At 44.4% G+C, this 57,671-nt stretch carries 59 protein-coding genes (1 of these 59 running past the window's edge); 19 read left to right on the forward strand and 40 right to left on the reverse strand.

All coding sequences use genetic code 11. The features are described from left to right. Positions 1-45: 45 nt before the first annotated feature. Both B2U97_RS13070 and B2U97_RS13075 read right to left on the reverse strand, forming a co-directional pair. Positions 46-642, reverse strand: coding sequence for a DUF817 family protein (locus B2U97_RS13070; protein ID WP_286822781.1), 597 nt, complete (start codon positions 640-642; stop codon positions 46-48). Between the two features lie 65 nt (positions 643-707). Next, positions 708-3,083 (reverse strand): TonB-dependent receptor domain-containing protein, encoded by a 2,376-nt coding sequence (locus B2U97_RS13075; protein WP_286822780.1) that lies wholly within the window; start codon positions 3,081-3,083, stop codon positions 708-710. A gap of 169 nt (positions 3,084-3,252) precedes the next feature. Between B2U97_RS13075 and B2U97_RS13080 the strand changes: the two genes are divergently transcribed. Next, positions 3,253-3,921 (forward strand): haloacid dehalogenase type II, encoded by a 669-nt coding sequence (locus tag B2U97_RS13080; protein WP_286822779.1) that lies wholly within the window; start codon positions 3,253-3,255, stop codon positions 3,919-3,921. A 69-nt stretch (positions 3,922-3,990) separates the two neighbouring features. Here the strand turns inward: B2U97_RS13080 and B2U97_RS13085 are convergent, their stop codons facing one another. Beyond that, positions 3,991-4,536: a DUF924 family protein gene (locus tag B2U97_RS13085; protein WP_286822778.1), complete on the reverse strand. Its 546-nt coding sequence runs from the start codon at positions 4,534-4,536 to the stop codon at positions 3,991-3,993. A gap of 144 nt (positions 4,537-4,680) precedes the next feature. Between B2U97_RS13085 and B2U97_RS13090 the strand changes: the two genes are divergently transcribed. From B2U97_RS13090 to B2U97_RS13100, 3 genes are read left to right on the forward strand one after another with little or no spacing between them, the layout of a single operon-like run. Next, positions 4,681-6,159: a PepSY-associated TM helix domain-containing protein gene (locus B2U97_RS13090; protein WP_286822777.1), complete on the forward strand. Its 1,479-nt coding sequence runs from the start codon at positions 4,681-4,683 to the stop codon at positions 6,157-6,159. Between the two features lie 19 nt (positions 6,160-6,178). Beyond that, on the forward strand, positions 6,179-6,523 hold the full coding sequence (locus tag B2U97_RS13095) for a hypothetical protein (RefSeq protein ID WP_286822776.1): 345 nt from the start codon (positions 6,179-6,181) through the stop codon (positions 6,521-6,523). Further along, positions 6,520-6,804: a DUF3325 family protein gene (locus B2U97_RS13100; RefSeq protein WP_286822775.1), complete on the forward strand. Its 285-nt coding sequence runs from the start codon at positions 6,520-6,522 to the stop codon at positions 6,802-6,804. Before B2U97_RS13095 ends, B2U97_RS13100 begins: the two co-directional genes overlap by 4 nt. A gap of 45 nt (positions 6,805-6,849) precedes the next feature. Here the strand turns inward: B2U97_RS13100 and B2U97_RS13105 are convergent, their stop codons facing one another. Further along, positions 6,850-9,036, reverse strand: a complete 2,187-nt coding sequence (locus B2U97_RS13105; RefSeq protein WP_286822774.1) for a TonB-dependent siderophore receptor — start codon at positions 9,034-9,036, stop codon at positions 6,850-6,852. A 207-nt stretch (positions 9,037-9,243) separates the two neighbouring features. Here B2U97_RS13105 and B2U97_RS13110 point away from each other — a divergent pair, with 207 nt between their 5' ends. Continuing rightward, positions 9,244-9,684: a SixA phosphatase family protein gene (locus B2U97_RS13110; protein WP_286822773.1), complete on the forward strand. Its 441-nt coding sequence runs from the start codon at positions 9,244-9,246 to the stop codon at positions 9,682-9,684. 138 nt (positions 9,685-9,822) lie between these two features. Here the strand turns inward: B2U97_RS13110 and B2U97_RS13115 are convergent, their stop codons facing one another. Then, a complete protein-coding gene (locus B2U97_RS13115; RefSeq protein ID WP_286830571.1) occupies positions 9,823-10,356 on the reverse strand; it encodes a DUF1543 domain-containing protein in 534 nt (177 codons plus the stop codon). A gap of 9 nt (positions 10,357-10,365) precedes the next feature. Beyond that, positions 10,366-10,581 (reverse strand): DUF1653 domain-containing protein, encoded by a 216-nt coding sequence (locus tag B2U97_RS13120; RefSeq protein ID WP_286822771.1) that lies wholly within the window; start codon positions 10,579-10,581, stop codon positions 10,366-10,368. A gap of 221 nt (positions 10,582-10,802) precedes the next feature. Here B2U97_RS13120 and B2U97_RS13125 point away from each other — a divergent pair, with 221 nt between their 5' ends. Both B2U97_RS13125 and B2U97_RS13130 read left to right on the forward strand, forming a co-directional pair. Then, the gene (locus B2U97_RS13125) at positions 10,803-11,606 is read left to right on the forward strand and encodes a serine aminopeptidase domain-containing protein (protein WP_286822770.1); all 804 of its coding nucleotides are present in this window, start codon (positions 10,803-10,805) and stop codon (positions 11,604-11,606) included. Positions 11,607-11,626: 20 nt separating this feature from the next. Next, positions 11,627-11,842 (forward strand): hypothetical protein, encoded by a 216-nt coding sequence (locus tag B2U97_RS13130; protein ID WP_286822769.1) that lies wholly within the window; start codon positions 11,627-11,629, stop codon positions 11,840-11,842. Here the strand turns inward: B2U97_RS13130 and B2U97_RS13135 are convergent. From B2U97_RS13135 to B2U97_RS13170, 8 genes are all read right to left on the reverse strand, one after another. Beyond that, complete coding sequence (locus tag B2U97_RS13135) at positions 11,839-14,763, reverse strand: TonB-dependent receptor (protein WP_286822768.1); 2,925 nt, start codon at positions 14,761-14,763, stop codon at positions 11,839-11,841. The two genes, B2U97_RS13130 and B2U97_RS13135, sit on opposite strands and share 4 nt — an antisense overlap. Positions 14,764-14,779: 16 nt before the next feature. After that, positions 14,780-15,739, reverse strand: coding sequence for a FecR family protein (locus tag B2U97_RS13140; RefSeq protein ID WP_286822767.1), 960 nt, complete (start codon positions 15,737-15,739; stop codon positions 14,780-14,782). After that, positions 15,740-16,228 carry an RNA polymerase sigma factor gene (locus B2U97_RS13145; protein ID WP_231378581.1) on the reverse strand — a complete coding sequence of 163 codons (489 nt, stop codon included), beginning with the start codon at positions 16,226-16,228 and terminating at the stop codon, positions 15,740-15,742. It lies immediately after the preceding gene. Positions 16,229-16,326: 98 nt separating this feature from the next. Continuing rightward, positions 16,327-17,784 (reverse strand): phosphoesterase, encoded by a 1,458-nt coding sequence (locus B2U97_RS13150; RefSeq protein WP_286822766.1) that lies wholly within the window; start codon positions 17,782-17,784, stop codon positions 16,327-16,329. Positions 17,785-17,845: 61 nt separating this feature from the next. Beyond that, positions 17,846-20,527, reverse strand: a complete 2,682-nt coding sequence (locus B2U97_RS13155; RefSeq protein WP_286822765.1) for a TonB-dependent receptor — start codon at positions 20,525-20,527, stop codon at positions 17,846-17,848. A 234-nt stretch (positions 20,528-20,761) separates the two neighbouring features. Continuing rightward, positions 20,762-21,781 carry a zinc-dependent alcohol dehydrogenase family protein gene (locus tag B2U97_RS13160; RefSeq protein ID WP_286822764.1) on the reverse strand — a complete coding sequence of 340 codons (1,020 nt, stop codon included), beginning with the start codon at positions 21,779-21,781 and terminating at the stop codon, positions 20,762-20,764. A gap of 120 nt (positions 21,782-21,901) precedes the next feature. Further along, positions 21,902-22,219, reverse strand: coding sequence for a DMT family transporter (locus B2U97_RS13165; RefSeq protein WP_286822763.1), 318 nt, complete (start codon positions 22,217-22,219; stop codon positions 21,902-21,904). A gap of 88 nt (positions 22,220-22,307) precedes the next feature. Next, positions 22,308-22,523, reverse strand: a complete 216-nt coding sequence (locus B2U97_RS13170) for a DUF2798 domain-containing protein (protein WP_153850046.1) — start codon at positions 22,521-22,523, stop codon at positions 22,308-22,310. A gap of 106 nt (positions 22,524-22,629) precedes the next feature. Between B2U97_RS13170 and B2U97_RS13175 the strand changes: the two genes are divergently transcribed. Then, positions 22,630-23,517, forward strand: coding sequence for a LysR family transcriptional regulator (locus B2U97_RS13175; RefSeq protein ID WP_286822762.1), 888 nt, complete (start codon positions 22,630-22,632; stop codon positions 23,515-23,517). 29 nt (positions 23,518-23,546) lie between these two features. Here B2U97_RS13175 and B2U97_RS13180 read toward each other — a convergent pair whose 3' ends face one another. The 3 genes from B2U97_RS13180 to B2U97_RS13190 form a co-directional block, all read right to left on the reverse strand. Further along, positions 23,547-24,710, reverse strand: a complete 1,164-nt coding sequence (locus B2U97_RS13180; protein ID WP_286822761.1) for a YbfB/YjiJ family MFS transporter — start codon at positions 24,708-24,710, stop codon at positions 23,547-23,549. Beyond that, positions 24,710-25,582, reverse strand: coding sequence for a LysR substrate-binding domain-containing protein (locus tag B2U97_RS13185; RefSeq protein ID WP_286822760.1), 873 nt, complete (start codon positions 25,580-25,582; stop codon positions 24,710-24,712). Before B2U97_RS13185 ends, B2U97_RS13180 begins: the two co-directional genes overlap by 1 nt. 180 nt (positions 25,583-25,762) lie before the next feature. After that, positions 25,763-26,152 carry a RidA family protein gene (locus B2U97_RS13190; RefSeq protein ID WP_286822759.1) on the reverse strand — a complete coding sequence of 130 codons (390 nt, stop codon included), beginning with the start codon at positions 26,150-26,152 and terminating at the stop codon, positions 25,763-25,765. A 191-nt stretch (positions 26,153-26,343) separates the two neighbouring features. On the opposite strand from B2U97_RS13190, the gene B2U97_RS13195 reads away from it, so the two are divergent. Beyond that, complete coding sequence (locus tag B2U97_RS13195; protein WP_286822758.1) at positions 26,344-26,934, forward strand: TetR/AcrR family transcriptional regulator; 591 nt, start codon at positions 26,344-26,346, stop codon at positions 26,932-26,934. A gap of 51 nt (positions 26,935-26,985) precedes the next feature. On the opposite strand, the gene B2U97_RS13200 is transcribed toward B2U97_RS13195, so the two are convergent. After that, positions 26,986-27,930 carry an alpha/beta fold hydrolase gene (locus B2U97_RS13200; RefSeq protein ID WP_286822757.1) on the reverse strand — a complete coding sequence of 315 codons (945 nt, stop codon included), beginning with the start codon at positions 27,928-27,930 and terminating at the stop codon, positions 26,986-26,988. 101 nt (positions 27,931-28,031) lie between these two features. Between B2U97_RS13200 and B2U97_RS13205 the strand changes: the two genes are divergently transcribed. Further along, a complete protein-coding gene (locus tag B2U97_RS13205) occupies positions 28,032-28,613 on the forward strand; it encodes a CGNR zinc finger domain-containing protein (RefSeq protein ID WP_286822756.1) in 582 nt (193 codons plus the stop codon). A gap of 38 nt (positions 28,614-28,651) precedes the next feature. On the opposite strand, the gene B2U97_RS13210 is transcribed toward B2U97_RS13205, so the two are convergent. Further along, positions 28,652-29,557: a LysR family transcriptional regulator gene (locus tag B2U97_RS13210; RefSeq protein ID WP_286822755.1), complete on the reverse strand. Its 906-nt coding sequence runs from the start codon at positions 29,555-29,557 to the stop codon at positions 28,652-28,654. A gap of 98 nt (positions 29,558-29,655) precedes the next feature. Here B2U97_RS13210 and B2U97_RS13215 point away from each other — a divergent pair, with 98 nt between their 5' ends. Beyond that, the gene (locus B2U97_RS13215) at positions 29,656-30,834 is read left to right on the forward strand and encodes an MFS transporter (protein WP_286822754.1); all 1,179 of its coding nucleotides are present in this window, start codon (positions 29,656-29,658) and stop codon (positions 30,832-30,834) included. A 43-nt stretch (positions 30,835-30,877) separates the two neighbouring features. Here the strand turns inward: B2U97_RS13215 and B2U97_RS13220 are convergent, their stop codons facing one another. Then, a complete protein-coding gene (locus B2U97_RS13220) occupies positions 30,878-32,056 on the reverse strand; it encodes an MFS transporter (RefSeq protein ID WP_286822753.1) in 1,179 nt (392 codons plus the stop codon). Between the two features lie 23 nt (positions 32,057-32,079). Here B2U97_RS13220 and B2U97_RS13225 point away from each other — a divergent pair, with 23 nt between their 5' ends. Next, entirely contained in the window at positions 32,080-32,982 is a 903-nt protein-coding gene (locus B2U97_RS13225) for a helix-turn-helix transcriptional regulator (protein WP_286830573.1), read from the forward strand. On the opposite strand, the gene B2U97_RS13230 is transcribed toward B2U97_RS13225, so the two are convergent. Further along, on the reverse strand, positions 32,922-33,788 hold the full coding sequence (locus B2U97_RS13230) for an SDR family NAD(P)-dependent oxidoreductase (protein ID WP_286822751.1): 867 nt from the start codon (positions 33,786-33,788) through the stop codon (positions 32,922-32,924). The genes B2U97_RS13225 and B2U97_RS13230 overlap by 61 nt on opposite strands. Positions 33,789-33,929: 141 nt before the next feature. Here B2U97_RS13230 and B2U97_RS13235 point away from each other — a divergent pair, with 141 nt between their 5' ends. Beyond that, positions 33,930-34,859 (forward strand): LysR family transcriptional regulator, encoded by a 930-nt coding sequence (locus tag B2U97_RS13235; RefSeq protein ID WP_286822750.1) that lies wholly within the window; start codon positions 33,930-33,932, stop codon positions 34,857-34,859. Positions 34,860-34,904: 45 nt separating this feature from the next. Here B2U97_RS13235 and B2U97_RS13240 read toward each other — a convergent pair whose 3' ends face one another. Then, entirely contained in the window at positions 34,905-35,627 is a 723-nt protein-coding gene (locus B2U97_RS13240; RefSeq protein ID WP_286822749.1) for an FMN-dependent NADH-azoreductase, read from the reverse strand. A gap of 138 nt (positions 35,628-35,765) precedes the next feature. Here B2U97_RS13240 and B2U97_RS13245 point away from each other — a divergent pair, with 138 nt between their 5' ends. Together B2U97_RS13245 and B2U97_RS13250 are read left to right on the forward strand one after the other, a co-directional pair. Then, complete coding sequence (locus B2U97_RS13245; RefSeq protein WP_286822748.1) at positions 35,766-36,617, forward strand: LysR family transcriptional regulator; 852 nt, start codon at positions 35,766-35,768, stop codon at positions 36,615-36,617. A gap of 340 nt (positions 36,618-36,957) precedes the next feature. Continuing rightward, a complete protein-coding gene (locus B2U97_RS13250) occupies positions 36,958-38,103 on the forward strand; it encodes a hypothetical protein (RefSeq protein ID WP_286822747.1) in 1,146 nt (381 codons plus the stop codon). Between the two features lie 389 nt (positions 38,104-38,492). On the opposite strand, the gene B2U97_RS13255 is transcribed toward B2U97_RS13250, so the two are convergent. The 15 genes from B2U97_RS13255 to B2U97_RS13325 all read right to left on the reverse strand — a co-directional run bounded on the left by B2U97_RS13255 (position 38,493) and on the right by B2U97_RS13325 (position 49,473). Next, positions 38,493-38,783 (reverse strand): hypothetical protein, encoded by a 291-nt coding sequence (locus tag B2U97_RS13255; protein WP_286822746.1) that lies wholly within the window; start codon positions 38,781-38,783, stop codon positions 38,493-38,495. A gap of 810 nt (positions 38,784-39,593) precedes the next feature. Continuing rightward, a complete protein-coding gene (locus B2U97_RS13260; RefSeq protein WP_286822745.1) occupies positions 39,594-40,190 on the reverse strand; it encodes a hypothetical protein in 597 nt (198 codons plus the stop codon). A gap of 78 nt (positions 40,191-40,268) precedes the next feature. Then, positions 40,269-40,649: a hypothetical protein gene (locus B2U97_RS13265; RefSeq protein WP_286822744.1), complete on the reverse strand. Its 381-nt coding sequence runs from the start codon at positions 40,647-40,649 to the stop codon at positions 40,269-40,271. A 91-nt stretch (positions 40,650-40,740) separates the two neighbouring features. Then, complete coding sequence (locus B2U97_RS13270) at positions 40,741-41,223, reverse strand: GNAT family N-acetyltransferase (RefSeq protein ID WP_286822743.1); 483 nt, start codon at positions 41,221-41,223, stop codon at positions 40,741-40,743. A gap of 81 nt (positions 41,224-41,304) precedes the next feature. Next, on the reverse strand, positions 41,305-42,147 hold the full coding sequence (locus B2U97_RS13275; protein ID WP_286822742.1) for a hypothetical protein: 843 nt from the start codon (positions 42,145-42,147) through the stop codon (positions 41,305-41,307). A 37-nt stretch (positions 42,148-42,184) separates the two neighbouring features. Further along, on the reverse strand, positions 42,185-42,472 hold the full coding sequence (locus B2U97_RS13280) for a potassium channel family protein (RefSeq protein WP_286822741.1): 288 nt from the start codon (positions 42,470-42,472) through the stop codon (positions 42,185-42,187). Positions 42,473-42,580: 108 nt separating this feature from the next. After that, positions 42,581-42,709 carry a hypothetical protein gene (locus B2U97_RS13285; protein ID WP_286822740.1) on the reverse strand — a complete coding sequence of 43 codons (129 nt, stop codon included), beginning with the start codon at positions 42,707-42,709 and terminating at the stop codon, positions 42,581-42,583. Positions 42,710-42,859: 150 nt separating this feature from the next. Further along, on the reverse strand, positions 42,860-43,303 hold the full coding sequence (locus B2U97_RS13290; protein ID WP_286822739.1) for a hypothetical protein: 444 nt from the start codon (positions 43,301-43,303) through the stop codon (positions 42,860-42,862). Positions 43,304-43,369: 66 nt separating this feature from the next. Then, positions 43,370-43,930, reverse strand: a complete 561-nt coding sequence (locus B2U97_RS13295) for a hypothetical protein (protein WP_286822738.1) — start codon at positions 43,928-43,930, stop codon at positions 43,370-43,372. 87 nt (positions 43,931-44,017) lie between these two features. Continuing rightward, entirely contained in the window at positions 44,018-44,545 is a 528-nt protein-coding gene (locus B2U97_RS13300) for a hypothetical protein (protein ID WP_286822737.1), read from the reverse strand. Between the two features lie 80 nt (positions 44,546-44,625). Continuing rightward, positions 44,626-45,375, reverse strand: coding sequence for a helix-turn-helix domain-containing protein (locus B2U97_RS13305; RefSeq protein WP_286822736.1), 750 nt, complete (start codon positions 45,373-45,375; stop codon positions 44,626-44,628). Positions 45,376-45,495: 120 nt separating this feature from the next. After that, the gene (locus B2U97_RS13310; RefSeq protein ID WP_286822735.1) at positions 45,496-46,266 is read right to left on the reverse strand and encodes a hypothetical protein; all 771 of its coding nucleotides are present in this window, start codon (positions 46,264-46,266) and stop codon (positions 45,496-45,498) included. 132 nt (positions 46,267-46,398) lie between these two features. Next, entirely contained in the window at positions 46,399-47,061 is a 663-nt protein-coding gene (locus tag B2U97_RS13315; protein ID WP_286822734.1) for a hypothetical protein, read from the reverse strand. A gap of 263 nt (positions 47,062-47,324) precedes the next feature. Continuing rightward, positions 47,325-48,350: an IS110 family transposase gene (locus tag B2U97_RS13320; protein ID WP_286822733.1), complete on the reverse strand. Its 1,026-nt coding sequence runs from the start codon at positions 48,348-48,350 to the stop codon at positions 47,325-47,327. A 346-nt stretch (positions 48,351-48,696) separates the two neighbouring features. Next, on the reverse strand, positions 48,697-49,473 hold the full coding sequence (locus B2U97_RS13325) for a DUF5677 domain-containing protein (protein ID WP_286830576.1): 777 nt from the start codon (positions 49,471-49,473) through the stop codon (positions 48,697-48,699). Positions 49,474-49,976: 503 nt separating this feature from the next. Between B2U97_RS13325 and B2U97_RS13330 the strand changes: the two genes are divergently transcribed. Then, positions 49,977-50,693, forward strand: coding sequence for a hypothetical protein (locus B2U97_RS13330; RefSeq protein ID WP_286822731.1), 717 nt, complete (start codon positions 49,977-49,979; stop codon positions 50,691-50,693). A gap of 159 nt (positions 50,694-50,852) precedes the next feature. Here the strand turns inward: B2U97_RS13330 and B2U97_RS13335 are convergent, their stop codons facing one another. Together B2U97_RS13335 and B2U97_RS13340 are read right to left on the reverse strand one after the other, a co-directional pair. Beyond that, a complete protein-coding gene (locus B2U97_RS13335) occupies positions 50,853-53,069 on the reverse strand; it encodes an endonuclease (RefSeq protein WP_286830578.1) in 2,217 nt (738 codons plus the stop codon). 280 nt (positions 53,070-53,349) lie between these two features. Continuing rightward, positions 53,350-54,129 (reverse strand): hypothetical protein, encoded by a 780-nt coding sequence (locus B2U97_RS13340; RefSeq protein ID WP_286822728.1) that lies wholly within the window; start codon positions 54,127-54,129, stop codon positions 53,350-53,352. Between the two features lie 146 nt (positions 54,130-54,275). Here B2U97_RS13340 and B2U97_RS13345 point away from each other — a divergent pair, with 146 nt between their 5' ends. The 3 genes from B2U97_RS13345 (at position 54,276) to B2U97_RS13355 (ending at position 57,208) form a co-directional block, all read left to right on the forward strand. After that, complete coding sequence (locus B2U97_RS13345; RefSeq protein WP_286822727.1) at positions 54,276-55,631, forward strand: hypothetical protein; 1,356 nt, start codon at positions 54,276-54,278, stop codon at positions 55,629-55,631. A gap of 248 nt (positions 55,632-55,879) precedes the next feature. Then, on the forward strand, positions 55,880-56,539 hold the full coding sequence (locus B2U97_RS13350) for an inovirus Gp2 family protein (protein ID WP_286822726.1): 660 nt from the start codon (positions 55,880-55,882) through the stop codon (positions 56,537-56,539). A gap of 165 nt (positions 56,540-56,704) precedes the next feature. After that, the gene (locus B2U97_RS13355; RefSeq protein ID WP_286822725.1) at positions 56,705-57,208 is read left to right on the forward strand and encodes a hypothetical protein; all 504 of its coding nucleotides are present in this window, start codon (positions 56,705-56,707) and stop codon (positions 57,206-57,208) included. A 37-nt stretch (positions 57,209-57,245) separates the two neighbouring features. Here B2U97_RS13355 and B2U97_RS13360 read toward each other — a convergent pair whose 3' ends face one another. Then, positions 57,246-57,671: the 3' portion of a tyrosine-type recombinase/integrase gene (locus tag B2U97_RS13360; RefSeq protein ID WP_286822724.1), read on the reverse strand. Its footprint extends 135 nt past the window's final position; only the last 426 of its 561 coding nucleotides appear in the window; the start codon falls outside the window, past its right edge; it ends in the stop codon at positions 57,246-57,248.

Consider the following 57,671-nt stretch of genomic DNA (forward strand, 5'->3'; position numbering starts at 1 on the left):
CGAAAAGTAAGACTACCACATGTTGGTAGCTGACCTCCTTCCGACCTATCCCATTACATGAGTGTTGCGGTTATTATCTGAATTCAGGATTTTGTAGTAAATAGCGGTCCGGTAAAACAGAAAAAAAGTAAAGGCGACTAAAACCCAGCGCATATCCCAAATATAGTGGTGACTAAAAAAGTTGATATAAACCAGAGTTACTAACACCAAAGTGAGGCTCTTGGGCGGATAATAAGAGTATTCAAATTCGAAGATGCGCCAGACCCGGGCAATATAACTTCCGACGGCACTATACATGAACCCTGTAAATAGAGGCACGTTGGCAATACCAAAGACATAATCTTCCGGATAAACCCAGGCACCTATTGCGTCTGAGGTTTTAAACAACTCCATAACCGTTGCTACAATATGGAACACCAGAATGACAACGCATTCGCGCAGAGTCTCAAGCCTGAAGACTAGAAGAAGAATTTGAAAGCCGATGGCGGCCAGGAAAATGAAGTCGTAACGATGTAATGCTTCCAGCGGATACCAGAACTTGGTTATCAGCATGAGTGCCAGTAAAAAACCACCGAAAACACAGGCGTAAGCTTGTTTTACACCAAATAACCACAGTTCCTTTGCAAACGTTTTGATGTCCATATCTTCAATCCAGAGAATTCAGAACAGGTAAGGCACTGAATAATAGTGCCTTACCTGCTGGCAGTTTAGAAGCTAATGGTAACACCAAACCAGAAGTTTCTGGCTTTATCTTTCACATTGTAATCATCGGTGAAAACAACTTCGCTAACGGCACCTCGTCCGGTAACATATTCAAACTCACCATCACCGTTAAGGTCAGTATAAGTTGTTGAGTAGGTTGTGAAATCGCGATCTAATAAGTTATTGATGCGCAGGTTCAAATCTACCGACTCCGTTAACTTGTAGTTAGCGCCTAAGTTAAACAAGCTGTAGTTCTCAAAGTACAGTTGTTGTTCGGTAACACTGTCATAACCACGGTAGCGATCGGAACGGAATTCACCTTGTAAGTAGATAGAAAGATCATCCGAAGCGCTCCAGTTCAGCCATAAATTGGCCATGTGCTCCGCTGTATTCGTTAAAGGCTGACCAATCTGACTACCGCTTTTCTGCTCGCTGTCTGTCCATGTATAGTTACCGCGTAGTGACCAGGCTTCGCTTATTGCGTAACGCGCTGCCACCTCAACGCCCTGCACATCGACTTCGTCAATGTTGATACTTTGCGCCCATGAGTCATAACCCAGCTGCTCATATTCACCTAAGTTAACGCAAGGACGCACGTTGTCGGTTGCTTCACAGCTTAAAACTGTATCGCCACGGGCAATTTTGTCCTCAAAGCGCGTATTAAAGTAGGTGATGTTAAAGTTGTGGTCGCCATTATCTGAATTCCAGTAAAGTGCAATTTCAGAGTTCACACTGGTTTCAGGCTGTAGCTCCGGGTTACCGGCAAAAGGCATGGTTCCCTGTCCACCAAATCCAACGATGCCATCATACAAGTCGGTGGTTTTTGGCGTTTTATAACCGGTGCTAACGCCTCCTTTCAGCGTCCATGCAGAACTCAGGTTGTAAACCGCATAAAGTCGCGGTGATACCTGACTTCCGAAAACGTCGTGTTTGTCGTAACGAATACCGCCTGTCAGCGTAAAGTCAGCTATCGGCATCCAGTTATCTTCCACAAACAGAGAGTACATTTTCTGCTCTTGAATAGCGCCAGCACTGCCTTCTTCTAAACCAAATACACCATCTTCCAGTTCACCATCAATAAGCTGACCGCCAATAACCAGGTTATGATGTCCAGCAAAACCAGAGACAGGAATGTCCAGTCGTGCATCGACAGTATACTGACTGCTGTCTAACTGACGAGCGGGTCGCGGTAAGAATGTTTCTTCTGCAATTGAGCGTCGCTCATCTTCGCCCAAGCCAGCATACTCACCCGTGCCATCGTACATTTCCTGCAGCAATAAACGCTCATCCACGCTTAAGGGCAAAGTTCTGCCATTATTTTGTGTATCTACATAAGATAAAGAAATCATGCTGGTACCAAACGACCAGTCTGCGTCATGCGCTATTGACCACCAGCTGCGATCAAAAGTCTGATCAGCCGCATAGCCTGCACGAGGATTCACATTTCCTCCACGCGCCTGCCAAAGAGCCTCAATACTGTCTTTTGTGCCCAAGGGGTAGGTAATGGTGTCGTTTTCTACATCATAAGAAGGCGTGTTGTCGTAAGACTGATGTGAGTCATCGTAATCAAACTTTATATGATGGTTCTTTGCTGGCGTGTATGACAACGAGAATCCGTAGTGCTCGTCTTTGTTGTCAACAGTACGCCCGCCACTGCCAAAACCCAACTGACGAACATGTACCGTGCCATTTGGATCAACTGCCGGCTCAAATTCTGGCGAAGACGCTTGCTGATCATACAAGCTTCCACGTACTCCCAGACTTAAAACATTTTTAATTAACGGCCCTGTGGCACTGAAGTCCGTTGTAAAATCATCACCAAAGTTATCGTTAGTTTGCAAACTACGCCCGAAGGTTACAGCACCTGACCAGTCCTCTGTGTGTTTTTTAGTAATGACGTTAATGACACCGCCAAGTGCATCGGCACCATATAATGTGGACGCCGGACCGCGGATAACTTCAATTCGGTCAATGGTCTCTAATGGAGGAATATGGTTAAAGGCATTGCCACCGAAATTATTCGGATAAATATCACCATGATTGTTTTGTCGTATACCGTCCACCAGAATTAAGGTGTAGTCGCCGGTTAAACCTCGCATGCTGATACTGCCCTGGCCGGTTTTGTCGCGGCTGGTTCCTATGTCGATACCTTCCTGATACTTCACCGCATCGAGCAGCGAAGTGAAAGACCGCGAGCGAATTTCTTCATTTGAGATAACAGAAATACTTGCAGGTGCCTCGGTAATTTTCTGCTCAAATCCAGCGGCTGTTACGACAATACGCTCAATATCGTCAGGAACCGTGTATTCGTCTGCCAAGGCACTACTTCCTAGAGCTGATGCAATAAGTATTGCCAGTGAACTGGGTACAAGTTTGTCCATTTCTGTTTATCCTTAATTGAATGAGTTAAGCGGTTGCGTATGCTACCCATGCTGTTTACAAATGTAAATACAAATAACAATAATTCGTATTAGCAAAATCAATAGCGAGCTAAATCGTAGTTTTTTTCGTAGAAGAAGAACCTGTATTTTAAGTAGCTGGAGTGTAGTTTTGACGAATTTGGCTTTTGACGTTTATGGAACGCTTATCGACGCGCAAGGTGTGGTTTCACTATTAAGTTCATACCTTGGCACAGACAAAGCAGAAAGTTTTTCCAGTCGTTGGCGTGATAAGCAATTAGAATATTCATTTCGTCGCGGACTTATGCGGCAATATCAGGATTTTGCAATTTGCACCAAAGAAGCCCTGGAGTTTACCAACAACGCATACGGTTCACCTTTAAATGAAGAGCAAAAAGAAGACTTGCTCGATACCTATACGCGTCTGCCTGCGTTTGATGATGCCAGGGCGGCGCTTAGCAAGTTAAGCTTGTCGGGCATGGGTTGCTTTGCTTTTTCCAATGGCAGCCAGGAGGCAGTTTCAGGGTTACTGGAGAAAGCCGAATTGAGCAGCTATTTTAATGACGTTATAAGCTGCAAAGACATTAAAAGCTTCAAGCCTGACCCGGAAGTCTATCAACACTTTCTGGATGAAACGGGCAGTCATGCTGAGAGCACCTGGCTTATCTCCAGTAACAGTTTTGACATTATTGGGGCTAACGCCGCTGGCTGGAAAACCGCCTGGGTAAAACGGACTAAAGAGGCTCAGTTTGATCCGTGGGGAGTCGAGCCTACCATTACCGTAAGCTCGCTTTCACAGTTAGTTGAAAATATAAAATAACGGTTAAATGCAGCCGCCCAGTTAAGTTTAAACCTATTGGTCAATAGATCGACCGAAAGAAGTGAGCGTTTAAAAACTGGAGCCCGGCTGCTTAAGGAAGGATTCCTCTTCAGAAGTGGATTCACGACCTAATATGGCATTTCGGTGCGGGTAGCGGCCGAAACGATCAATAATTTCTTTATGTCTCACTTCAAATTCATAGTTGTTTTCAAGACCTGGCTGGTCGAAAAGCTCAATCGCCTGCTTGTGAATCGACTTCGACTCACTGTGCATATAGGGCATGTATAAAAAAGATTTCTCATGAGACTCTAACGATTCGTCTGCACATTGAGCTACAGCTTCCTGCGCCAGCACCAAAGCTATAGCGTCCTGTGCAAAGGCTTTCGGCGTATCCCGATAAATATTGCGCGAAAATTGATCGAGCACAATAATTTCGGCTAAACGCCCTTTTTCAGTCCCACGCCAATGCCAAAGCTCTCCTTTTTCGGCGGCTTCCTGGGTGTCGTAGAACCGCTTCTTAATCGATTTATCCAGCTCGTCACTTTTGACGAACCATTGCTTTGGCGTCAGCTCATTGAACCAGAACTCGAGAACCTCGCTCGCTTTAGCAACCATATAAAGTCTCCAAAAAGTTAAGTTAAACACCGATAACGCAAATGATAATGGTTTTCATTAATGTATTTTTTGTGGTTTAATACGGCTCTGACAAAAACTAAACAAATCACCTTTACTATTATGAAAGCACGATTCAGAGACAGTATGACCTGGCTCCATACGTGGGCTGGATTAGTTGTAGGCTGGATACTGTTTGCGGTTTTTCTTACCGGAACATTAGCCTATTTCCAGTTCGAGATTACACAATGGATGCTGCCCGACGCAAAGCAAAATGCTACTCCTGAACAGGCAGTGGCACAAGCGCAGGGATACCTTCAGGAACACGCCCCGGATTCACCAGGCTGGTCTATTACTTTGCCCGACGAGCGTTCTCCCATTACTACGGTCTTTTGGCGTGACCCGAACGCAAATAATGGTCGTGGTTTTGAGTTCGCCGTTCTTGACGGCGATGGTAAAAAAATTGAGCAACGTGAAACCCGCGGCGGCAACTTTCTCTATCGCTTTCATTTTGATCTGCATTATATGCCGGTATTTATTGCTCGCTGGCTGGTCGGCATATGCGCCATGCTTATGCTGATAGCCATAGTTACCGGCGTAGTCATACATAAAAAAATATTCAAAGACTTTTTCACCTTTCAGCTAGGTAAAGGTCCACGCAGCTGGCTCGACGGGCATACCATTACGTCGGTATTAGCTTTACCTTTTCATTTTATGATCACCTATACCGGCTTAGTGACACTCATGCTGATGTATATGTCCTCGGCCGTGTCGTTAAGCTATGGCGACAGGGGTGAGTTTTTTAACGACTTACAGTCCCAACCCCCTACGCTACAGGCAAGTGGTGAAAGCACGAATTTAAATGACTTGCAGGAACTTTATTTTAAATCGCGGGAAGACATAAAGGGCAACCCCATTCGTTTAGCTCAAGTTAGTCACCCCGGGGATACGAATGCCACCGTCACTTTTTACGAAGCGCCTACCCAATCGCTTATGTCAGACTACACGACGCTGACTTATTCAGCTGTAACTGGTGAGCAGTTACATGTCCAGCCCGTAGAAAATAGCGCAGAACTGACACGGCGCACCATGATAGGCCTGCACGCCGGTCGTTTTGCTGACACACAATTGCGTTGGCTGTATTTCTTCTCAGGAATTCTGGGCACCTTGATGATAGCCACAGGTCTGGTTTTATGGTTTGAAAAACGCAGAAAGAAACTGCAAGACAGCGGCAACCTGTCATTCGGCCATTATCTAGTCAGCGGATTAAATGCCGGCTTTATTATAGGCCTTCCACTTGCCGTTGCCACTTATTTTCTGAGTAATCGGTTACTGCCCGTAGCGGCCGATAACCGGGCTGAACTTGAAATTGCCTGGTTCTTCTTTGGCTGGTTGTTAATGGTCTGCTATCCGCTGCTTCGCGGCGCCAAAAAAACCTGGCGAGACGGCGCACTGCTTAATGGTCTTGCCTACCTAAGCTTGCCCTTTATCAGCTTTATTACTGTCGACCGCCATCTTCTGAATTATCAGTACCCGCGCGACTGGCCTTTATTTGGCATGGATATCAGTTTCATTTTAACGGCAATCACATTTCTGGGACTTACCTGGTATCTGTTTCGCAAATGAAATTCAAAGGAGACGCAAAATGATGTTGAAAGATAAAATAGCCAATGCGCCATCCAAACTGACAATAAGTTATCGACTTTTGCTCGCAACTGTCGGTGGGTTCATTTTCACATTAATTGTTACCGTCTTCACGCCTGAACTGCTTTTATGGGCTTTTGGCTGGAACAAAGCCACAAGCCTAATGTGGATGATGTTACTGAGCTTCGGTGTTTACTGCGGTCTGGTTATGTGGATTGTCGCCACTCGAAAATTACTAAAAACAAGCCTGATACTGCTGTTATGCGGAGTTGCCCTGTCTTTTAGTTTTATCCAACTGCAGTCTCATAACGCAGGGAAACCAGCGGAAACTGAGGTGACATCATGATATCAGTTGTCATTTGGTTGCTTAGCTTAGCGGGCTTTTGGCTCTTATGCATTGTTACAGCTCGCCACCGTAAGTTATTTAATTTAAAACCGTTAAACCAGCGTGCCGAGCGGATCTATAAAGTTGCAGGCTTTTTATTGCTCGGTCTTGCTCTCGCCTGCACAAGTTTAATGCCAAACCCTGTAGACGGAATACTGGTCTGGTTTGGGATTCTGACTTTCGCCTCACTGCTTATTTCGGCGCTATTAGCGGTTCAGCAACGACGCAAACGCAAGGCATAAAAAAACCGGTGCTTTTGAAGGCACCGGCTCATTATTTTCAGCTACTTAAAACTTATAATTAAAGCTCAAAGTGTAATCGCGCGGTGTACCGTAGCGGTAACCGTAAGCAAACCCAGCCTGACTATAATATTTCTCATCAAACAAGTTGGCTACGTTAAGTTGTAAGCTCATGTTATCGGATAACTTGTAACGTGCCATCAGGTTCACTAACCAATACGCGTCCTGAGTGAATGTTTCCGTTTCAAGAGTAGCGGGGTTCATTCCAGTCGAATAAACATCTCCCTGCCAGTTCGCGCCACCGCCAATAGTCAGCTCAGGCAAAAGCTCAACAAACTGATAGGTAGTAAACAACTTGAACAGCTTATCTGGAGTATCCGTGTTTACCAGCATTCCATTGGCATTTTCTGCTTCATGCTGGGAATATCCGGCAGAAATATTCCAGCCATCAACGGGTTGACCAACGATCTCAGCTTCAAACCCTGTACTCTCGGTACCTTGTTCAGCAATGTAAGCGGTTTGCAGTTCTGGCGTTGACTCATGATTAGGGTCGACAACAGCCAGATTATCTTGCTCTATTTTGAAAACGGCAATTGAAGTATGCAGCCGATCATTTAAGAAAGTACTTTTAAGACCTAACTCATTACTTTGACCTTCTAGAGGTTCCAGAAAGTTTCCGTTCGTGTCTTTACGATTCTGGGGATTAAAAATCTCTGTAAAACTCGCATATAAACGGTGATTATCAGTTAAGTCATAAAGCAACCCTGCGTAAGGAACAAAAACTCCAGAATCACCATAGTCGACAACCGTTCCGTAACTAATCCCATCACGATCCCAGCTTGAAACACGGCCACCAACAACAAATTTTAAGCTGTCAGAAAGTGACAAGCGAGTGGCCGCATAAAAGCCTTTTTCTTCAGTAGCAGTATCTTCTCCTGGAATAGGCTCATCCGCCCACTGAGGTTCCTCTATGTTAGGCCACTCATAAAAATTGCCGACCGGCACCTGATCGTAAGTGCCATCACCACCTAGTGGTTGCGGATTAAAAGTGTGCGCGAATTTGTCATGTTCACTGTATAAGGCACCAATTACAAGGTCATGTAAACGGCCAAAACCAGAAAATTGCCCTTTTAATTGCACGTCAAAGCTATTCTGACTATTTTCACCATCGCTGTTATAGCGCTGAGCTTTTAAGCCCGTGCCAGTTTCTTTGTCTAGCAAATTCTCAGGGTCACTTCCGTTGATATAAAGTAGCTTGGATGTTTTATCAGCCTTCAAGCCGTTATAATTGGCTAGAAGCTCCCAACCGTTATCAAAAACATGATTCAGGTTGACAAAATAATTGGTACTGGTTGTTTCCCAGTTAGTCCAGTCAGCTCCGGTTGTTTTCGAAACATCCCAGTCTGTGTAGGTACCATCAGAGTAAAATGCAGGAAGGAATCCCCACATAGCGCCCTTAGGCTCATGATGTTGATAACTCCCCCCAACTCTTAATAGAGTAGAATTTGTTATATCGGCCTCAACAACACCGTAGAAAACTTCCTTACTTTCTTCTAAGAAATCGACATGCGATTCGCTGTCATCAACTTTTACCACAGCACGACCACGAATACTCCCGCTAGCATTTAATGCACTACCAACATCAGCGGTTACCTGCTTACTGTCCCAACGACCCACAGAAGCATTAATATAGCCTTCAAACTCTTTACTAGTAGCGTGCTTACGGACTAAGTTGATCGATGCTGAAGGATCTCCAACCCCCGTCAATAAGCCGGTCGCCCCACGTACGAACTCAACACGCTCGTAAATAGCAACATCCGCGATGGTCTCACCCGCATCACCGGCAATACTCCATGAGGTAGGTACTCCGTCAATTTGATAATTACTGATTTCGAACCCGCGGGCATAAAAGGTATTACGAACATTGTCCATTTCCGATGCAGAAACACCCACCGCGTTATTTACAACTTCAAGCACGGTATCGATATTCTGATCGAACATTCTTTCATCAGTCATAATACTGACCGACTGAGGTGTCTCCCGCAGTGTTAAACCAAGTCCGGTCGCGGAATCAAGATTCTGGCTGACAGTGTACTTGCCAGTTACTTTGATCCGCTCAAGATTTTCATCTTTCGCCGGTTTTTCTTTATCCGCATTTTGTGGTGTTGCAGTCGCTGCAAGTGGACTTAATGCCATTGCGATAGCTGCTGCAAGCGGAACGACACGTGCGTTCATACCCCATGTACTCCTTCGCTGTTAGTAAGGAGCAAAAGATAACACAACTACGAATCGTTATCATTTATATTTGTCGTGTTTTTGATGCTTGTCCTGAAATAAACATAAAGTTATGTTTTACTCTCAAAAACCAAACACAAACTATAACCTTTAAAGCTTATGCGTCGTTTACTTTGTCTTTTAATTTTCGTTAGTACTTTTCCTAATATGGCATTTGCAGACACTTATACTCTTTACTTTACTCGTCACATGGAAAAAACAGATGAGAAAACTGACCCCGATCTAAGTATTGCGGGTCAACAGAGGGCGCTCATGCTGGCTCAAACTCTAAAGAACAGTAATATTGAGGCTATATTTTCTACCAATTTTAAACGCACCAAACAGACAGGAGAAGCTCTCGCGAAGCATCTTGGCCTCTCCGTTCAGAGTTACCCCTCTAAAGATTTTGATGGAATAATAGCCAGCATCAAAGGCCTGAAAAAGAATGCTCTCATTATCGGTCACAGCAACACGGTATCGGAGTTAGTAAAAGCCGCAGGCGGAAGCGCCAAAACACTTGAAGAAGATGACTACGGTGACTTATTTCAGGTTGTTGTTAACGGTGACAGCGTAGTGACCAACCGGCTTTATGTTCCGGTTGTGCGTTAGCAGAACACACAACCGGCAAATAGCCTTGCTACCGCAACATATTATTCCCAGTGCGTTCTGAACCAGGACATCATTTCGCTTCTTATTTCTTCTTTCTTAGGGAAAGAACGATGGCCAGGCTCTTCATATATCGACAGTTTAAGGCAGTGGTTGATACCCTTTCCAGTCAGGTACCAGCGGCTGTTGTTCACCGTCAAATTCAAGAGTCACATAGTGGTTATCCACCAAGTCGACGCACAAGCAGTCGTCCACCGCCAGTAAATCGTCTTTATGGATTTGCTCAGCGTCCGCTAAGCCAGCTTTGGAGACTTGAGCGCGAGCCAGTTGTTTTGCAGATTGCGGTGAGTCTGCGACCACCACAGTAAAGTCATGATACTCGGCCAGTTTATTCGGAAAATAGCCACCAAAATTAACGAAGTACAAACGTTTTTCCGCAGGTTTTTCAGGCGCTTTAGAGGTAAGCTGAATGCGGTAGCCGTCCACATGGTGTAAATGAACAAAGCTATCCAGATGCAGCCCTTTTTGCGTACCGAACCACCCTTTTCGAATAGCCGGATAGGTCTCTTCCATGCTCTGCCCCACTACAAAGCGGATATCATGCAACTCAATGTTGGCACCAGGCGCCGTGCCGCCCGCATAAACTAAAAACAATTTGTTATCGATTTCGTTCATTGTCTTCCCTTACTCACTGCCAATAAAACGGAATCGGGGTACGTCATTGCCGTCTATGTTCACCGTTTCCACGAACATGTCAAAGGGGCGAACCCAAAGTTCCTGTTCCCCATACAAGGGCTGATAAAGCACCATCCACTCTTCAGTTTCGCTATGACGGGCGATATTAATAACGCGGTAACGTCCGCCTTTGTAGTGTTCGTAAATACCCGGCTTTATGTTCATGTTGGTTTATTCCAATGCTTATGGTTACTAAAATACTTTGAAAGCATGCTAACAAAAGTTGTCGTTTAGCGGATAATCTCCTTTATAATAGAAAATTAACCGGTATTTAATTCATGCGCAGCTTTAATCTACTTCTCGTTTTTACATTTTTGACCCTAAGCGGCTATTCAGTGGCTGCGTCGGAATTAACGTTTGAGACAGAGACGCTTCAGCGGCAATTAATGCCCGACTCTAAAATCACCTATCACCTTGGTTCAAGAACAAAGCCAGCAAATAACCTACTGCTTATATTGCAAGGTTCTGATTGCCGGAGCGTATTAACAAACAATTCTGTTAAAGAAGCTTTACCCAAAGGGCGACCAGACGCCGATGTTCTGCTCATTGAGAAATGGGGACTCAGCCCACACACCTCTGACTGTCCACAAACCTACATCGACAATGACTCACCATCACAGCGGGTAAACGATGCCAAGCAGGTACTGGAACACCTAAACAAAAACAAAGGTTATCAATCGATTTACGTTCTGGGTGGCAGTGAAGGAGCCGTTATTGCCGTGATGCTCCGCGAAGCATTCCCCGGCATTACCGCTACTATCGCGTTTAACGGTGGCGGCAATTCGTTTCAGGACGATATTGAGCACAATATAAAAGCATCGACACCCGCAGAGGTTACAGCATCGGTAGTTGCCGAGTTTCGCGAGTTTGCAGAGCAAATAAAAACATCAAAAGAGCCCTTTCCCGTTAACTCAAGCCAGCATGGCTACAAGTGGTGGAAGGAAATGCTTACCCTTAAGCAAATCAACATCATCGAACGCGGAAAAACACCTCTGCTGATTGTTCAATCGGGACAGGACGATTCAGTAGATCCAGAGCAAACTCATGTAATGATAGAAAACCTGAGTAACTCGAAGAATGTAAAATATCAGTACTTTGAAGAACTTGACCACGGCCTACGAAAAGAAAATGGCGACAGTATTGATGACTCCGCACTGGCTGTCATGCGAGGATGGTTTCAGAAACACTGAGAATGCTATGAGTTGCAGATATGAAAACAGATAATAAAATACTTTCGACCATATACTTGGCGCTGGTTTTGATTGGTGGTTACCTTGTGGGCGGTACCATCGTCAAGTCCTTTCAAGCGAGTGAGCTCACTCTACACAGTACAGAGTTTAAAGATTTTCTCATAGCACTACTTATTTCATCGCTTTACCACTGGTGGAAAGTGCGTAAAGAGAAGGCAACAAATGAGCACTTTTAAAACTGCCCGCTTACACCCAGCAAGAACGTCCGGCCATTGGAGGTAGTGTTGTAAGCACGGTCACTGGAGTCACTGTAAAGTTCTTCGCGGACGTTGGTCAGATTCAAAGCTTCGAGGGTTAACTTAAAGTTATCAGACAGTTGGTAATGAGCGGCCGCATCAACATAAGTGGTGTCGTGGTAGCCGGATTCATCCTGATCGGTATTACCTGCCTGTACCGACAAAATGTAGTCGCTACGGTAGGCCGATGAGATACGCGCTGACCAGTCTTCAGCTTCGTAATAAAAGGTCAGGTTATAACTTTGGTTTGAAAGTCCGGCAAAGGTCTTTACCTGATTCTCACCGGTGCCCTGCACGTCTCTGTACAGCGTATCGCCGTCTGCCCAGGTATAGTTGGTAATCATGCCGAGCCGGTTGAAGGGCTCAGGCAGAAAATCAAAATCCCGCGAGAACGCAAACTCAGCGCCCTGAATAACAGATGAATCGGAGTTTTCCGGTGTGGTGACAATAAATAAGTCGTCTACAGACTCCCCTTCCTGCAGCAAGGCTTCGGGAAGCCCTAAACTGCCGTAACGCAACAGCTCAGTTTTTTCGACAATGAAGTTATCAATGTTTTTATGAAACAGCGCTAAGGATATAAACCCTTGCTTATTAAAATACCACTCAATAGCAGTGTCTATGTTTATGGATTCGAACGGCTGCAGAAAGGGGGTCCCTAATCCTATTGAACCAATGTCGCCGTCATCGCGCGAGGCCTGCGATACATTTGCAGAAAAGGACAATTTATCTATAGAAGGCCGGGTAATATTTTTGCTCGCTCCAAAGCGCCATAAAACATTATCGGTAATATCCAGAAGCATATTCAGGCTAGGTAACCAATCGGAATAGTCCCGCTCTATTTCCGTGTAAATACCTTTTGAGATACCCGCAGAAGACAGAGTTGTCTCGAAAAAACGCGCGCCGGTACTCAACAGCACCGTTTTTCCGAACATTTGCGTATCAAAATCGAAGAGGAAATAAGCAGAGTCCGTTTCCTCCTCCACCGAATAATTAGACGTATCAATAATAGACTCTTCACCCAATCTATAGCCCGCTAAACCGTAGTGTTGCTGAAGCTGGGCTAAGTCGCCCTGCAACCAGTTGAAGTCGGGGTGTTGAGTATAAACATCCGTATACTCAGGTGGTAAAAACAAATTACCTTCATTTTTGGGCGTCAGGCCGTTGGTCGGAAAGTCTCCCTGTACTCGTTCATGCCCGTCATTTGACAGTTTCTTATGACTGACACCCAGCTTCAGAGAGTTTTGGGGCGTTAACCGGTAGTCGAAATCAGCTTTAAACGTGAGCATATCCGAAGAAATCTCGTTTTCCTGAAAGTAGAGGTCTTTCACCCGAAACGCTGTTGGGTCGGTAGTATCAAATTCAGGCGAACGACTAAGGCCATAAAAGCGATCCTTCCTAAAGTCGGTAATAATATCCACGCCGTCGGTAATGATGTTGACCTTGTTCAGCTTAGGCTGGCGGTAGTCAGAAGAGTTAACCCCGAGTAAAAAATTAAACGAAGCATCGGGACTCGTTTGCCAAAAGGAATTAAAAGTTACTTGCTCAAACTCAGACTCGTTATAGTCCTGCCGGGTTTCAGCTCGCCATGTCGCGTCCTTATATTCGGCATAAACCACTTCTTTTTCACTGTCATTATTTACCCATTCCAGAGCTTTAACCTGACGATTATTTTTTACCGCAATATGGTGTTCATCTAAGTCATTGGTCAGTCGGTTTAATAAAATATCAACTGTGCTGATAAAATTCTCACTCGGCTGATATTGCAGAGAAGCGGTAATTCCCAGGCGGGTCTGGTCGTTATTCCAGAGCGAATAGCGGTGCCCCCGGGGAAACCAGAATTCGCCGTTAGCTAATTTCTCTGACAGCGCGGGATTATCCGGCCCAACATAAGTTTTATTCTCTTTACGCCAGCGCGTGGTGTTGGTTCCATATTCAGTTGTATGCCGTTCACTGTAGGCCATTGATACCAGCGCACCAAAGCTGTCCCAGGTATTCGCTATCATTCCGGCCACACGGGGGTCGTAGTGTTGGCTGTTGGAATTATAGGCCTGTCGGTAGGAGAAAGCTGACGTAAACTCCTTGTAGTCTGCGGGCTTTGGTGTAAATAACTCTACCGTGCCGCCAATACCGCCCTCTTCCATACGCGCAGAGTAAGACTTTTTCACATCAATGCGATTAAACAGTTCAGAAGCAAAAATATTAAAGTCGAACGCCCGGCTACGGCTAACTGAACCGCGGGCATCCATTGGCGATGATGTTATTCCCAACGCTTCCATGCCATTGATATGCACACGGGTGAAGTCCGGTCCCAGCCCGCGAAGCGATATTTGACGCCCTTCACCGGCTTCCCGGGTAATAGAAATACCGGGTACGCGCTGCAGTGAGTCTGCTAAGTTCAAGTCCGGAAAATCAGCAATATCTTCGGCCAGTATCGAGTCTTGAGAGACCATAGCCAGACGCTTATATTCCCGCGCTTTAAATAAAGAATCACGGAATCCGGTGACGGTAATTTCTTCAATAACCCGGTTAACTGGTTTGCTTTCTGCTGCGGGCTCCGGGGACTTAACCACATTGCCCAGACAGGTTTCAACCAGCCATCCAGAAGCAACGTTACTGCTGCATAAGTTGCTGTCTTTCAGCAACTCGTCGAGCAATTCCTGAGCCGTAAACGAGCCTTTTAGTGCCTCAGTGTGTTCATCAGAGACTAAAGAAGGGTCGAACAATATGGTCTGGTCGGTTGTGCGGGAAAACTGAGTTAATGCGTCTTTTAAAGGTTGCGCCGCAAAAGTCACATCGAACTTTGTGCCTTCTGCGGCCAGGGTTAAACTGGAAATAAGTAGTAGCCAGCTAAATCTACGCATTTTCAGATGACATAATTCATGGTGTTAAACGAATCTGTTGAGGCAAATACTCAACGTTTAACGCATACATCTGACTCAACAGCTTTAAAGTTTGTTCCGTGTCATTCAGGCGAAAGCGCCCTGCCACCTCCCGCAAACCTAGGTTCGGATCAGCCAGCACAATAGGCGTTGAACTGTGACGGTTAAGTCTCTCAATCAGATAAGTGAGATTCTCATTGCTAATTTCTATCCAGCCCGAACGCCAGTCTATCAGGTTGTTCACATCAACTTTTTGCACCACGCCAAAACGCCCACGGGATAAGCGCATCTTCTCTCCGGCTTTTAATAACACCGGGAAGCTTTCCTGCTCAGCCTGAACCTCAACAATACCTTCGTAAACGGTGACATCGATCTGGTCCGTGCCGCGGTCGATATTAAATTCCGTGCCGACCGCTGTAACACTAGCATCACCCACGCTCACCACAAAAGGACGTTTCTTGTCCTTAGCAACGGAAAAGTACGCCTGCCCTGACTCTATGCGCAGGTCTCTCTGCTGCTCGGAGTAGTTCACCATAACTTCACTTGAAAGCTGCAGTTGTAATGCACTGCCGTCGGATAACTGATGCGTATTTTCCATTGGCGACTGCGCAGTAAACACTGTCGGATGCGGTGTTTCACTAAAGCGACCGGGCAACATGACGGTAATAGCAACAACCAACGCACAGGCTGTAGCTAAGCCCATTCCCCATTGAAATGCTTTTTTCACCGGCCGTTTTTGTCGATTTTTCAGTTGTTCGAAAGACTGCTCCAGCGCAGGGTTCTGCCAGGTAGCCAACATGGACTCAAATACCTGCTGATGTTGAACATCGGCCTCTAACCACTTAATAAAGCGCTTTCGGCAAAGGGTATTGAGTTCACCGTCAGAAAGCCGATCCATCCATTCCGCGGCTTCAGTGTAAATACTGTCTTGTGAGGTATTATTGACTGTCTCTTGCATCTATTTTGTCTTACTGTCTATGTAACGCTGAATGTCGGCCAGTGCCCGGGTTATGTGCCGGGTAACGGTTTCCATACTAATTCCCAGTTGTTCCGCAATGGCTTTGCGGCTCTCACCATGAAGCCGCCTCAGCTCAAACGCCCGCCGCCGTTGCTCAGGCATGTTTTCGAGCGCCTGAGAAATCAGCTCAATACGTTGTGCTTCTTCCAGCAAATATTCCGGGTTTGCTTTTGGTGAATCAAGGTTATCGATATCGTCATCGCAGTCTACAGGACGTGCCGTCAGCAGATTACGAGCCACCCGAATCGCATACCCTATTGGATTGTTGATGGTACTTTTCCGGGATTGTTCCAGTACCCGCGCCACAGACTCCTGATAAATGTCGGCAGCCTCTTCACTACACCGCGTCCGGCCAGAGAGGTAACGCCGCAACTGGGCGTTATTGGATAAACAATCGTAGAGTTTACTGTTGTTTGTTTTATTAGACATATCAGCTGCTGGTGCACCCTGGCGTTTTGCTGAGATAGCCAAGGGTACACCTTCATTATGACAGTTCTGTGGATCTCGTTCGCGTCGGGGCACCGAAATCATTTTGCTTTGTCGATATAAACAGCGTTGCTGTAAAACCATAAGTCAGTCCAGGGGTTCTCGCCTTTAACATCGGGTTGTGGCTCCAGCTCCTTGGCACGGTTGGTTCCCCGAACTCGTATATAACCCGCTGATTCTGATGCCGGTAATTCAAATGTCATCACCTGGTAATTGCCCTGCCGAGTCCAGTCATCCGGGTAGAAACGCTGAATAACTTCAGTGGTCGGGTTTACATTGTTTGCGGCAAACTCCTTGTTGCCGTGCACTTCACCATAAATGAGATCAACGCGCCCCACCGAGGGGCTATCGTCGTGATAATTTGGTGTGTCAGGGTCTAAAAAAGCAATAGTGACCGTGGCGGGTTTATTGTCAGTAACCAGGGTTTCACCAATGTTGGCAGTTTTTCCCGACTGCGACACTGAAACATAAAGCTCGGTGATAAGATCACCCATAGTGACAAACACCTTGCCGCCGCGCAAACCGTTTAAAACACTGTCATAGTCCTGCTGAGCGTATACATAAGTCTTAGCGTATTCACCCGGCCAAAAGTCCGTACGACCTTCAGTGTAATGTGCGTGGCTATCAGAAACTGCGGTAATGCTCCAGCGACGTCCTTCGCCTAAAAAGCTGTCCCACACACCGCCAACAATGGCCGTCATCTGGTCAGTACCGCCGTGTGTCGGGTACCCATAGTATTCCGCCCGCGTTCCCTCAGGGTCATTCGAGCCATCTGGATTAATTGTCGCTGCCTGATGCCCGGGAATACCGGTCATGCCTGTAATAACATCCGGAGCGGTATCCTGCCACAGGCGCATTTTTTCAGGCGTCACTTTTTTAAAACGCCCCAATTCATCGGCCTGACGAGCCGGGTGATTCACCGATAACATCGGACGCGGACTCATCGCCTGCATAGCATTCAGCGCTTTTAACATGAAAGATTCGGTATCCCGCTCAAATTCATTAGGAAATGCTTCACGTCGGTTAAACTGGCTTTCTATGGTGTAGAGCTGCTGCGCTTCTTCATCGGTATGTGGAATAATTAAGGTGCTGTGGCGTGCATTGGGGGTATCGAATTCCATTCCGTAAAACTGCAAAATACCCGGAACTGCTTTGCGGGACGCAACCAATTCAGGATAAGCCTGCTCCAAATTAACCCGGCTATGCTTCGGACCACCATGATCAGTGGTTACCATCCATTGCAGGCCATGCTGTTTCGCCATTTGCGCATTCAGCGCGGTAAAATAATGGGCGTCACCAAATAAAATGGGCGTGGGCGGTTGCGTACTGGTGTCCCACTTAGCACTAAACTTTCCGTGAATATGGTGGTCACCCGCCAGCCATTGTTTATTGCCCGACGGCTTAAAATCATAGTTATCAGATGTTGAAACCGTCTTTGCACAGGCTGATAACAGCGTCAGCGCTATGGCGGTACTTATAACGTTTTTTACTCGTGACATCTTATTTCTCTTTAAAGCAAAAACCGGGCTCAGCTGAGCCCGGTAACATGTGTAAGGAAAATCAGAACTGTGCGGTAATGCCCAGCATGACCGTTCTGCCACTGGTAATTGTGTTGTACGCGCGGTCATGAGAATCGCTGTAAGACTCTTCACGTACGTTAGTCAGGTTAATACCCTCTAAGCTCAGCTTCACATTGTCCGTCAGCTGATAGAACGATGAAAAGTCGACATAGGTTGTGCCGTGATAGCCGCTTTCATCCTGGTCTGCACTGGATGTCGCGCCGCTGCCATAACGACTGCGATAAGCGGCTGAAACGCGGGCTCCCCAGTTTTCTACTTCGTAATACAAAGTGAAGTTGTAACTATTTTTCGACAGTCCCGAGAACGGTTTAACCTGGTCATTTCCTTCAATACCATAAATGTTACGGTAAAGAGATTCGCCATCCGCGTAGGTGTAGTTAGCGATAACACCTAAGTTGTTAAATGGCGCAGGAAGAAAATCTAAGTCTCTTGAAAACGCCAGCTCGGCACCTTTAATGGTCGACGAATCGACATTTTCCGGACGTTCAAGATAGAAAATACTGTCCATGTTTTTATCTGCAGGCAACAGTTCTTCAGGCAGGCCCAGGCTTGAATAAACCACTTCTGTGGTCGTACCGACAATAAAGTTATCGATGTCTTTGTGGAATATGGCCGCAGACGCATAACCAACATCTTCAAAGTACCACTCAATAGCAGTGTCTAAGTTAGTTGATTCAAACGGATCCAGATTTGGGTTGCCCATGGATACACTGGTAATCGCCTCCCCCGAGGTTTGCGAGACCGAGGCGTTATAACTCAACGAGCCCAGTGAAGGACGGGTAACATTCTTAGTCGCAGCAAAACGCCATAAAAGATCCGGATTCAGTTCATAAACCATATTCAGGGTTGGAAGAACATCGGAGTAAGTGCGGGCTGTCTCAATATCTACCCCTCCTGAGACACCAGCTGATGTAATTTCAGTTTCAAAATAGCGTAAGCCAGTGCTTATGCGTAACGGACGACCGGCAACGCTGCTTTCAAAACCATATTGAGCATAAACCGCGTTGGTCTCTTCCGTTACCGGCGACTTATCGTTTTCTGACAAGTCAGAATCATCCAGACGGGTTTCCTGCAGGCCATAGTAAGCCAGCAAATTATTTAAATCCGCCTGGATCCAGTTTTGGTCAGGGTGCTGGTTAAATATGTTAACCAACTCATCGGTTAACGTCAGCTCGCCGGCATTTTGTGGTGCTTCGTTCTGCGCATTACTTCTGCTTAGCTGATAAGCACTGTTCTCAAACTTCTTATAGTTAGCGCCAAAGGTTAATTCCCCGGTGTCGCCAATAAAGTAGCTGAAATCAACTTTAGCGATATCAAAATCATTCGTAATGTAGTTTTCCTGCATGTAAATGTCTTTAACTTCAAAACCTTCCATGCTAGTTACATCAAAGTTCGGCGAGGTGCTAATGCCATAAAAACGGTCGCCGCGGAAGTCAGTCATAATGTCGACTTTATTCTTCGCGTGAATATTAGATTTAAGAACCTGAGGTTGCTCAAAATCGGACGAGCTGGTACCAACCATGGCTGACATGCTGAAGTCAGGCGTTAACGACCAGTCCATGGTTAAGGTGTACTGGTTAAATTCAGACTCGTTACGGCGACGGGTATTTTCGTTACGCCAGGTTGCATCTTCGTAGCTCGCGTAAAGAACTTCTTTGTGTTTGTCGTTTTCTATCCATTCAAGCTCTTTCACAATATCGTTATCTTTAACGGCAGAATGATGCTCGTCGTAGTCATTTTCGAGTTCAGAATGCATTAAATCAAATGAAAAACTGAGTTCTTTGCTGGGTTTAAACTGAAGCGCTGTAGTAATACCTAAACGTTTTTGTTGGTTATTCCACAGTGAATAACGGTGCCCACGGGGAAACCATAACTCACCCGAGTCCAGCTCTGCCTGTAATTCGGTGTCGGTTGGATCAGCGGCTGTTTTCCCGCCTTCCCGACGCCAACGTGTGGTATTAGTTCCATACTCAGTGGTCGAACGCTCACTGTAAGCAACTGAAGCCAGTGCACCAAAGTTACCCCAGGTATTAGAAATTAAACCGGCAAAGCGCGGGTCTGTCTCTTCGCTATTGTCGTTGTAACCACCTTTTAACGAAATTGCACTTTTAGCACCGTCATAGTCAAAAGGCTTAGCTGTGTAAAGACCAACAGTACCGCCGATCCCCCCTTCTTCCTGGTTGGCAGAATAGGTTTTGTTCACATCAATGCGATTGAACAATTCAGAAGCAAAAACATTAAAGTCAAAGCTACGCGTGCGGCTCGCTCCGCCTTTGGCATCCATAGGCGACGCTGATGTGCCCATGGCCTCCATACCATTGACCTGAACGCGGGTGAAATCAGGACCTAATCCACGCAGTGAAATTTGACGCCCTTCACCACCTTCACGCGTAATGCTAATGCCCGGAACGCGTTGCAATGAATCGGCAAGGTTTAAATCAGGAAAATCGGCAATGTCTTCCGCAAGGATTGAATCACGAGAAATAATCGCTTCGCGCTTAAAGTCTTTGGCTTTAATTAATGAGCTTCTGAACGAAGTCACTTCAATGACTTCCATGGCTTCTTCATCTACTGCCTGCTCCTGAGCTAGTACCGTATTTGAATAACCAAAAGCACTGACGATGGCTGTCGCTAAAACTGTTTTTCTAAATGAGTGGTTCATGTTGGTTCCGTTATAGGTTGACGAAAAACGTTCAGTCCAAAAAACAGGGACACCTATAAAGAGCCGGGAAACCTCAAAAGCAGACAAGAATTTTTGTGAAGAATCGATGAAGGATTTGTGAATACAAGAAACTATGCTTGGACTAGCGCGATTAAATAAGTCATACGAATCTCATTAAAAAAGCCCCTGATTTTACTGTCAGGGGCTTTTCTGTTCATGGATATCATTTCCAACTTAGAACTCTATACAAATTTTACCAAAGTGCTTGCCAGACTCTTCATAACGGAACGCATCCGCTAATTCTTCCAGAGCAAAGGTTTTATCAATTACCGGCTTCACACCATTGGCTTCTAAGGCACGCACAAAGTCTTTCTGGTTGTCGCAGCTGCCAACAATTAAACCTTGTAACCGGGCTTGCTTAGCCATTAATTTAACCGTTGGAACTTCACCTTCACTTCCGGTTAGCACACCAATTAACGCAATGTGACCCGCTATCGCCACCGCATTAATAGACTGTGGCAAGGTACCCGGACCACCAACTTCAATTACATGGTCGACACCACGGCCATTGGTTAATTTACGAACCGTTTTGCCCCATTCCGGGTCCTCTTTGTAGTTAATCAGATGATCCGCACCAAGCTCTTTATACTGCTGGAGTTTGTCATTAGAAGACGATGTAGCAAATACCGTTGCCCCCAGGCTTTTCGCTAACTGGCAGGCAAATACTGATACGCCACCACTGCCGAGCACCAGTACCGTATTGCCGGGTTTAATGCCACCGTCAACAACCAGGGCACGCCAGGCCGTTAGTCCAGCCGTGGTCAAAGTAGCGGATTCCGCATGACTATAACCCTTCGGCTGGTGAGTAAAGAACTGAGTTGGACGCACCACCACTTCGCGGGCGTAACCATCAATGCCATCGCCCGGCGTGTTATGGAAGTCACCCACTGGAGCAGGCCCGCTTTGCCAATATGGGAAAAAGGTAGAAACAACATTGTCGCCTACCGCGAATTCTTCCACTCCTTCGCCTACGGCTTCAACAACGCCTGCACCATCAGACATTGGAATGCGTCCATCCTCTGTTGGGATAAAACCGGCAGCTACGCCGTAATCATGAAAGTTAAGCGAGCTCGCTTTAACTTTAACGCGAATTTCTCCCGGACCAGGCTGGCCAGGGTCTTCCATTTCGGTTACCTGAATATTATCTAGGCCAAACGGCTCTTTCAGCCTTAATGCTTTAATTTTATCCGCCATGTTCGTAGTCCTTTAACTAGAGTGTGTGTTCAATTGTAGTTCCTATTTGGGGGAATTGGATCAAAGTAAATCGCCATTGATTTAGTAAACACCTCATTTTAGAAAACGAAGGGCGAAGGTTTAGCTAGCAAGTTTAAGGACGATTACGCCGGCGACTATCAGAGCTACACCTGCGTAGCGGGCTATGGAGGAAGGATCACCGAAGCAAAGCACGCCAACCAGGAAGGTGCCGGCAGCTCCTATGCCCGTCCATACTGCGTAAGCAGTGCCTATGGGTATTTCGCGTTGGGCTAACCAGAGCATCACCCCGCTAAACAGCATAAAAATAATAGCAATGCCGATGCCGAGCCAGCGAGTCTCCGGTTCCTGCGATACTTTTAAGCCAACAGGCCAGCCTATTTCGAGCAGTCCGGCTATGATTAGGTATATCCAGGCCATGTTCATGGCTCCTATGTTGTACTAGGAATTTCGTCCGCGATAATAGCAGGCACAACGGAATAGGTGAAGTTGACGGGAGTTTGAAAATTCAAAACTTTTTAGATATTTCGTGAGCTAGCTGATGAGCCCGAGGGCCGCAAACAAAGGATATAACCCCTGCTGCTGGCCAGGCCAAAATCCATGCCGACATCCAATAATCAATAAAGTTATCTATAAATCCTACATTAATAAAAGTAACCCAGGCGGACATAAAAAACGTGAGTACTAATGACATTAATATGGCGAAAATAAATCTGTGTTTCATTTCTGGCTTTCCCCTAGCTTTATGAGCAGGGGGGATAACTTATCTACTTGCAGTTATGCAGTACAGATGCAATATTGATAGCGCCATTTGCAAATATGTAAATACGATGCTGGATAATTTTAAGGTTTTTATTACTGCCGCAGAACAGAAGAGTCTGACCAATGCCGCAGCAGAGCTAGAGATGACGATTGCTACCGTATCGAGACGTGTGCACGAGCTGGAAAAAGAACTCGGATGCGAGTTATTCCATCGCTCGAACAAAGGACTGACTCTAACTCCTGCAGGCCAGTCGTACTACGAGGAAACCTCTGGCTTTATCCATGAATTGGATGTACGACTCTTAAACTTGGATAACTCTCTGCATAGTCTGAATGGTGAACTAAAAGTAATGGCTCCCACAAATATCGGCAGTGGCCCGTTAGATGAGTTCTGGCGTTCCTTTGTGGTAAATAACCCCGGCATTTCGTTAAATATTACTTTAGGTGATCCAGATGATGATGTCATTGCTAACCAAGTTGACATCGCTATTCGATCTGGTCCACAGCAAAATTCATCTCTCATCCAGAAAAAACTAGGCACCATCACCCCGATATTAGTCACTTCATCAGCCGATAAGAGCGACCTGCCTGAGACGATAGATCATTTAGAGTCTTATCCGAGTATTGCGGCTCAACTGTTCAACGACTGGACTTTAATTAACGGCAATGAAAAGTACGTTTTCTCTAAAAAACACAACCATATAAGTAACGATATGAACGTGACACTAAACTTAGTTAAAGCAGGTGCCGGAATAGCTCTTCTACCAATGAGTATCGTTTATAACGACATTGAACGTGGTGAATTAGAGCGTGTTTTCCCCTCCTGGAGCGGTGTACCGCGGGAAATATCTCTTCTTTGGCCGCAGAAGCGAACACTCTCAGCTCGGGCGAAACGATTCAGGGAAGAACTGATAAGCTTTTTGAGAAATCAAAACTGGTTCGATATGACCTGCTAAAAACTCTGTTAACTCCCTAAAAGCCCAAACTAAGACGGTTGCTTTACCAACCCAATCACTGTGATACCCGCCAACAGCAAAGCTAAAGCGCCGGTTATCAAAGAACTGGTGAACGTTTGACTGTAAGCGCGCAGCATTTCTGCCAACAAAGGACCTACAATTTGACCTACTCCGTAAGAAAAGGTCATTATCGCAAGTAAATTGAAACGCGTTCTATGAGCTGCGCCCTGAGCCGCTGACATTGCAATTGTCACGGTTCCCATAAAAGTACCACCAACCAGAACTGCACTAAGCAAGAAATGAAATGCGGATGAGCCCATAGCTGGCAGCGCCACACCCAGAGCCTGTATTCCTAAGTTAATTTGTAGGGCAAGTTGAGTTCCCAACCGTTGATGGACTTTATGCCAAATAAAGCATGAGGGCATGGCGCCAATACCAAATACCGCCCAGATATGTGAGGAGTCTATTTCTGGTAAAACCTGATGCACTAAAAATGGCAGGTAAGTTGCGGTAATAATATACCCCAGGCCAGCCAACCCGTAGCAGAAAATAAGCGGTTTGATAGAAATAACAGACCGACTGTTACGGGTTTTAGCCTTATGGCGGGAGCCAACTAAAGAGTTATTACGGAACAACCCATTAAAAACAATAATTCCTAAAATTAGCGCCAGCAATGCCAGCATTAACCACATTTCAAAGCTACTCAACTGCAACCAGTCAGCCAATACAATCAGTTCAGCTGACAACGCAATGCCAAAACCAACACCGGCGAATAGTAATGGCGCGTGATGGGCGTGCCCCCGACGCTCAAGTAACCAGAGTGAGGCTGCAACCATAGAAAAAGCACTAAACACTCCAGCGATGAAACGTACAGCAATAATAACCAGTGAAGGTAATGGCAGTGCTAGTAAAGCCATAAATACTGCAGTACCAATAATTGACCATAAACACATTCGGTTTGCATTGTGAGCCTTGATATAAATAGCTAATAAAGAACCCGCTAAATAACCACCATAATTGAGTGTCGCCGCCACACTCCCCGCCCAAACACTTAACACGCCCTCTTCCACCATGTGAGGTAAAATAGCCGTGTAGGCAAATCGACCAAAGCCCATTCCAACAGCAAGAATCAATGCAGCCTCTAAAGCGCTGCGAATTCCTGAGTCCTGTTTAACCTCCAGATTCTGTTCCATCAGCAATTTTCCTTAATAACGTCCATTAAGTTTGAAAACGCCGGGGGATGATAGCCCTGCCGCCATATCAGGTAGGTATTGAGGCTTTCACAAAACAACGACTCTAGCGTGTTTGCCGCCGGACTTAATGCCAATACGCTTTTAGGCAATAAAGTAACGCAGTGACCCGCAGCGACACAGGCAATCATAGTGTGGTACGAATTAAACTCCTGCACGCGCCATTCGGAGCTGCCGTGAATACCCAGGAACTCTTCTGCCAGCGAACGATAAGTGCAACCCTGTGCAAAAGCGGCTAGCGTACGTGTTTCTAATTTGTTCACATTACGAATACCGGAATCAGTGGGCGGTAACAATAGAACCAACTCCTCTTGCCACACAGGAAACGAATTGAGGCCTCTGTCATCTAGTTCATTACTGTCAATTTGATTGGTGTTTAGAGAAATAAAAGCACAATCGAGCAACCCTTTCTGTACCTCATCAATAAGCGGGCGTGAAGGCGCTGTCTTTAGTGTCAGTTGAGTACTTGAGAAACGCTCACTAAAATCAGCTAGCAAGAGTGGTAACCGGCTAGCCGCCGTACTTTCCATGCTGCCAATATGTAAACCTCCACCGTTTGAGGTTCCCGAAGCCACTTGTTTTGCCTCTTCTTCCAGAGCAATCAGGCGTTTTGCGTAATCCAAAAAGCGCTCGCCGGCACTGGATAGCGATAGACGTTTATTAATACGCACAAACAAGTCGGTTCCAATTTCAGCTTCAAGCTGTTGGATTCGGGTCGTGACATTCGAAGGAACTCGACCTAAGCGGGTGGCGGCACGCGTAATGCTCAATTCGCTAGCAACACTGCAAAAAATTTTAAGGGATTCGATATCCATACATATTCTCAAAAGAAGAATTTAATTTAAAATAAATTCTTTAATTAAGAATATCAAGGGGGATTTTATTCTAAGTTAAGATACATGAAGCTGCGCGAGCAGCAGACACAAAAAAGTCTTTGGTAAAAGGAATACAAAAGACTTAATCACGTTTTTCTTCGTAACGGAAAACGATAAGGTTTAAGGAATGCGAGCGATAACTTTTATTTCAAAGTCAAAACCGGCTAACCAATTCACGCCTACTGCTGTCCAATTCGGGTAGGGAGGTGAGCTAAACATTTTTTGTTTTACTTTCATAATAGTATCGAACTGATTCTCCGGGTCTGTATGAAAAGTTGTTACATCCACTAGATCGTCGAGTGTGCAGCCTGCTGCTGTTAGTGTCGCCTTCAGGTTTTCAAAAGCCAGTTCAACCTGACGCTCAAATTCAGGTTCAGCGCTGCCGTCTTCACGACTTCCTACTTGTCCTGACACAAATAGCAAATCGCCCGAGCGAATAGCTGCTGAGTAGCCGTGTTCTTCATAAAGCTTATGCCTATTGGCAGGGAAAACTGCTTCACGCTGGTTCATATTTCTTACCTCATTAAGTTAACAGTAGCTAATAGCCGCTAAAGCTAGCTATCAGAACGCCACAAATGGCAGCGATTTCGGTACAAAGCGTTACTGGATTACGTTAATATACGCCATGTATGTAAACTATAATTATACGCGTCGTATGTCAATTTAATATACATGGCGTATATAGAAATAAGGGTAAACAGTTGAACCAACGCACAAAGACAATGGCAGAAAACCGTGCAAAGATTATTTCAGCAGCAAGAAAAGCCTTTGCTGAGAAAGGCTACACGGCGGCCTCGATGGATGAGTTAACCGCCGAAGTCGGTTTAACAAGAGGAGCCTTGTATCACAACTTTGGTGACAAACGCGGACTTCTCGCTGCAGTTGTAGAGCAAATTGACACAGAAATGGCACTACGTGCGAAAGAAATTGGCTCACAGGCCGAGAATGTATGGGAGGGGCTGCTTGCAGAAGGTGAAGCTTATATACGTATGGCACTTGATCCTGAAGTGCAGCGTATTGTATTGCTTGATGGACCGGCAGTGCTGGGAGACCCTTCACAATGGCCTAGCCAGAGCAATTGCCTCGAAGCGACCAGACAAACGGTAGGGGAACTGGTAGCTCAAGGCGTTATGAAGCAGGTCGACACGGAGGCAGCTGCCAGGCTACTAAGTGGCTCTGCCCTCAATGCAGCGCTATGGATCGCTGCCAGCTCTACCCCTCAGGAGGTCACCCCAAAAGCGATCGAAGCATTTCGACTATTGGCTTCAGGATTTTTAGAAAAGCCAATATAGAAGCCAATAGTTGCCTGATGCATCACGCTGATTAACTATAAACCCGTTGTATCATTTCAGATTCCTGTCCAGAAACTGTTTTATAACGGGAGCAATGACAGAGTGATGTGTTTCAAGTGCGAAGTGCCCCGTATCATACAGGTGGATTTCGGCATCAGGAATATCCCGCTTCCAGGCTTTGGCACCTTCTGGTAAGAAAAACGGGTCATTTTTCCCCCAGACAGCAAGAAGTGGTGGCTGATGCTTTCGAAAGTAAGCCTGATATTCTGGGTATTGCTCTACGTTAGATGCATAATCTAAAAGTAAATCAAGTTGAATATCCGCCATACCTGATTTGGATATGTGAAACCCTTCAAGTGTGTATCCATCAGGAGAAACCTTACTTAAGTCAGATACCCCTTCTTCATATTGCCACTTAATGGACTCAGGTGTAGGAAAGTCGCTCAAAGCCTCCCGGTTCTCCTGCGTTGGGTTATTCCAATATTTTTTAATGGGTTTCCACCCATCTGCCAAACCTTCTTCGTATGCGTTACCGTTTTGAGAAACAATAGCAGTGATTTTTTCAGGATTATCAACAGCCAGCCGCCAGCCAACAGGTGCTCCATAATCGTGCACTGCCAAAGCAAATTTCGTTAGCTCCTTTTGCTCAATAAACTTTTCTACGGTTTCAGTTAAATTTGCGAATGTATAGCTGTATGCAGCTTCATCCGATACCTCAGTAAAGCCAAAGGCGGGTAAATCTAGTGCTATAACATGGTAGTCACTGGCAAGCGCGTCTATAACGTCACGCCACATAAATGACGAAGCTGCAAACCCATGAAGCATCAATACTGTGGGATCATTTTCGTTACCCGCTTCGCGATAAAAGACTCTCACGTTATCTACCTGCTCATACTTAAAGGCTACCTCATTGGGTACTTTTACAACCTCACCGCCGGAAGCTCCAGCGGTTAAACTTGCAGCTAAAACTGTTGCAGGAATGGATTTCTTATTCATAAAACCTCCGTAACCATTAAAATATCACTTTGAAGGTTACGAAATAAAATGATAACCTGTCAAATATAATTTTAACGGTTATTATTTCGAGGCGGCTATTTATGGAGTCGGAGCAGTTTATATTCGTAGCTAACAATTTAGCTCTGGATTTTGTAAACACTAAGGTTGGGGTCGGCGAGCAATATTCAGACAAACTTGAAAGCGCAGAAAACGTACTTGAGTGGCTTCATGCCGCTAACCTAATCAGCACAAATCAACATAAAGCCTTGCCTAATTTGTTACCTCTGGCGAAAGAACTTCGCGCTGAAATAAACCAGACAATAGCTCACGCTAAAAAAGGAATAGGTTATGAAACAAAATGCACCAACTCTATTCTGGAAAAGGCATCACCCTACCCGCAGATAGCCTGGCAGGAAAATGAGAAAAAGTTTGTCATTAACTACCACCACGCAACACTCACGCCCGAATCACTTTTGCAGCCAGTAGCTCATGCGTTTCTTCATTTGCTAACTGAGTTGGATTTCAGTTTAGTTAAACAGTGCGAGGCAGATGATTGCGTACTGATGTTTCATGACCAAACCAAGTCTCACAGACGGCGGTGGTGCAGCATGGCATTGTGTGGGAATCGCATGAAAGCTGCTGCGCATAGGAAAAGAAACCAAAAAAAGTGCAGAGGCATTTAAGGAAAACATGATAACTGCATTATTAAGAGCAGACGGATTTAAACAGGTGATGCCATTTTTTCGACCAGATAGTCCACGAACACTCGTATTCTTGCCGGTACATTTTTTCCGCCGATAAACACGGCATGGATAGCCTCGCGATCTTGAGGATTATAATCTTCTAATAAAGCCACAAGCTGTCCCTCTGCTAGAGCTTGTCGCACATGAAAAGTGCCTACGCGGGTAATGCCCATGCCTTGCAACGCAAGCTCAACAAGGGTTTCTCCATTGTTTGCAATGATATTGCCGTTTACCGTTAACATAAACTCACGACCATTTTCACGGAATGGCCAGCCGGGCTCAAGTCGTCGAAAGTTAAAATCCAGACAATTATGGAGTGCTAAATCATCCGGAGTTTTTGGCACACCTGATTTAGCTAAATACTCAGGAGATGCCACTATGGTTCTGCCTGTTTCACCTAAACGACGGGCATGGAGTCCACTATCCGGTAGCTGTCCAAAACGTATGGCAACATCTACATGGCCTGCGCTCACGTCACTAATCTGGTCTGTAACATCTATTTCTATAGTAATGTCAGGATAACGCTGTAAAAATTCTTTCAGTAAGGGAACGATAGTCAGACGGCTATGCGCCGTTGCTGTACTAATTTTTATATTGCCACTCGGGCTGCCGCGGCTCGCAATAGTTGCTTCTGTGTCTTCCAGATCCTTCAAAATTCTTCGAGCCGCAAGCGCGTAAGATTCGCCTTCACTGGTTAAATATAAACTACGAGTGCTTCGAACAATTAGCCGTACACCCAGACGCTTTTCAATTCGGCTCATAATTCGACTAACGGCTGAAGGCGTCAGACTTAAATCCCGGGCTGCAGCGCTTAAACTTCCTGTACACGCAACGGACAAAAAGGTTTGCATTTCCGCGGTTTTATCAGTTTTTCCGAGTTTCATTTGTGATTCCAGTGCAAAACTGAATATACCTGAGACTACTATTTCAGGGATCTTCAATTAGTTATATTCCACAGCATCACAAATTAACGAGATTTTGTATGAAAATCAATATTCCTCTACTTGCTCTTGCCATTGGTGCTTTTGGCATCGGTGTAACCGAATTTTCTCCTATGGGAATGTTACCGATTATTGCTAGTGATCTATCGGTTTCTATACCTACAGCGGGGCTGCTCATTAGTGCCTATGCATTTGGCGTACTGATTGGCGCACCTTTTATGATTTTAGTCTTCGCGAATATGTCTCGTCGAAACTTACTTTTATTATCAATGGGGATTTTTACGGTCGGTAATTTAATATCAGCGCTGGCTGACAGTTATAACGTTTTATTGCTCGGGCGACTCATTACGTCCTTTAATCATGGCGCATTCTTCGGTGTTGGTTCTGTTGTAGCCATGAGCATCGTACCTATAGAAAAACGTTCTGGAGCAGTGGCTGCTATGTTCTCAGGATTAACAATTGCAACCATAGGGGGAGTTCCTTTAGCCTCCTATATTGGTGAAACGATTGGCTGGCGTCCTGCATTTTTCGCTATTGCGGTAATTGGATTAGTGACTATGATAGCCTTAAAGATATCGCTACCACCACTTGCTAATGAGAACAAAGCTAATATTAGAAATGAACTCAGGGTTCTGACCCAAAGACCTGTTTTAATTGCCTTGCTATTAACGGTCGTAAGCGCAAGCTCAATGTTTACTGTATTTACGTATATTGTACCAATTCTACAAGTTGAAACTCATGCCTCAACAGCTTTTGTCACGACGATGTTGGTATTGTATGGCCTCGGTCTGGCAATTGGGAATTATCTGGGCGGACGCTACGCCGACCGGTCACTTAATTTGACACTAATCGCTTCTTTAATTGCTGTAATTGTATTATTAATCATTTTTTCAGTAACTACGACATCCAAAACTATTGTCGGTCCTTTGATTTTTCTATGGGGTATTGCCAGCTTTGCACTTGTACCGCCACTTCAGTCCCTGGTGGTACAAGAAGCCAAAGAAGCTCCAAACCTTGCCGCAGCAATGAACATAGGTGCTTTTAATTTAGGCAATGCACTTGGTGCTATGCTCGGCGCTGCTATTATCAACACCGGTTTTGGACTAAGTTCTGTGCCTTTAGCTGGTGCACTCACTGCCATTCTAGGACTGTTAATGGTGATATTTTTTCGGCGTAGTGGTCGTCACACGAAAGGACAAGTCACCGATCCCGCTTGCTGATTAGTATTTGCAAAATTAGGAGATCCTGGTGGATCTCCTACAATTATTTATTAGGGTCTCCACGTAAACTAATCAATTGTAATAGCGCCCCTATAGCCGCGATTATCGCAGCACCAACAGGTAACGACCATATCGGCAGGCTAAGAGCTAACGCCATGCCTCCGACTGCAGCTCCAATAGCACTTCCAAGATACAAAGCTGATTCATTTAGAGCAACCGCAAGGTTACCGTCACCATGTTGCTCCCTGACATGGAGCAACTGATTATTCTGTGGCACCTGCAAAGCCCAGCCGACAGCTCCCCAGATCAAGATTGGAACCATTGCCAACCATACACTCCAGAATGCAATTAACGGTAACACCGCTAGAGACAGAGCAAGGGTTAACATAATAAATAGAGTCATCCGAGGCCCTTTAATACGGTCGGCCATGGGCCCCACCAGAAAACTTCCAGCAACACCACCGATACCCCACACCCAAAGAAAAGGAGTAATTGATTCCACCCCTCCGTACTCCGGAGCCGACATTAGAGGAGCCAAAAAGGTGTACATTCCGAGACTGGCTATAGCTGCAAGTAATGATACGGACAGAATAACGGTTACCTGACCATCGACCAACACAGAAAGTTTCCGACGCAAAGGGATAAATTCTGATCCAGATAATTCTGGCAGGCGCCAAAAAAGTCCAGTAAGTGAAATTGCCCCCAGTAGTGTTACCAACCAAAATGCGGATGCCCAACCTAATTGCTCTGCAAAAATAAGCCCGATAGGAACACCCAGAACGGTCCCCGCAGCCATTCCTCCCATAATCACCGCTATAGCTTTGCCCCGTCCGGCAGGCGACAGCATTGCGGCGGCTGAAATCCCTACCGCAAGGTAAACACCCGAGCCAACTCCTGCTAACGCCCTAAATATAAGCAACCACAAAAAGTCCGTCGACAATGCACTGGCGGCGTTTGAAATTACAAACAAGCCAAGGGCTGCCAATAGCCCATTTCGCTGACGATTCCCAGGCAATAAAGCAACAACGACTGGCGAACCTATGCCGTAAGCGATAGTGAAAGCTGTTACAAGCTGTGCAGCGACACCAGTAGATACACTAAATGCTTGCTCTATCATTGGAATAAGTCCCGCTGTAACGTAGGAAGCCATACCAAGCGCAAAAGCGCCTAATGCAATTAAGTAAACAGTGGGCGACACTGAGGATGTAATTTTGAAACTCATAGTGGATTCTCCGGTGAAGAAAAATGAGCATTCTACGAGCGGTTTTAAAGTGTTACAATTTAACCATTTATACTATTACTAAAAGCAACAGGAATGTGATGAGTAAACTAGAACGCAAGCGTCACGAACTTGCTACTTTCCTAAAATCACGGAGAGAGCGCCTATCTCCAACGGAAGTCGGTCTTCCCTGTGGAGGCCGTCGACGTACATCAGGGTTGCGGCGCGAAGAAGTTGCAGCGCTTTCGGGCGTAGGGCTGACTTGGTATACGTGGCTTGAACAAGGGCGTGATATTAGTGCGTCCTCCTCTTTTCTCGATAATCTGGCACGAGCACTAAAACTGGATGCCGCTGAACGCAGACACTTGTTTTTGCTCGCCCACGGCCGACTACCGCCAGAACCGGGCAAGACCTTTTGCGAAGTTCCGCCTTTAATATTGAGGTTGATGAGAGATCTCTCACCCCATGGTGCCTATATACTCAATTTAAGATGGGATGTGTTGGCATTCAACGAGCAGGCGGATCTGCTTTTCGGCTTCAATCGTCACCCTCCTGGACAACGCAACCTGCTCTGGATGCTTTTCACAGATGCAGTTCTTCGCGAACGACTAGTAGATTGGGACAGTCAAGCCGTTCAGATGTTATCCAGCTTCAGGCGAGATTACGCCCATGCAACGCAAGAAGCAGATATCCAGGCTCTGGTTACCAATTTACAAAAGGCTTCTCCTGACTTCAGCCAATGGTGGAATCGCCACGATGTCGACGCCCCATGTCAGGGCGTCAGGGATATGAAAATAGAAAATGAAACAGTGTCATTCGAGCACACTTCGATGACTGTCGATGCTGATCGCCATTTGCGATTGGTTGTTTATGCGCGGGGTTCGACACAAGGAATAGCAATCAACGACCAGTTCTCCGCAACCTCTTGAGCTGTTGAGGCTTTAGTCGCTCGAAGATTTCTAGGATAGTCGACATCTTTGGCCTCCATGGCTTTAGTCGCATGAAACTGCCCATTCGCGGCGCGAAGTATCCATCCACCTTCATCGCATTCCTCAGATGCTAGATACGCGACCCCTGGCGCCACCTCGGCTGGGCGTAGTTCGTCAGGTTCTCCCTCTATACCCCACATACGTGTTTTGGCGACTGGAGAAACCGCATTAACGATAATGCCGTTCCTTTCACCTTCAAAAGCAAGGACATTCATCAGCCCCACTGCAGCCATTTTGGCCGCTGCGTATGACGCAAGACCATTCTGAACGTATTGCGGATAGAGAGCCCGGCAAGAGGTCGTCACAACGATCCGACCATACCCTGCGCCTTTCATTGAGGGCCACGCCGCCTGTGCGAGCCATAGAGGAGCCTTGGTCGAAATAGCCATCATATGATCAAAAGAACTTTCCTCTATTAACTCAATATTTTCATAAGCAACCCAACCCGCGTTATGGATCAAAGCATCTAGTCGTCCGCCTATTTTCAAAGCGTTCTTACAAAGTTTATGGCAGCCTTCACGCGATCCTATTTCTCCGGAAATTGCTTGTACATTCAGCCCTTCCAACCTAAGCTTTTCTGCCGCAACCTCTGCGACCTTTGGATCAACTCCATTGCCATCGGAGTCGGCACCAATATCCTGGATCAGAACCATCGCACCGAGCTGAGCGATGGTTCTGGCGTAAGAAAAACCAAGCCCTTGGCCAGCCCCGGTTATTAATACTACTCGATCATTGAAATCCACCATGTCGTTCCCTCCGTTCACTAAAGTGCTTGAGGAAATAGAATAAAATTGATCTAACGATATAAAAAATACTATTTTTAATTACAGTTAATACATTTATAGTATTAAAATATGATGCTCAAATGAATCTTCGTGAGGACGAGAATGGCGATAGGTACCAGAACACCGATCACTTTACGTGCAATGGAGCAATTTATTGCAGTAGCAGAAGAATTACACTTTCACCGTGCCGCAGAACGACTGAACATGTCGCAGCCTCCTCTTACCAGTGCTATACGTAAGCTGGAGGATGATATTGGTGTTACATTGATTGAGCGTGAGAAACGCGTACTTGGATTAACTCCTGCGGGAAAGAACTTTATTGATGAAGCACGTGAAACTCTTAGACAAGCAGAACAAGTCGTCACGACCACACTAGACGCAGCTGCCGGACGAACGGGTTTAGTGCGTCTGGGTTATGTGGGAAGCTCACTTTATGGGAGATTACCTGATGTCATTCGTGATTTTCGGGAGAGTCATCCAGATGTACGTCTTGAGCTAAAAGAGGCAACTACCGCAGCGCAGGTCGCAGCACTACGCAGTAACGCATTGGATGTTGGCATTTTGATTCCACCTCTTGTGAATGCTGAAGATATTGAACAGATACCATTTGACTCCGATCGCTTGTGCTTAGCTATTCCGAAAAAGCATCCCCTCAATAAACGGTCAAATTTGACACTGACTGACCTTTCAGAAGAGCCTTTCATATTATGGCCAATGGTTGAGGGGCGCGGCTTTCATTTACAGGTTATTCGACTATGTGCAAACGTTGGTTTTGTGCCGACGGTTACTCAGGAGGCTCACGGGATGCACGCGGTACTATCGTTAGTGTCTGTTGGAGCAGGAGTATCCGTGGTCCCTCAAAGTATGAGTGGCTTTCGAGGAGACCAGATAAGCTATCATCCATTAACGGGTTCTGAGCCCGAATTCGATTTGACCCTAAGTCACCGCCACTTATCGCCATCAGCAAAGGCATTCGTCCGCTCTATTGGAGGAAGGAGCTATCTCTCTAGCGTACGTTCAGGGCAACCTTAATGCGGCTAAGGAAGCCCGGAAGATAATGGAAGGTACTTTGGAAGGTTAAGGAATTATGCCTAAATCAGGGTTGGCAACCTCACCCTTCGACAATGAATCCTGAGTTGGAATGCTAAGTTCCGATGCAAAACGTTCTGCCCGGTCTTTTGCATTGGCTACTGACATACGGTGTCTATCGTCACCAAACTCTTGATATTCCGAGACGATTTCATACATTGTATCCACGCCTAAATATTTGCTCAGTGTTCGTAGGTGTGGTGCCAGGTGACCAGAACCTTCTCTTACTCCTCCCTTTTCAAAACCAAACTCACCGCTGGAAGTCACTGTAATTAATGTCTTACCTGAAAGTATAGGCTGCAAAGGAAAATCCCCTCGTGAAAGATCAAAATCAAAGGTTTTGTTTATCCGCACAATTTGATCAAACCACGCTTTTAGCTGAGCCGGCATTCCGTAGTTATACATGGGTGATGAAATCACGATAACGTCGGCTGCTGACACTTCGTCTATCAGTTTATCTGATAACGCGAGTATCTCATTCTGCTCTGGAGTTCTTTGCCCATTGTGGGTAAACACCGCACCAATCCAATCCTGAGTAATAAAGTCAGGCGGGTTCATTCCAACATCACGATAAATATACTCATCTTTAGGTCGATGCTGTTGCCATGTCTCAATAAATCGCAGAGCGATACTCTTCGATATAGAATTGTGGTCTGGATTCGTATTGCTTACGGCTCTCACGCTTGAATCTATATGTAATAACGTGCTCATATTCATTACCTTAGTTGCTAAATAACAAGAGCTATTTTGTGAGTCTGAGCAGAGTAAGACAAACGAGAAAAATACATTTATAGATGAGCATAACTCATCTAAACTATTCGATAAATTGGTTGCCGACCGAGGATAACAATGCAGGTATCGCTACAAGCACTTAAGGCCTTCGAGGCGGCTGCACGTCAGGGAAGTTTCAAGTTGGCTGCAGAAGAGCTTTCGCTGACGCCGACAGCCATTTCGCACCACATTAGCAACCTGGAAGGTCGTTTGAATGTAAACTTGTTTCACCGACAAGGAAGACGAATAGCGTTAACCAAGGCTGGTAGAAGGCTAGCTGAAGCGACCTCAGACGGATTCCGGAAAATTGAAAATTCTCTGGAAGAGCTGCTAACCGCCGGCAATACAGTTAGAGTAACAACAACATCATCATTAGCTGCTATGGTGCTTATTCCTTCGCAGAATGAATTTGAGCAAATCAACCCTGGTATTTCTGTCGAAATATCTACCGGTGAGTCGGTCGACAATCAGTCCTACATTATTCCAATTCGTTTTGGTGAAGCTACAGGCGTTGAGCCTTCGGATGTCATTAAATCCGAATCCTTCAATGTTTTCGGTGCTTCTGGAATGAAGCCCCCTTCCTGGTCAAATGAGCCCATTACCCTTTTTACCACTGAATGGAAAAATAAAGCGTTACCAGATTCGCCATTAGCAGCCTGGTTAGCAATGAATGGACTGGAAGGGTCGAACATTAAACTCAAAAAATTTGACCAGGAACTGTTCGGGATCCAGCAGGCTATGGCAGAAAATGGATTGGTGTTCTGCTCTACGACGCTTACAAAACGGTTGCTAAACGCTAACCTTCTCCAGCAATTTGGAACCCAGCCGGTAAAATCTGATTTGTGCTATTACGTGCCAAATAAAAGAAGCTTCGAAACCAGAAGTGCCGTTCGATTTTTAGAGTGGGTTGAGGGGCTTTTAAGTCTGTAACTCATGTTAACGCAAAAATAGGCAGACACATCTAAGATGTCTGCTCGCAAACCTAGACACAGTTCAATACCTGACGTGAACAGAAGACACAAAAAAGCTGCTCAAATGAGCGGCCTTTTATTTGGAATTAATGGGGCTGGCCGGAGTTGAACCCGAAAATAAGCCTTTCATTTCAATACGACGCCCCTATTTTGACTTATGAAAGCAAGTACGAGAAACTGCACTGAATGCTGGCAGTGATTCACTAATAGTAACAGAAAAAACTTATTTAATTAGTTAGACAGTTAAATTTATGATAAATCTAACTAGACATAGCATAAGCTAAACCTATAAGAACAAAATGAATATAGTCGATTTAAAAGAACATTTACAATCTATAACGGAAGTTAGTTTTCAAAATTTAGGAAAACTTAGTGAAAATTTCATAGTTAAAAACGCTACTACTGCTAGCCGAAAAGCCCTAAAAGAAAAAATCCATTTAGAAGTAGCATCATCAAATGCTTTTTCTATGTGGACTGACAATCTTTCTGGAATAAGCCATATAAGAGTAAAATTTTCCGATAGCTTTACTAACTCAGAGAAGATGAAGACATGGATAGACGGTAATGTTTCTATTCAAAACTCCAATGAACAGTTTTTCGAAATATCCGGTAAGATCTTAGATAAGTCCGAAAGCAATGAATTTGATATTGAGTTTAACCTAGATGGGGATTTACTTAATAGAATTGTCTTTTCTAATTTCGACATCGCTCATTTAGAACAGATTCAAATAGAAATCGATGAAAGCTCCTTCTTTAAAAAAAGATATAACGATGAAGTTTCAAATAAGAAAAACCAAGAAGTTTCTCGCCAAAATTCTCTTATAGAGAAAAACAACGGAAAAATTAAACAACAACAACTAAATTTGAATGAGTTAAAGCGAGAAGTAAGCCGAGTTAATGCTGAAATTTCTGAAAAGCAATCAGAATATAGCAGGCTAGAAGTAAAGCTAAATGGCCTTAAACGCTCGTTAAAAGACTTTCCCGACACTTTAGACGGGTATAGAGAGCAAAGTCGTAACTTAACAGTTCTTTACTCCTTTTTCATACTGTTATCAATTTTCTCAATTTGGTTTATCTCCGACTATTTCATGAGGATCCTACAAACCAATGAGTTACCGAGTACTTTTTCAATTCTTGATGCAATTGCTTTCGCATTTTATAAATCCCCTGCCACAGCTCTTGCGTTGGGGGTTCTAGCATTTATCGCGAAATTAGTTGGTGCAATTTATAAAGAGGTTTTGCGCTTAAATGATGAGTCTTTAAAAATGACTCAGTTAACAGTTCTAGCTCAAACAGCTTACAATTCAGTTTCTAAAAGCTCTGATGAGAATAAAGACTGGAATAATGATGAGTGGCACAACAAAGCAGTAGAAGCTAAATTACAATTGATAACTAAAGTGTTTACTAAAGAATTAAAAGAAAATGAGTCTTCCGAAAAAAATTAGGACTAATTTAATTTCACTGAATATATTACCATAGTGTTTACGAATCATTCTCCAGTCCCTGTGTCCCATTTGATGAGCTAACCACATAGGGTTAGCTCCATTGCATAATAAAATTGAAGCATATGTATGGCGGCAAGCATAATGCTTTAAATAACGAACCCAGGATGATTTAACCGATGGTTTCCAAAATCTCTCACGGGGAACCCCTTCATACTTCCAGCGTTCAAAGGTGCAGGGATCGAGAAAAACAAACTCGAAATCATTCCATAGTCCTTTATTCGCTTTAAGGCTTTTATCACTTGCTCTGAAAGCTCGTGAGTTCTGCTATGACATTTTTAGTGCCAGCATCACGTCCTTTCACAATAGATTAGCGAATACCTCCTAACGGACTAATTTCGGATATCCCGAATATGCTTGGACAAACGCCAGATAAAGAACAAGTAAAAAATTAACATTGTTACTAAGGAATATGGGCCAACGTGGTCGGTTTCTTTACCGTAATAAGTGGCATCACCATATAAACTAACCACACCCAGAACAATGGCTAAGGGTATTAGCCGTATACCAACCACCCAGCCTATTGAAAGAAACTTATCTAGAAAACGACTTCCCTCATTACCACCATTCGACTTATACGCCGTTACAAACATCACTACGAAAAGCGCAGCCTCTACTGCCATTTGAACGTTGAGCCATATAGATTCTGGATATGTAACTAACAGAACTCCCAAATAAGTTAATACGACACTTGCAATGGCATATACAAGACTATCCTTTTCCTGATACTGACCCGAGGTGTGTTGTTCCTTTAAAGAATTGATATTCACAAAATACATTTTTCTAAACCATCCCTGCTGTTAAGTAATTGTTATTTCTCAAAGCATTAGACTAAAGCAGGTACTGTTATGATTCAAATTCAGCAGACTATATTTAAGGAGAAATTTAGCTGGCAAGTTTAAGGGGGATAATGCTGCTAAAAAACATAAAAATAACAGTTTATCACCTGACGTGAAACGTCAGGCTACCGGAATAACAGACACAAAAAAGGGCGCTACTGGAGCGCCCTGATTTAATAATGTGGTGGAGCTGGCGGGATTTTAAAATAAACAATAACCAACTGTTTATATTGTCTTTTTATAAAAACAAAATTAAACAGGAATACAACCAGGAATACATAAAATTTTACTTAATAGTCATATCAGATATTAAAGCCAACCGCTGCAGCGTAACAACGTTTTAAGACACTGTGAAAATACTGGATTAACTATAAGGCGTTACCCTATTTTCCTTGACGGCTACACTTTCCGCTTTCGGTACGAAATACATAATTCGGTTTGAAAAAACGTTCTTATCAAAGCAAACGAATTCCCTAATCCCGCTTTGTGCCAAGAACGGAGATTGAAACTGAACTTAGCGGCGTCCTTGCAATGGGAGCGAAGCCGCGATGAAGACCTTCAACGCCGAAATGAACTGCACTGATTGGTTTAGGCTTACGCTTTTGGGATTTCAAACCCCAAATCACTCAACCCAATGAAATGCCATTCAAATTGCCCAATGAACATAGGTGCAAGTTCTTTAAGTGCAATAGATGCCGAAACCAATTCATCATGGTGTCTCTCATGAGCTTGTGCCACCCAGTCTCTATCAGGAACAATGAGCGTAACATCCGTACTGTCCAGTGGTAGTTCGTCAGTCTGAAGCCTCCATTCACGCTCCCAAGTCCAATCAATGCCCTTTTCTGGCTCAAATCGAACGTGGCGAAACTGTTGCTCTTGGTACAACAAATCAAATTCGCTGTTTGGCTGATATATTGCTGGCCTAGCACCTAAGTTAAAGAGGTATTCCTTTTCAAACATAAACCCAAAAGGCATATATCGCATGTCTTTGGCATTGGGATTGGCCAGAATCAACCCCAACTTGCTCAATGGAGCCTCACTAAAGCAAATTACGTTGTGCCCACCACGAATGCTTGAGTTTGAGCCCCGTAAGCACTTTTCCTGAATGATTTTATTGAATACAGCTTCTGCATCAGCAAACGAGCCCTTGGTCAAATGAATTAATCGGTTTGATAAATCATCTCTGATCATGAGCTACACCTATGTTGGAAAGCCTAACGCGCGGGGAACAACGACTCCCTCAGCTAAATCTTACAATGCTTGTTATGTTTACTTTAAAGAAAGCATAAGATTAATTTCTTTTAGTTTATCAGATATCTCTTTATTACCCTGAGCAGAGTACACAATATATCCATCCTCGGTTACTTTTTGGTGAGTTCTTACTAAACCAGCGTACTCGTTATATAGATTTTGAATGATTTTATACTTTCGCTCTGACACTATACCCCGTAGAGACTTAATTTCAGTTTCACCAAAGCTAATATGCTTAGACACCTTTAGCTGATCGATATACGTAAGAACTTTCTGCTTTAAAGGAAGAACCACCGCATTGTATTCTTTTCGCTTGTCACGACCTATAGCTAATCGATTACCAATCAGTCCGCCTAGAAAAAGCGTTAAAAACGGTATTACATACTTTATTTCAATCACAAGTTACCTCGACAAACATAACGCCTCCAGCACGCGCGGCTTTGTAGTGTAGGCGAAACTGAACTGAAAACCGTCGCCGGGCTTAGCCTAGTTATGGCTTTGCGTAGAGGACAAGGGAGTAATCTCCACTTTCACTTTTGTATGGCTGTCCGAGCTTAGAAAAGCCAAATCGACTGAACAAGTGAAACATTGAGGCATTATTCTCACGAGTCGTGGCAAAACAGGCCCTGCCAGACAAGGAGTTAACGATTGACTCCATTAAAGCATGCCCGTAACCTTTTCCTCTCGCTGCTTCCGATACATAAAGCCAGCCCAACTCATATTCATACCTGCTTTGCTCAGGAGCTCCCGAATTTTCGAATACACGAGCTTTATATCTTGCGTTAGGGTTTTTAATGGCTCCTACAGCGACGCATTTGTCATCATTGATGAAGACAAGCTTCTCTGCGCGTCGAATTCTTTCTCGAAGACCTGCTAACGCTACTTCTCCTCCCTCCGTCACCAATTTTTCAAATGACTTGAGTTCAGCATCGCTACAGTCGCCAGGGCTTTTAACAACCTTTTCCATTTTCATATGGAATAACGCGTAGGCTCAACGGCCGATTTGAATGCGCATCGCACCAGGAAAGCGGTCCGCTGGAGTCCCTGGTTATGTCTACTCATCTTGACCATACCTTGTGTCAGTCCAGCAACTAGTGTCTACACCAAAAGAACCTTCTTTCATTTCAACCTCGCCCGGTGAGTCGACAGGACTCGTCAACTCGCATTGATACGGAAAGGATTGTGGAAGAACAGCTCCATCACCCTTACTGATATCTGAATTAGAGCCCCATTGAAGCTCGCAGCCTATAGATCCTTCAGCTATAAACTTTATGACTCTGTGGTCAATTTCTGTTATCACAATGGTACCTGTATAGACCTCATTTATATAGGAATGCGAGGCCAACTCGTCAATTTCAATAATTGTTTCCCGTAAAGTTTCATCTATTACTGCTGAATCGATGTGTTCCCACAGCTTATCGACAATAAGCGCTCTACATTCACTTATCGTTGTAAGGAACTCATATACGGCCTTCGTTGTCTCATCCACTAAATTTTCAATTTGTTCCACAGGCAGGTCGAAGACCTTTGGTTCTATATGGGTAAACTTATTGAGTCCATTGATCACTCTGATAAGAGTGACGTGAATTTCGTCTACCTCAAGCCCGAGAACACTCTCAACATATAGAGCTGACAAGCCACCTTGCACAGCATAAATCGCTCGTTGCTTTCTTGTTACGTTACCTTCTTTATTCGTTTCATTTTTGTACCACGAACAAGCAACTACATTATTTTCCGGGGCCAATCGATGAAGAACGTGGCGCGTTAGCTCACGCATTGAATAAGAATAATTATTCAGCCTCAAAGGGTTAGAAGAATCTTCAAGGTTCTTTAGGGCTGCTTTAAAAAGAGCTTTCTCAAAGCTGGTGCTAAGAATTCCATCTATTTGATTTATCAACGGTGTCCTCCGGAATAACGCTTCAAACACGGTGCAGCTATGCTGCGTCCTTGTGATTTGACTCGTTAGAGTTTACTGCTTCTTCTTTGACATAGCTCACTGCTGAAGAAAACAGCATTACGATATAAGCCATGCTCATAATTATTTGTGACATTACTACTAATTTTGCGATGGCACTTTTCGGTGTTATGTCTCCAAAACCGATAGTAGATGAATTAACCAAAGAAAAATACACTCCATCAATAAATCCTAGATTACCTATAGAAAAAGCGTCAGGTGAAATGGTGGATATGAGCATATAGATCACACCGTATCCATATACCATAAAGAGATATGAAAGAAATGCAGAAAACAGAACTGAAAAGCCATTTTGCTTTTTAGCCCCTTCTTGGCTTATGTCTGGAGTTATTTGCAGACACTTTTTAGCATATTTTTAAAACTCTTGAGCTTTGACCTTGGCAACCTCAGAATGAAGTTTAACTTCAGCTGTAGCAAGAAGTTTCTGGAGTCGAGCTATTTCCCTTTTTTGTTCTGCCACTACTTTGTTTGTAATAGCTAACATCGTATTTTTTCTTCCAAGGCTGACTCTCCTTTTGCAGGGCTATAAGGCTGCCATCTCTATCATCTCAATAACCGGCGCACGCTTCCTGCACGCCCGACGGCGAAAGCGCGTAGCTGATTGACTTATTATGTGGCGTTTGCACAAAACACCTTACTCGAGTACATAAACCGCAATACCACTTAATCTAGTATAAGCATCACCACGATTTACACTTGTAGCTTTACCTGTCGCAAATTCGCTACCACTAGTTCCTGTTGATGTAGCAGAGCCATAGCTAGTGGTGACACTTGGCGCATCTCGTTCGTCTATTTTCGTAAGAATCAATCCATTTGCTCCAACTTTCGCCGCTTCTTCTTTTAAGCGTTGAATAGTTTCGTTCATTAAAGTGCTACTTTTCTTAAAGTCATGTCCTGCGCTTGCAGAAACAATTGCGATCTCCTCAAAGTTATCGGGCTTAGCTCTATAGACGTGAACTTCACTGGGTGATATAGCAGGACGAGTATTACCAGTGATAGTTGCATTGCCATCCATGACTGTACAACCCGACATTGCTATAACCGCAAATACCGTAACAAAGGTAAAAACAGTTCTCATGATTTTCTCCTAAATTTACTAAGCCTCATAACGCCTAGCGAATCAGCGCGACAAGTACGAGTGCCATTATTTGGCAGCGGATTTAAGTGCCTTGAAGAATGCATCTTGTCCAGGTGCACCCTGGTCGTTATACAGAGCTTTATCCATGAGATTTGACCATGTATGAATGACATACCCACCATAGTCTTTTTCTTCAACCAAATCCCTAAGTGTATTTGCGCCAAGCATCTTTTTAGCTATTTCAGTTGCAGCAGACTTCGTAATTCGAATTTGTTCCCGATACTTTGTCACGTAAGACTTACTTTTGAATTTAACAGGGACACCAACTACGACAATTTCCTCATACGGGGTATGTAAAAACGTTTTATACACACCATACAGAATGTCCCGGCGGGTACTGGCTCGAATCACATCAGGTAAGTCGCCAGGAAATATCTGAGTCGAAAACTGGATTGTTGGTGGAGTGCCGAAATCAAGAACCTTAAAGGTGCCATTTTCTTGGCTGTAATCATTTTTGTCGCTGATCATTGCACGTATCGAATCATACCGTTTGAGTTCAGCAGAATTAGCTGGCGATACTACGAACGCGACAACAAATGCCGCAATGATTAAGTTTGTAAATTTCATATAAAACTCTTCTGTCTGCTGGCGGTTCCTCGCTCACAACAGCGGCGATGCGACGTCCCGGCCCGTAGGGTCACTGCTCGTGTTTGTTTAAGCATTTGACCTACCTCTTTCAAGGGCTTCAACAATTGGACGAGGCGTCTTCGTTACATAGATAATAAATATCGTCTCAATGTCGGCCAATGCGAGCGATCCCTTGTATCCAGACTCAACGTACGGGACTACCATCTCGGAAGGAGAATTTTCTGCTTTCCAATTTTCCCAAGAAATAAGTTTGTTCTCGGCTTCTTTACTAAGGATAAACACAACCATCTCTCCATTCTTCCCCGCAGCAGTTAACGGGTGACACCTGCCTGCATATTGGTCGAATTTATCCTGTGGCACGTTCCTATAATCGAATACTGATACACAGCTTCTATTCCGAAAGAACGAATTTGAAGACGAAGCAAACGACGTTTCATAAATACCATCTGGATTCGGAGATATACAGCCTGTTCTCAATATTCCCGGATAGTTGGCTCCTTTGGTTACGTGAAAAGCTTTGCCAAGCAACCTAGCCAACAAATCAGGATAAGTTGATTCAGATATTTCAATACTCGACGTTACGCACGTAGCCATATATTCTCACTAACGCTTGCAGTTGTGGCGGGCACGAAACGCGGCGTAGTGCATATCCGACAACCTGCACTGGTTAGAAATCATGTGTCAAGCTCACGCTCAATACGTGTTCTTTTTCGCTCTATCTGCTCTTCAATGAAGCCATAATATTCGCTGAGCGAGGGGCCAAAGAATTCCTCTATCATAGCTTGGGAGGTACCAAACACTCCTGTTCCCGTTTCTTTCCTAGATTGATACAAAACTTTCAGCTGCTCCAGGTGCTCTCGCAAATCGAGAGTATGGCTTGAGGAATAACCACTCTCGACCCTCAGATTAATGAGGTGTTCTAATTGCTCATGGTTTGCCTCGATAGACTCCGTGCCTTCTCGAATATACGCAACATTACTTTTGATATCGGTTCCACTTTTGGAGGCCAAGAACGGCAAATGTTTTTCAGCGTACTCAACGATCACTACTTGGAATTTTTTCCCTTTAATTGCGGTATACTCTGCATCTTCAAAAGCGAAATCAATAACGTCGTAGCTCAGACTTGAAGGTAGATACTTTTTAACCGCTTTCACGATTTCGACTTTATCGGTTAATTTATCCAAGCCGGATGGCTCCAGCGTGCCATCGTCATGTTGCTTTATTCCTACAACTATCGCTCCACCGCCACTATTAGCTATGCCGAGAATATGTTTCGCAATTTTATTCAGATCTGGCCATTGTGCTTTGAAGTCCAGATAATCCGTTTCTCCAACGCCCTGCTGGATCAAGTCACGGAAACTTTCTCTTGTTGGTTGCTCGAAAAAGCGAGCAAAACCCTCGTGATGAGTTTTTGATAATTTCATAACGTTCCTTGATTTCTAACGCAACCTTAAGCGGTGAGTAATCGTTGGCTAAAATGTGAAGCAAAGCGGAAATGGGCCAACTATTACGAATCCGACTTTAAGGCCGTGTTACATGCCGACTTATTTGCTCCATTCTCGTGCACCGCTAATATTTGACATAACATCGTCAAAATCAAAATTTGGATCCACATTTCCGGAGAACTCGCCTCGATTACCGTCATATATAAAATTAGGGCAATCACAATCATCAGCGCCTTCTCCACAGTCCATACATTCGGGGTTACAAGCATCTATCATGCGGTCAATTGCATCATGTGGCTCGTAATCATACTCAAAATGGCCATAGCCTGTGCTCCCACATATCCGACCATTTATAAAGTCATCGATATCATTTGTAGTTTGAAGGCCGCAGTTAAAAATTGCAGCAATTGGCCTTAAAACTACCCTTGAATAATCAAATTTATAGTCAGGCATATTGAAAAATATTTTACCGCTCTCAGGCTTAAGACTGTGAAAAGATAATTCTCCATATTTTTCTACAAGCCTTTTGTAGCGATCTTTATCAAGTTCAACATGTTTGAATGAGTTATTCACTGCATCCAACAATGTGAATTTGTTGTTGATGTGTTGGCAACCATCGACGGCATATCTATCGTCAAATTCTTTAATGAATGAGCCTCTTGTAGTGTTTGTCATTTTCTTTGCGATGAATAACATATAATCAATGGCATGAGCCAAAATAGCATTAAATGAGTAAACATGGTGAAGCTTGACTTTGTTATCGCTTAACTGGCTAAAAAACTCACCTGATGCAGGAATCAGAACATCGTTTATGTAAGAAATAAAGTACCTTGCATCCTCTTCATTCGACTTTTCATTGTACCTATCCATCCTCAGCCTCCTTAAGACATGTAACGCCCAGCGCAGACGCAGTCAGAACGGAGCATCTTTTGTGCTAATGTTTGAGCAACAGCGAGTAACACAAAAGGTGCGAAGTTTTGGTTGTCTTGCTGCCGCTGCTTGTTAAGACAGGTAATCAGAAAGAAACCGCTGAACATCTTTAATCATGTCTACGACATCTGCTTCCGTGAACTCTGTCCATTTCCCATGGGCAGCACTATTCCTAATATCCGCTATGGCCGTAATTCGTTTCTGTTGCAGCCTAGTATAGATTCCGATCTTTGCTAGCCCAGCATTCATTTGATCTAATTTTCCGTGAGGTATTGCGGGCGATTGCTTATCGCACAAATCTCGCAAAGATGTTTCTAGAACGACACCCGCTACTACAGCAGCAGGGCCTTTGTAGCCCTGGCCAAGAAGCTCAGAAGCTTGGTCTAGTTCACTGTCGAATAATTCTGCCTGCACTAAGCTCCGAATCGATGCGAGGTGTCCTCCTTGGAAATCGCTACGGGCTGCGGCGAAAATTGGTTTTAATCTTTTGAGTATTTCGTAATTTGAATCGAATTGTTGCGGAATTTCTGCTTTACGAAATGCTTTTAGGTGTTCACTGTCGTCTCCGCAAGCTCGGGATATTAGACTTTTAGCCTTTATGAGCCACTCATCGAATTTTTCGTTATCGACCGAGGAATAGTTACCGTAACCTGAGCGGTCTTGAACTTTCCTCGCTTCAATTTGATCTATCTCGATAGCTAGCTCATCAAATCTACTTGAATGCTTATTAATCAAACCTACCTCCTTGGTAAATGAAAGCCTTAACATCCATGGACGCTCCCACTGTGCAAGTAAAATATCGAAGCCAAAAGGAATGTGTTGCAGCCATCTATCCGGGCTCTCAATGCCGATTATTCGACGGCCCCTGACGGTATTCGCGAACTGGGCCTAATCATTTGAACGCTCTTTTTAGAGCTATGTTAGGTTCAGGTTTACCCAGTGACGATGTCATCTCTTTGCCTTCTACTTTTTACCTGCGCAACACGGTTGCGAGCTGTTTAACAGGAGTATGACTCCTGATACTTTGTTCCTTTACTCAATAACGCCCAGACAATTCTTGCTAATTTATTGGCCAGCGCCACTATCACAACATTCTTATGTCGTCGGCAGAGTAGATCTCTGAGCCACTGACTCACGGCTCGCTTCGGATTCAAGTGACGGATAACCGCTCTGGCACCGTGTATCAACATACTGCGTAGGTTACTATCACCGCGCTTACTGATGCCCTGCAATTTGCTTTTACCGCCACTCGAATGCTGTTTAGGTACAAGACCTAACCAGGCAGCGAACGCTCTGCCGTTACTAAAACTCTTAATATCACCGAGACTGGCCACCAGCGCAGACGCCGTTAACGGGCCAATACCCGGCACTTCACCCAGCCTTTTACAATCTTCCGCGCTACTGGAGTTTCCGTGAATTTCTGACTCCAGAAGCGCTATATGCTCATCCGTTTCCCAAAGCCTAGAAACCATCACATGAATATGCCGTCGCAATAGCCCGGGGAGTTGTGATTCAACGGCGCCGTATTCTTCTTTAAGCCAACTCCTGAACTTATGAAGCCCGACTGGTGCTATCACGCCGAACTCACCCATCATTGCACACAACCGGTTAACCAGCGATGTTCGATCCCGAACCAATCCTCGTCTGTCACGATGCAGAAGCATAAGAGCTTGCTGTTCAACTGACTTTATCGCAACAAAGCGCATGCTGGGGCGTACGACAGCTTCACAAATAGCATCCGCATCGGTTGCGTCGTTTTTATTCGTCTTCACATAAGGCTTAACGTACTGCGGCGGCATAAGTTTAACTTCATGCCCTAACTGCTCTATCTCTCTCCCCCAATAGTGAGAACTACTGCATGCCTCCATCCCGACAACACATTTGGGAATATTAGGCAGCATAGGTAAAAGCTTAGCCCTACTAACCGAACGGTTGAACAAGCGCTTACCCGAATCATTTGCAGCGCAGACCTGAAACACGTTCTTAGCTAAATCAATTCCAATTACCGATATAACTTTGTCCATTTCGCTCTCCTCAAAACCCTGTTCTTAACAGAACAAGTTTAGTGGACTTTTAGAGGGGAGCGTCCATACCATTATTTATATACTGTGCATGCGCACTTTGTAACTCGTTCAATTGATAGCTGCCAGTTCTTAAGTTACTGAGCAAACGAACATTCCTACCTTGAAATGTTCTGAATAAGCTAAAGCAATTTGAGCATGCTCAGTTACATTCTACCGAGCGCACAATATCTAACCTTATTAATATGCTTTCAAAAATGTCTGCTCTTCGCTCATTGCTGACCTTCGATTTTGTACTAAAAGCGCACGCCAACGTCGCATTCAGCGGATCGTCCGCTGCGATACTTTGCTAGCTGGATTCAACACTGCGTCGAGTTATTTCGTTTGCGAGATCTATAGTCCAATTATAGATATTCAAACTGTCTGTAATAAAGTGTAGTGCTCGCGCGCACGACATTCTTGCAGCGTCATATAAGTGAAAGCTTCCTTGTGAAGTAGGAATATAATGAGTCTCAGGCACATAATTATGAAAAACACTTGTTTGGGATGGGTGAACCCATTCACTAAGTGCGTCATATACAATTTCGAACTGACTTTCTTTTTCTTTCGTATGCGCCATCTCATCTTTATATAGATCGCGCAAAGCATTCATGACATGTTCACTTCCCGCAAGCATGTTTTCAAATCTGTGCTTTGCCTGATCTGTAAACATATAGTCATTTGGGTCAAAAATGCCTTTTCGGATCTTTTCCTGTTCAGTTTCTTTTAATCTAGAGCTGTTTATAAACCCAATTGTTAAATCTAAGGCATCTTCTACACTTTCACTTCCAGTTTTGTTTTTCAATACCTTAGAAATTTTCTTTGATAGCAGCTTGGAAAAGGCATAGGTTTCAATCATGCCTCTGCTTATGATGCAAGCCGACGGAATACGATCGTTTTCAAGCAATAGAATAGAATCATCAAATATATCTATTTGCCTATTTAGCAAGCAGTTGGCGTAATTTGAGAGATAAAGGCCTTTATTTGAAGAGCTCGTATTCCCCACAATGGTTCCTGGCTCCTTTGTTAACGACGCTCTAGCCAACCGTGCATCTCTCAAGCTTTCTTCGATAACTTCATCAAACAAATTATTCTTCCTTAATATTCCTGATGCACTATCACCGTAGCTAAAATTTGTATATTGCACCTGCGCACTTTGTAACTCATTCAATTGATAGGTACTGACTTTTAAGTTATTGAGTTAACTAAGATTACGCCCCTAAAACGTTCGGAATATGTGATGGCAATATGAGTATACTGAGTTTACAATACCTAACTTTTGTTTTTAGCTATTCCATTGATAATAAACGGCTTAATTGCACAATACAATAACTAAACGCGCGATATTGCAGGTTCTCGAACGAGTATATAATGTTACAGTGCAAGAGGTTTTATCTACCTCTTTGAAAGGAACTAAAGTCACGAACTTCAGGGGTGAAGATGTATATGATGAGCAGGAAATCAAATTGCTTCAGGTATTTAATGAATTTATTCATAATCGTGAGCCGAGCGTTAAGCTACCAAGGAATATTTAAGTCGACTCGCTGAAAAGCGGGACTGAATCAGAAAATTTAAGATGGTGTATTGGTTGTGAAAAATTATCCAACGTTTAGAAAAGTCTGTTTCGCCATGTTGTTGGCTGTTGCTATTGGTGCGGGCACGGTAATAGTGGTGGCGGCGTCTTACTTTTATAACTTCTCTGGCGGGTTCTCAGATGCCAACTCAGACTGGGGAGATTTCGGAAGTTTCTTTGGCGGAACAGTTGGACCTGTGGTTGCTTTCCTGTCTTTTTTGGCTTTGGTTATAACCTTGCTTCTTCAGTACTCCTCCTTGCTTGAGACAAGAGCGGAGGTGGAACAAAATAATATTTCTAGCGCAAGGTCTGACTTTCTTCGTCGGTTTGAATTAGAGGAGAAGAGCTTGGAAGTTTTGGTTATAGATATTGTGAAAGCTCTTCTTTTTTATATTACTAACGCAGACGATAGCGTCAAAGGCAAAAAAAAATATAAAAAAATGCTCAAAGAGTATTCAAATGGTGAACGCAATGTATTCTTGAATTATCTCAAGAGGTTTTTGGTCACCGATACCAATAAAGATGATATTAAGAAGCTGTTCGACTATGCAGATAGCACATACAGTCTCCCACTTGAACAATACGTTCAAAGATTTGACGCAATGTTGGAGGAGGCGCGCAATCAAGGCATGGATATTTATAACCTTATACGGTGGCGTGCTTCAGCAAAACTATTTGACATATTGAAACGTCGATATGACCAGGAACTAAAGCAAAATCGTTCATCTAGCTAGTGTTTTATCTGGCAAGCCTAACCAATGATGCCAAGGGACGCCACTGCTTGCTGGACTTAATGCCCGCTCCTGACACATAACGGAACCAACCATAAGCAAATTGGGCTAAAGGAGCGCAGCGTAGAGCTACGCCCTTTGTTTAAAGTTTAAGTTCAATGGTTAGTAGCCAAACGACTGGCCACTATTTACCAAGCCTTCGGTATTCTGGCCAGGGAACTGCCAGGTGAAGTCTGCGTATTCAACGCCAGAGCCGGACAATTGTAATGAGTGCCCAACTGCTGTGCTCGCTGACTCAGAAACACCGATATCTTCAGACACCTGCCCTTTAGCTGCGCCATCTTTCGCGCGAATAGAGCCCTCGTAACTGATAAACTGTACAACCTGATCTTGTGCATCGACCAGCGCTATACCATCAGGAGAGCCGTTTTGTAGACCCGTAAAGGCGCTTGCTAACGTGCCAAAACCATTTTGCTGGTCAGCGATAACACCCGCTAGATTAATGGCTCCATAGACACGCCCATTGCTACCATTATAACCAACCAGACTCCAGCCACTCAGGTCAACGCCTGCAGTACCTGCAACCTCAATGAACTCACCACTATCGCTGCCGTCATTGTCGTAATGAAATTCATTAATCCAAACCACCGGGTCGGCAGGTAAGTTAGGGTTCACGAAGGCTTGGTCAGTATTAACGGAGCCAGCACTGGCCGACTGTGGCATTTGCCAGTTAAAGTCTGTGTATTGGCTACCGGTGCCTGTCAGCTGCAGAGAGAAGCCAATTGGCGTAGAAGACGATTCCTCAACACCGATATTCTCTGATGCCGTGCCTGCCGCAGCACCGTCCGTTGCCGTAAAGCTGCCTTCGTAACTTAAGAATTGAACCACGTTGCCGTTCGCATCAATTAACGCAATACCATCGGGAGATCCATTCTGTAAGCCACTAATCGCATAGCTTTGTGTACCAAACCCGTTGCTTTGCTCCGGTAAAGTACCGATTAAAGATTCAGTATGGTAAGCACCGCCACCATTACCGTTGTAAGCAACCAATTGCCAACCACTTAGATCAGTGCCAGCAGTACCGGCAACCTCAACAAACTCACCTGTATCACCACCATCGTTGTCGTAGTGAATTTCATTGATCCAGACTGAGCCTCCGGTAGAGTCTCCGCCCTCGGCTATAGCTGATACCTCACCACTATAAGCTGATTCATTAGCAGAGGTATCAATAGCAGTCACGACATAAAAATAGGTAGTACCTGCCGTTGCCGAGCTATCATCAAAGTTCGCGGTGGTCACTAAGTTACTATTGAGCCGAGTATAGCCTGTTCCCGAGTTAGTGCTGCGATAGACATTATAACCCGCTAAGTCAGCTTCGCTGTTAGCGTTCCAGGTTAGAGTAACGTAACCGCTGCCAGCTGATGCACTTAAGTAAGTCGGTGCACTCGGCGCTGTCGTGTCGCCCGTCCCACCACCATCACTGCCACTGCATACGCTTTGGAATACGCAGTCAACGTATTCCGGATGATCGATAAACGGGTTTCGGTTGCCTTGTTGAGCATAAATAGCGTCGTTACGGCGGCGCTCAAAATCATCCACTGGATCTTCGCTGTGCCACTGTAATAGCACCGATTTTAATCCCATATAAGCCACCGAGATGTTGGTACCTTGATTGGATTGATCGATTAAATTACGGTCGTCAGTAAGGATCAAGTCAGGTTCGCTATAACCGGTTACGCCATGGTTTCCGCCATCATAGCGTACCGCCATATACATCAACGCACGGGCAACATCACCGCGACGACCAGACCAGGTTTCCCATGTTCCCGCCGAATAAGAACCGCCTGTCCAGTTTGATTGGCTTGAACTGCCTCCGCGATTATTGTTGTACTCCGTTGGCTTTTCCGAACAAGCCGATGAGCAATTTGCGTAAGGCTTGTTGCTGCGGCTGGAGTTATAACCGCTATCCGAAATAAATAAGTGGTGAGCATCGGTATAGGGGTAATTAGAGCTGCCATCCGAAGGAAAGCCATAGGACTTTGGCCAGCTGTGCTCACGATTATAATAGCTGTTACCACCGCCCTGCTTGATGTAGCTAGCATTTCGATAAACATCGATCACATTGTTGGGGTTATCCGGATCTTCATCGGCTGCTTCTAGTATATCCCAGGTGTCGGTACTGCTTGAGGTGTAGGGGAAGCGTTGGTGGTCATCAATAATAGTGTGAAGTGACTGGCGCAAGGTTTGGGCATTACTTTGGTCGACGTTATTGTAATAGCCCGTTGGAGGCTCTGCACTACTTGAAAATGAAACGGCAAATAAACACGATAGAGTCGTTAATGTTCGGGTCAGGTTGCCTAGGGTAGACGAGTTTTTCATCGAGATACCTATTTTGTTTTTTATAAATTCTTGGTGTGTACATCAAGTGTTTATCGCAACGTTTGTACGAAAACGCGTACAATTTAATCAGGTTTAGATTAATGTTGCATGACAGTTGTGAAAAAGAAGTTAAATGAATTTGCTGAAAAGGGTTTGCGAGTTGCCACCTATTGTTTCGATATTTAAAAGCAATAGGTGGAATGGACCGGGAATCATCGACGATATCGGCTAAAAGTTCATCTAAACGCTTCGACCAAATAGCAATGAAGCATACTTACCGTTATTCTGGCTTCTCAGTATCGTCATTCTTTGTCGAGGAACTATTTTCGGCTGCAATCCGCTTATGCCCTTCCTCCAACGCATTTCGCTGTCTATGATTTTTAAGATATTCATCCACGGACATACCGAAACTAGCACCAAACAACATATCGAGAGCCTCCTCCAGTCTCTCAATCCTTTTGCGGGTATTCTGCTTAGCGAACTTCCCTTCCCTTTCCCTCCTAAGCTTCTTGTTTTCCTCCAAAAGGTTCTCATACTGTTCTCGCACGCGCTTTTTCACTGCAGGCTCAAAGCTCTCACTCAAATCAAGTAATTCAATCAGAGCGTCCTTGTTGGTAGCTTCGTAATCAAGGCGATGCTTGAAGTCTTCGAACCTGTCTTTGTCCCGCCGACTCACTGAAATAGGTATGACGACTATCTTATCCCCTTCCGCCTTATTTTCCTCTTTGACTCTATCTCTAATCGCTCTCCTTCCTCGTTTCCAATAAGAATTTAGGTCTAAACTTCTTTCAGGAATGCCTAATAAAACAGCAACCTTTTCACATGTAAGCAATTGACCATTGTCAACTGGACCATGTAAATCGACATGCGAGCGGGTCGGATATTTATCGAGAAAGAGCTCGAGCCAACGATAAAAAAGGATGCGATTTTTAGGACTTACAAAGCTAAATTCTTCGGCAACGTGCTGGTCGATCAAATCGAATTTTTCATCTTCGCTATCAAAATTCAGATCTATTTCCTCTGCCGCAACTCGCTCGATGGATTTCGATTTTCGACTCATGTATCTCTCCCGATTTCTTCTATTAGCCAACCAACGACGACTAAAAAAACATATGTGACCATATACAGATAACGAACAACATCAAAGTGACATTTGACAGAATCTGGCTTAAGGTATACCTAATAACAACAACATCGATGTCATTTATGAATGATCACAAGTCAGTATCCGTGTTAACGGACGAGTATCCCATATCTCTAAAGGCAAAACACCTGCTCGTAAATTTAATCGAGTGGACCAACAAAAATAATCACCGTCACTTTGTTTTGACGACGGAAAAGCGCGAGGAAAACCTGCAGTTAAAGAGTAGCGACATCGGCGTATATGTAAAAAATAACTACCATGCGGAATTAACTGAGTTAGTCACGAAAGAATACCTAGTCACGTCAAACTTATCGAGAGAAAACGGCAGAGTTAGTTTTTCTGTTGCCGATTTAGAAACCGACACATCCAATCACAAACCGCCATTTTCGGAGATAGCGATAAAACTGATAACCTCTAATCGAGACGACACAGCCAACCTTCTGAGTGTCAGCCAAGATAAGCTAGATGATACCGAGAACTTTAAAGTCGTAAGCAAAGGACAAGCGCAGAAAAGTAATGCGATTGGTGCGGTTCGGTTTATGCGTCCGCAACAAATAACTTTTGGAACCCTTCTTTGCCTAGCCAGTGAATATGGAATAATTAAGACCGAGCATGGTGAACTTGCTTCATTGTTAGGTATTAAGACCAAAACGCTGAGGAACCATCTTTCACAATTTCGCAAGCTAGGCCTACTATCAGAGCAAGTCGGGGGATTCGTTGGAAGCGGCTTAATGGGCAAAGCGAAATCAACCTTGATTCTAAAGCCCGACATCGTCGTCAAAAACTATGAGTTAGATGGCCTTAATACCGAGATCATCCTGTTCGACAACCCTGTAAGACAAACAGTATCCTTGATGCTCGATCTCGCAGGCCTTACTAGCAGCAGCCAAAGGCTAACTGCTCTTAGAGAACTATCCAAGCAACACGGCATTAAACTCGGTATACCGAAAGAGTTAAGGAATAACGACTTTGCCGTCCTGCGCAAGTTATTTAAGGCCAAGACTCACCTTGGAGATCGGCCCTACAAACACCTCTGTATCTTAATTGAAGCAATCGTTATAGATGAATTAAAACACTCTGGCTTTCCCCATTCAGACTCGGCAGAGTCAAAAGATCATGCCTTGAATACGACACCAGAGAATCAATACGCTTTGCTCTTAAATGAAATTTCCAAAGTTATAACTGGCCCACTGACTAAAAGTATAGAGTGTAACGATACCAATACAATACATAAGGCGATCAGCAGCTTTATGGCTAGCGCGGCAATTGGCCTACTTTATGAAATTCAAAGCGCAGTGATAAACAGCCAGCCGTTCTCAGACAAACCTAGTGACGAACTGAGACAAAAAAAATTCATGCTATACCCTGCCAGTAAGAACTTCTTTTCTTCATCACAAAAGTTGTTAGTTGTCGGTTGAGTATTCCTTGCCATTGCAGTTAAAACTATTGATATTTAATCAGAACCACAATGTGCGTGTCTTCGCATGGCCTCACACGCCATACTGGGGTAAATTACTCTGCAGGATGTATGTAATAATTAATATATTTAGAGAGTAACTGTATAAGCCACTAGAGCAGCATCAAAGCTGCTCATTAAACAATGCCAATAAAGTTTTACATGGCTGACTACTTGTATGACACATAACCAATCATACGAGGAATAGTCATGAACAGAAGACCCCCTGATAATACAAACCTTAGGTTGACCTACGAGAGTTTCTACAACGGTTTAAGAGTCTACAACTATAAAGGGCCCTTAGCTATTAACTACCTTGAGTCAATTGAGCAAGTTCTAGCAAAGGCGATGGATGATTACGCAAGGGTCCTTGTAGTACGCTTTGACTTAAGGTTCCCTATAACTGCTGAGTATGCATCTGAATCAAACTCCATTACTCGGTTTTTCGAAGCATTAAAATACCAATTTGCAACAGACAGCAAACGACGTTTAAGTAGCTATAACCGTGTCCATCCTTGTACCATTCGATATGTTTGGTGTCTAGAGCAAGAAGGTTCTGAGAAGCCGCATTACCACGTTGCCTTGGTTCTCAACGAAAGTTACTTTGGAAGACTCGGTAAGTACAGCGGCAGCGAAACTAGTTTGGCTTGTTTTATCAAGAGAGCCTGGGCAAGTGCGTTAAAGCTAAATATTTCCGAATTGGCTGGCGGTGTGCACTTCGTAAATAACGCCAGCTACCACTTGCTGCGAAATGAGGGACGAGCTTCAATGTCTTACCAGGATGCGTTTTATCGCCTCAGTTATTTTGCAAAACTTAAGAGCAAACATTACGGAGATAGCAGAAAATCATTCAACTGTAGTAGAAATTAGTAAAGTCTGGACTAGGTACTAAAGATTTCAGTGACAGCATAGGGTGGAGTATTAAACCACCATAATTGAAAAACGCCTCTAGAGAGATGGTTAAACAAACGATAAGCTAATGCCACTAAACCCAAGTACCAACAACTATTGCAAAGTTAAACAATTGGGGGCTCAATGCAAATAGTTTTCACCACTCTAGCAATTTTCTCTCTAATAGCTGCTGTCACTGTCGTTATTTACAACGTATCATCCGCAGTGCCCCTTGCTCTAGCCCTCAGCTTTATATTTCCTTTCATTGCGCTTATCCATGCGAAATGGACTAGGTCGACTAAAGGGATAGCACTAATTCTCTTCGGAGTTTTTTGGTCTAGTGTTTTTGCTGATGGATTGAAGCAACTACTCCTCAACAGGGAGCTATTTACTCAGTACTCTGGAATTTTCATGCTGTTACAAAGTTTAGCTATCTACTCTTGTGCTGGTGCAGGGGGAGGAGTGCTAGCTTCTTATGCGGATCAGTTCTCTAAAGATGGAGAAAGAGCCGATATAAAACTTATAGACAATTCCGGAAAGTTTAAGCATTTATCAAAGCAAATCGAGTCATTAAGAAAACGCTTTACGATAGTATTATGGTTTCTCTCTATAATTCTTGCGATACAATTACTCCTCTTTTTAAATTAATACTCGATGAAGAAAAAGAGTGCGGGTATATACCGCACTAAATTTCCAGCTCAACAAAGTCCCTATCAACGTCTTCCTGCGTAATACCAATGTAGCGCAAGGTAACCGCCTCATTACTGTGCCTAAGCATCTTCATAACCCGTGCAAGGTCATTGGTGTTTTTGTAGAGGTGGTAACCTCGCGTTTTACGCATTGAGTGCGTTCCCAGGTCTAACCCTACTTCTTCACCAATCATTGAGATTGCACGATTCACATACCGGCTGCTCAATGGCCTGGGTGACTGATTAAGTGACCAGCGGTTCCGATAGGACTGAAACAGGTAAGCATGGTCAGGATGCTCCGAACCTATCCGTTCAATAATCGTTCTAGCTTTTTCGTTGAGCTTGATACTTGCTACCTTACCGGTTTTGCTTTCCCTGAGGACTAATCTATCCCCTTGGATATCGCTAAACCGAATTGACAG

Source organism: Idiomarina sp. UBA3176, from assembly GCF_002364295.1.
Lineage (GTDB): Bacteria > Pseudomonadota > Gammaproteobacteria > Enterobacterales > Alteromonadaceae > Idiomarina > Idiomarina loihiensis.

Bases quoted from the DNA above. Each gene is read 5' to 3' on its own strand.
- B2U97_RS13070 (WP_286822781.1), bottom strand. From the start codon at position 642: ATGGACATCAAAACGTTTGCAAAGGAACTGTGGTTATTTGGTGTAAAA.
- B2U97_RS13075 (WP_286822780.1), bottom strand. From the start codon at position 3,083: ATGGACAAACTTGTACCCAGTTCACTGGCAATACTTATTGCATCAGCT.
- B2U97_RS13085 (WP_286822778.1), bottom strand. From the start codon at position 4,536: ATGGTTGCTAAAGCGAGCGAGGTTCTCGAGTTCTGGTTCAATGAGCTG.
- B2U97_RS13090 (WP_286822777.1), top strand. From the start codon at position 4,681: ATGACCTGGCTCCATACGTGGGCTGGATTAGTTGTAGGCTGGATACTG.
- B2U97_RS13095 (WP_286822776.1), top strand. From the start codon at position 6,179: ATGATGTTGAAAGATAAAATAGCCAATGCGCCATCCAAACTGACAATA.
- B2U97_RS13100 (WP_286822775.1), top strand. From the start codon at position 6,520: ATGATATCAGTTGTCATTTGGTTGCTTAGCTTAGCGGGCTTTTGGCTC.
- B2U97_RS13105 (WP_286822774.1), bottom strand. From the start codon at position 9,036: ATGAACGCACGTGTCGTTCCGCTTGCAGCAGCTATCGCAATGGCATTA.
- B2U97_RS13110 (WP_286822773.1), top strand. From the start codon at position 9,244: ATGGCATTTGCAGACACTTATACTCTTTACTTTACTCGTCACATGGAA.
- B2U97_RS13115 (WP_286830571.1), bottom strand. From the start codon at position 10,356: ATGAACGAAATCGATAACAAATTGTTTTTAGTTTATGCGGGCGGCACG.
- B2U97_RS13120 (WP_286822771.1), bottom strand. From the start codon at position 10,581: ATGAACATAAAGCCGGGTATTTACGAACACTACAAAGGCGGACGTTAC.
- B2U97_RS13125 (WP_286822770.1), top strand. From the start codon at position 10,803: ATGCCCGACTCTAAAATCACCTATCACCTTGGTTCAAGAACAAAGCCA.
- B2U97_RS13130 (WP_286822769.1), top strand. From the start codon at position 11,627: ATGAAAACAGATAATAAAATACTTTCGACCATATACTTGGCGCTGGTT.
- B2U97_RS13135 (WP_286822768.1), bottom strand. From the start codon at position 14,763: ATGCGTAGATTTAGCTGGCTACTACTTATTTCCAGTTTAACCCTGGCC.
- B2U97_RS13140 (WP_286822767.1), bottom strand. From the start codon at position 15,739: ATGCAAGAGACAGTCAATAATACCTCACAAGACAGTATTTACACTGAA.
- B2U97_RS13145 (WP_231378581.1), bottom strand. From the start codon at position 16,228: ATGTCTAATAAAACAAACAACAGTAAACTCTACGATTGTTTATCCAAT.
- B2U97_RS13150 (WP_286822766.1), bottom strand. From the start codon at position 17,784: ATGTCACGAGTAAAAAACGTTATAAGTACCGCCATAGCGCTGACGCTG.
- B2U97_RS13155 (WP_286822765.1), bottom strand. From the start codon at position 20,527: ATGAACCACTCATTTAGAAAAACAGTTTTAGCGACAGCCATCGTCAGT.
- B2U97_RS13160 (WP_286822764.1), bottom strand. From the start codon at position 21,781: ATGGCGGATAAAATTAAAGCATTAAGGCTGAAAGAGCCGTTTGGCCTA.
- B2U97_RS13165 (WP_286822763.1), bottom strand. From the start codon at position 22,219: ATGGCCTGGATATACCTAATCATAGCCGGACTGCTCGAAATAGGCTGG.
- B2U97_RS13170 (WP_153850046.1), bottom strand. From the start codon at position 22,523: ATGAAACACAGATTTATTTTCGCCATATTAATGTCATTAGTACTCACG.
- B2U97_RS13175 (WP_286822762.1), top strand. From the start codon at position 22,630: ATGCTGGATAATTTTAAGGTTTTTATTACTGCCGCAGAACAGAAGAGT.
- B2U97_RS13180 (WP_286822761.1), bottom strand. From the start codon at position 24,710: ATGGAACAGAATCTGGAGGTTAAACAGGACTCAGGAATTCGCAGCGCT.
- B2U97_RS13185 (WP_286822760.1), bottom strand. From the start codon at position 25,582: ATGGATATCGAATCCCTTAAAATTTTTTGCAGTGTTGCTAGCGAATTG.
- B2U97_RS13190 (WP_286822759.1), bottom strand. From the start codon at position 26,152: ATGAACCAGCGTGAAGCAGTTTTCCCTGCCAATAGGCATAAGCTTTAT.
- B2U97_RS13200 (WP_286822757.1), bottom strand. From the start codon at position 27,930: ATGAATAAGAAATCCATTCCTGCAACAGTTTTAGCTGCAAGTTTAACC.
- B2U97_RS13205 (WP_286822756.1), top strand. From the start codon at position 28,032: ATGGAGTCGGAGCAGTTTATATTCGTAGCTAACAATTTAGCTCTGGAT.
- B2U97_RS13210 (WP_286822755.1), bottom strand. From the start codon at position 29,557: ATGAAACTCGGAAAAACTGATAAAACCGCGGAAATGCAAACCTTTTTG.
- B2U97_RS13215 (WP_286822754.1), top strand. From the start codon at position 29,656: ATGAAAATCAATATTCCTCTACTTGCTCTTGCCATTGGTGCTTTTGGC.
- B2U97_RS13220 (WP_286822753.1), bottom strand. From the start codon at position 32,056: ATGAGTTTCAAAATTACATCCTCAGTGTCGCCCACTGTTTACTTAATT.
- B2U97_RS13225 (WP_286830573.1), top strand. From the start codon at position 32,080: ATGAGCATTCTACGAGCGGTTTTAAAGTGTTACAATTTAACCATTTAT.
- B2U97_RS13230 (WP_286822751.1), bottom strand. From the start codon at position 33,788: ATGGTGGATTTCAATGATCGAGTAGTATTAATAACCGGGGCTGGCCAA.
- B2U97_RS13235 (WP_286822750.1), top strand. From the start codon at position 33,930: ATGGCGATAGGTACCAGAACACCGATCACTTTACGTGCAATGGAGCAA.
- B2U97_RS13240 (WP_286822749.1), bottom strand. From the start codon at position 35,627: ATGAGCACGTTATTACATATAGATTCAAGCGTGAGAGCCGTAAGCAAT.
- B2U97_RS13245 (WP_286822748.1), top strand. From the start codon at position 35,766: ATGCAGGTATCGCTACAAGCACTTAAGGCCTTCGAGGCGGCTGCACGT.
- B2U97_RS13250 (WP_286822747.1), top strand. From the start codon at position 36,958: ATGAATATAGTCGATTTAAAAGAACATTTACAATCTATAACGGAAGTT.
- B2U97_RS13255 (WP_286822746.1), bottom strand. From the start codon at position 38,783: ATGGCAGTAGAGGCTGCGCTTTTCGTAGTGATGTTTGTAACGGCGTAT.
- B2U97_RS13260 (WP_286822745.1), bottom strand. From the start codon at position 40,190: ATGATCAGAGATGATTTATCAAACCGATTAATTCATTTGACCAAGGGC.
- B2U97_RS13270 (WP_286822743.1), bottom strand. From the start codon at position 41,223: ATGAAAATGGAAAAGGTTGTTAAAAGCCCTGGCGACTGTAGCGATGCT.
- B2U97_RS13280 (WP_286822741.1), bottom strand. From the start codon at position 42,472: ATGGTATATGGATACGGTGTGATCTATATGCTCATATCCACCATTTCA.
- B2U97_RS13285 (WP_286822740.1), bottom strand. From the start codon at position 42,709: ATGTTAGCTATTACAAACAAAGTAGTGGCAGAACAAAAAAGGGAAATA.
- B2U97_RS13290 (WP_286822739.1), bottom strand. From the start codon at position 43,303: ATGAGAACTGTTTTTACCTTTGTTACGGTATTTGCGGTTATAGCAATG.
- B2U97_RS13295 (WP_286822738.1), bottom strand. From the start codon at position 43,930: ATGAAATTTACAAACTTAATCATTGCGGCATTTGTTGTCGCGTTCGTA.
- B2U97_RS13300 (WP_286822737.1), bottom strand. From the start codon at position 44,545: ATGGCTACGTGCGTAACGTCGAGTATTGAAATATCTGAATCAACTTAT.
- B2U97_RS13305 (WP_286822736.1), bottom strand. From the start codon at position 45,375: ATGAAATTATCAAAAACTCATCACGAGGGTTTTGCTCGCTTTTTCGAG.
- B2U97_RS13310 (WP_286822735.1), bottom strand. From the start codon at position 46,266: ATGGATAGGTACAATGAAAAGTCGAATGAAGAGGATGCAAGGTACTTT.
- B2U97_RS13320 (WP_286822733.1), bottom strand. From the start codon at position 48,350: ATGGACAAAGTTATATCGGTAATTGGAATTGATTTAGCTAAGAACGTG.
- B2U97_RS13335 (WP_286830578.1), bottom strand. From the start codon at position 53,069: ATGAAAAACTCGTCTACCCTAGGCAACCTGACCCGAACATTAACGACT.
- B2U97_RS13340 (WP_286822728.1), bottom strand. From the start codon at position 54,129: ATGAGTCGAAAATCGAAATCCATCGAGCGAGTTGCGGCAGAGGAAATA.
- B2U97_RS13345 (WP_286822727.1), top strand. From the start codon at position 54,276: ATGAATGATCACAAGTCAGTATCCGTGTTAACGGACGAGTATCCCATA.
- B2U97_RS13350 (WP_286822726.1), top strand. From the start codon at position 55,880: ATGAACAGAAGACCCCCTGATAATACAAACCTTAGGTTGACCTACGAG.
- B2U97_RS13355 (WP_286822725.1), top strand. From the start codon at position 56,705: ATGCAAATAGTTTTCACCACTCTAGCAATTTTCTCTCTAATAGCTGCT.